Origin of the sequence: Actinomadura sp. NPDC048394 (assembly GCF_040651755.1) — a bacterium.
Lineage (GTDB): Bacteria > Actinomycetota > Actinomycetes > Streptosporangiales > Streptosporangiaceae > Spirillospora > Spirillospora montaniterrae.
Window position 1 is genome coordinate 1 of the sequence record NZ_JBEZJL010000085.1, and the last position, 48,710, is coordinate 48,710.

Sequence of the window (48,710 nt, forward strand, 5' to 3'; positions counted from 1 at the left end):
GCCGGTGGCGGATGGACGGCGACCCGGAAGAGGTCGGCGGGCCCCCGGCGGACGCCGGCGGGCCCCCGGCGGACGGCGGCCTCACCGCGACGCCCGCGTCGATCCCGCCCAGCCTGCCCCTGACCTGCTCGGCGACGGCGGCGGCGCGTCCCGGCGGGACGCTCAGCTCCAGCCGGTCGGACGCCTTCGCCCCGGACGAGACCCCGCCGAGCAGGGCGAGGAACCCGGCGACGAACCCGGTCAGCGCGACGCCCGCGACCGTCCGCCAGGCCGAGCGCGGGTCGTCCACCAGCCGGCGGCCGGCCAGCAGCCGCGCCGGGGTCCGCGCGAGGGCGACGGTGATCCGGCCGATCAGCGCGACCACCCACGGCCCGGCGAGGTTGATCGCGAGGAACGCCAGCAGGAGGAACACCAGCATGATCACCAGGCCGAGCCGGCCGAGGCCGGTCAGCCCGCCGCTCGCCCCGGCGAACGCGACCATGACCGCGGCGAGCAGCACGACCCGGACGGCGCGCAGCGCGGGCGGCGTCTCGCGGCGGGCGACGCCGAGCGGGCCGACCACGACGCGGCGCAGCCCCACGACCGCGCTGGCGCCGACGAGGACGGGCACCGCCGCGAGCACCGCCGCGACGACGGGCAGGCCCGGCCACAGGTCGGAGGCGTACCAGCCGCCGCCCGCGATCGTGATGCGGGTGAGCGCCGGGATCGCCGCCGCGTACAGGACGGTCCCGGCGAGCGCACCCGCCGCAGCGGTGATCACGGCCTCCGCCGTGGTGATCGCGACGACCTGCCCGGGCGTGGCGCCGACCAGCCGCAGCGCGGCGAGCCGCCGGTCGCGGCGCGCGACCGTCAGCCGGGCGGCGGCGCCGCCGAACACCAGCAGCGGCACGGCCATCAGCACCGACGCGATCGCGACGAGCGCCTGGTAGACGCCGGCGAACGCGGCGGCACCGGTGGAGTAGCGGGCGATCCGGGTGGGCGCGGCGGTGCTCTCCACGCCGGAGAGGCGGTCGCGGGCGGCCGTCATCGCGGGGTCGCCGGGAGCGCGGCCGACCACGGCGACGAGCTCGCCCGGGTGGATCAGCGCGTCCCGTCCGAGGGTCCCGGCGCGGGCGGGGAAGCGGGCGGCGAGCTGGTCGGACGGCAGGTCCTTCATCAGCCGGGCGAGCGCGGGCGAGGTCCACGTCTCGCCCGGGTCCGGGAAGCGCGGCATGCCGGGCGGTGCGGGCGCGCCCGGCTTCAGCGCCGCGAGGTCCACGACGGTGATCGGCTCGCCGCGGACGTGGTCGGTCGCGAGCGCCTCGATCATCACCGGGTCCGCGCCGGCGTTCCCGGGGTGCCGCCAGGCGTCGGCGCGGGCGCGCTGCGCGAAGGCGAGGTTGGCCGTCACCGCGAACAGCAGCAGCCCCGTGGAGACGGCGACCGCGGCGAGCGTGAGCGCGGCGCCGAGCAGGTTGCGGCGGCCCCCGCCGCGCAGCAACCGCCAGGTCAGGTCCAGGGTCGTGCCCATCACGCCGCCCCGGGGACCGGGTGCTGGACGCGGCCGTCGCGGACCTGCACCGTCCGGTCGCACCAGCGCGCCACGGACGGGTCGTGCGTCACCACGACCAGCGACGCGTCGTTGTGCCGGGTCGCCTCGGTCAGCAGCCGCATCGTCTCGTGCCCGGTGGCCTGGTCGAGCGCGCCGGTCGGCTCGTCGGCGAAGACGACCGCGGGACGCGGCGCCAGCGCGCGGGCGATCGCGACCCGCTGCGCCTGCCCGCCGGACAGCTCGCCCGGCCGCCGGCCCTCCATCCCGGCGAGCCCGAGCGGGCCGAACCAGGTCCGGGCGGCCTTGACGGCGGCCCGGCGCGGCGTCCCGTTCAGCATGAGCGGGAGCGCGACGTTCTCCTCGGCGGGCAGCTCGGGGAGCAGCTGCCCGAACTGGAACACGAACCCGAACCGGGTGCGGCGCAGCGTGCTGCGGCGGCGCTCGCCGAGCGCGTCGATCCGCTGCCCGAGCAGGTGCACCTCTCCCGCGTCCGGGCGCAAGATCCCGGCGAGGCAGTGCAGCAGGGTGGACTTGCCGGAACCGCTCGGCCCCATGATCGCGACGGTCTCGGCGCGGCCGACGGCGAGGTCGACGCCGTCGAGCGCGACGGCGGCGCCGAACCGCTTGGCCAGGCCGCGGCCCGTCAGGACCGGCTCCGGTCCGGCGGAGGGAGACGGTCCGCTCACGCCGCGGCCCTCCGCCGCTCCCCGGCGGACCGCAGCTCGACGACGTCGCCGGACGCCGGATCCGACCCGGTGTCCGGCCCGGCGCCCGGCCCGGCGCCCGGCCCGGCGGCCCGCTCATCACGGGGGTCCGACGGGCCGCGGGAGCGCCGGTCCCGGATCGACTCGACGATCTCCCGGGCGGGCATCACCAGCCCGCCGTAGATCACGAAGACGGCGAACAGCACGATGAGGGGCGTGTAGATCAGTTCCATGCCTCCAGCGTGCGCGCGGCGGGCACGCGCGCACATCGGGCACAGGTCCGGTCCGCGGTGGCCGCCCCTCGGCCGAACGGCCGATCCGGGGGTCCGCTCAGGGTCGTAACCTGCATAATCGTGAGCGATACGGGAACGGGGCTGGACCGCGTCCACTCGGTGGGCGGGTGCCTCATGCGCGTCGCGTACGGCGGTTTCGCCGCGCTGTACCTGCTGGCCGGGCTGATCGCCGTCCATCACGAGCTGCCGCAGGTGTGGCTGATCGGGTTCGCCGCCGCCGCGAACGCCGCGGCGCTCGCCCCAGCCCGCTGGCAGCTCCGCGCGGCGGTGGCCGCCGGGACGCTGTCCCTGCTCGGCACCGCCTACGTGAGCGCCGCCGTCGAGCTGCACCAGAGCAACCCCGGCGTGTTCGCCGAGATCGGCGGGCTGCTCATCGTCATCGCCCGGACGGTCTGGAAGGCGCCCCGGGACCGGCTCGTCCCGCTGGCGGTGCTGCTCGGCGCGGCGGTGCTGGCCGTCCCGCTGCGCTGGTCGCCGGTGGCGGCGCTGGTGTTCACCGCGCCGCTCGGCATCACGGTCGCGGTCGCGCTCGGCGTCGGGCTGTACCTGCGCGCGGTCGACGCCCGCCGGGCCCGGTCCCTCGCGGCGGCGCGCCGCGACGAGCGCCTGGAGCTGGCCCGCGACCTGCACGACTTCGTCGCCCACCACGTGACCGGCATCGTCGTCCAGGCGCAGGCGGCGCGGTTCGCGGCGCAGAGCGGCGCCGTGCAGTCGCCCGGGCAGCTCGACACCATGTTCGCCGGGATCGAGAAGGCCGGCACCGAGGCGCTGACGTCGATGCGGCAGATGGTCGGGCTGCTGCGGGACGCGCAGCACACCGGCGCGGCCGACGGCGAGGCGTTCGGCGCGGCCGGCGAGGCCGCCACCCGCCCCGTCGGCGACCTGACCCGGCTGCGCGACCTGGTCGCCGGGTTCACCGACCCGCCCGCCACCCTCACGCTCGCGCCCGACCTCGGCCCGCTGCCGCCCGAGGTCGCCGCCTCCGTGCACCGGGTGGTGCAGGAGTCGCTGACCAACGTCCGCAAGCACGCCGCGGACGCCGCGTCCGTCCGGGTCGCGGTCGAGCGGGCGGCCGGCGGGTCGGTCGAGGTCAGCGTCCGCGACGACGGGCAGGGCCGGGGCCGGCGGCTGCCGTCCTCGGGCTTCGGCCTGGCCGGGCTGACCGAGCGGGTCGACGCCCTCGGCGGCCGCCTCCGCGCCGGCCCCCGCCCCGAAGGCGGCTGGGAGGTCGTGGCTGTGTTCGATTGCAGTGCCCTTGGCGTCAGGCGCTAGAGCGCCTTCCTACGGCGGCCACTGCGTGCGATCGCGACGGCCGGATCCCGCGTGTCGCGGAAAGGACCGACGGCTCGCGCGCTCCGGCGGCATTGGAGAATGGGGACATGACCATCCGGGTGCTGATCGCCGATGACCAGGAGATGGTCCGGACCGGGTTCCGGATGATCGTCGACTCGCAGCCCGACATGGAGGTGGTCGGGGAGGCGGCCGACGGCGCGGAGGCGGTGGCGGCGGCACGGCGGCTCCGTCCGGACGTGTGCCTGTTCGACATCCGGATGCCGAAGATGGACGGGCTGGAGGCGACCCGGCTCGTCGCGGGCCCGGACGTGGCGGACCCGCCGCGGGTGGTGATCGTCACGACGTTCGACATGGACGAGTACGTGTACGGGGCGCTGCGCGGAGGCGCGGTCGGGTTCCTGCTGAAGGACAGCGGGCCGGCGCTGCTGGTGGAGGCGGTGCGGGCGGCGGCGAACGGGGAGGCGCTGGTGTCGCCGTCGATCACCGTCCGGCTGCTGGAGCATCTGGCGCGGCCGCCCGCCGTGCCCGCGCCGCCCCGCGAGCAGCTGACGGAGCGGGAGCTGGACGTGGTCCGGCTCGTCGCGCGGGGCCGCACGAACGAGGAGATCGCCGGGGAGTTGTTCGTGTCGCTGTCCACGGTGAAGACGCATCTCGGCAGCGTGCAGCGCAAGCTCGGGGCGCGGAACCGGGTCGAGGTCGCGGCGTGGGCGTGGGAGTCTGGCCTGATGGCCTAGCCGCTCCCGGACGGGATGGACCGGGCGGGGCACGGCGCCGCGGGGCGCGCATCGGAGGAGCACGGGGGAACGGCACTGGCACCGGAGTCGATCGACGGCATCCCCGTGACCGTGGTGGTCATCTGGGTCCTGGGAGCCGCCGGGTGGGGGGTGGTCCTCGCGGGGCTGCGCCGCGGGCTGCGCGGCCGGGACCGGGGGCCGGCGCTGTTCGCGCACACCGCCACCCCGGCGGGCGTCGTCCTGATGTTCGCGGTGCTCGGATACGGGTCGCTGTACGCGACGATCGCGCTGGCCGCGGAGTGGTGGTCGCTGGCGGCGGTGACGGGGTTCCGGCCGGCCCGGCTGGTGGCCGGTGGCGGCCTGCGGCGGCTGGCCGCGTGGCTGCTGCTGACCGCCGCCGTGACGTATGTGGCGGGACGCCTCGTCCTCGGCCGGTAGCGGCGGGCCCCGCCTGAAGATCCCCTGGAAGACCGTGAACCCTTCGGGGGCCAACCCAGTCAAACCTACGTAGTATCCGAAGCAGCGAACGGTAAAAAAGGGGCCCTCGGAGGTGAAACCATGCCGTGTGCGCTATGCGGCGACATCATCCCGTCCGAGGTCGCCCGGTGCCCGGCATGCGGGGCCTGGGCGCGGCGCCGCGACTTCCGCGCCGTCGGGGTGGCGGTGTTCATGCTGCTGGGCTTCGACGCGTTCGTCTCGCTCGGGTCGGGGATCAGCCTGCTGCGGATGGCGCGTCCGCTGCACGACGCGACCCATGACACCTATGACGCGTCCGTGACGGACAAGGCCCTCGCGCCGTACCAGGACGTGTTCCTGATCGGCGCGATCATGGCGACGGTCACCGGGATGCTGTACCTGGCGTGGCTGTGGCGCGCCTACGGGCAGTCGCCGGGGCCGCACCGGCACCATCGCGCGTGGGTGCTGCTCGGATGGTTCTGCCCGGTGGTGAACCTGTGGCTGCCGCCGCGCATGGTGTACGAGGTGTGGGTGAACAGCGGCCGGTACCGGACGGCGGAGCGGCAGGCGGCGGGCCTCGTCGTGGCCGGCTGGTGGGGGTGCGCCCTGGTCGGCCTGCTGCTCGCCCGGATGTTCGGCCACGGCAGCGTCGACACTCTCGCCGACGCCCGCTTCGACGTGCACGTGGGCGTCGCCGCGTCCGCGTTCCAGGCGCTCGCGGCAGCGCTGTGCATGGCCACCGTCTTCCAGATCACCCGCCTCCAGGTGGCGCGCGACTAGTTCGGGGACGGCCCGGACGAGCCTCCGCTGGTGTGCCAGAGCGGCGCGCGCGGGGGCCGTTTGACGGCGGGCCCGGCATGACCGATGTCGGAGTACGGGGACATCGCGAAGCCGGTCGGCTGGACGACGCGGCGCCCGACCGGCCGGGCCTGCGGTCCGCGCCGGGCCATCGCGGTGCGGACGGCGTCCATGCCGCCGTGCCGCCATTCCTCGTAGAGGGTGTTCAGGTCCCAGCATGCGGTCGCGGTGATGGAGACGGCGCGGGCCCCGGCGTGCCGGACGCGGCCGCGGACGACCAGCAGCCACGAGCCGAACACGGTCGCGGCGCAGCGCTCCTGCACCGACTCGAAGAACGCCAGGTCGACAGGTCCGGTGGAGTCGTCGAGCGTGGCGAAGATGACGCGCTGCCCGGACCGCACCGCCGGGGTCTGCGTCGCGACCTTCACCCCCGCGACCAGCACGTCCGTTCCGGTGGGACGGCCGGGCAGCGCGGCGGCGCGGACGATCCCGAGGGCGTCGAGGAGCCCGTCGTAGAAGCCGAGGACGTGCCGGCTGACGTCCATGCCGAGGACGTCCAGCTCGGCCTCGACGATCTCGGCGGGCGTCATCGGCGGCAGCTCGCCGAGCGGGACGGGCTCGGCGAGGCCGGCCTCGACGCCGGACAGGTCGCCGTCGCCGTCCTCGTGGCCGAGCGGCAGCTGCCCCTCGACCACGGCGGGGCCAGGGCGGCGGGCGGTGACGCGGTCGAGGGCGCCGACGCGGCAGAGCAGGTCGCGGCGCGGCACCGGCCCGCCGCCGGGACCGGACGGGTACAGCGCGTCGAACGCCCCGGCGAGGACGAGCCGCTCGGCGGTCGGCCGCGAGACGCGGGCGCGGCGCCAGAAGTCGGTCAGCGACGCGTACGGCCGGGCGCCGACGATCGCGCCGACCTCGGCGTCGCTGATGCCCCTGACCTCGTGCAGCGCGACGCGGATCCCGGTGGGGCCGCCCTCGGAGACGGGTTCGGCGTGCCAGTCCGGCGCGGACCGGTTGACGTCCAGCGGCAGGATCGGGACGCCGAAGTGCCGCGCGTCGTCCAGGATGACCCGCTTGGGGTACATGCCGGGGTCGTGGGTGAGGACGCCGGCGTAGAACGCGGCGGTGTGGTGCCGTTTCAGCCAGGCGGACTGGTAGGTCGGCAGCGCGAACGACGCGGCGTGCGCCTTGCAGAACCCGAACGCGCCGAACGCGGTGAGCGTCCGCCAGACCCGTTCGACGGTCGGCTCGTCGTAGCCGCGCGCCAGGGCCTTCTCGCGGAACCAGGCGCCGACGACGGCCTGGCCGCGCTCGTGGTTGAGGCTGCGCCGCGCCGCCTCCGCCGTCGACAGCCCGCATCCGGTCATCACGTCGAGGACGCGCAGCACCTGCTCGTGGAACACGACGACGCCGAGGCTCTCGCGCAGCACCGGTTCGAGGTCGGGATGCGGGTAGTCGGGGGCGCGGGTCCCGGCGCGGGCGTCCAGGAACGGCGACACCATGTCGGAGTTGACCGGCCCGGGGCGGAACAGGGAGATGTCGATAACGAGGTCGTCGAGGTCCCACGGCTGGAGCCGGCCGATCAGCTCGCGCTGGCCGGGCGACTCGATCTGGAAGCAGCCGAGCGTGCGGGACGTGCGGATCAGCGCGTAGGTGTCGGGGTCGTCGCGCGGGACGGCCTCCAGGTCGATCTCCTCCCCCGTCACCCGGGCGACCTCGGCGACCGCGTGCGCCATCGCCGACTGCATCCGGACGCCGATGACGTCGAGTTTCAGCAGGCCCATCGCCTCGACGTCGTCCTTGTCGAACTGGCTCATCGGGAACCCGAGCGCGCTCTGCTCGACGGGCACGCGGTCGCGGAGCGTCGCGTTGGACAGCAGCACGCCGCACGGGTGCATCGCGATGTGCCGGGGCAGGCCGTCCAGCCGTTCGGCGATGCGGAACAGCACGTCCAGGCGGCCCTGCGACAGGTTGCTCTGCCGCAGTTCCGGCAGATCGCGCAGCGCGGCGCCGATCTGGCTCGCGCGGATGTGCGGGAACGCCTTGGCGATCGCGTCGATCTCCTGCGGCGGGAGCCCGACGGCGTTGCCGACGTCGCGGATCGCGCTGCGCGCCCGGTAGGTCTCCATCATCGACACGCACGCGGTGCCGTCGGCGCCGTACCGGTCGAACAGCGCCTCGTACGCTTCCAGGCGCCGCGCAGACTCGACGTCGAGGTCGATGTCGGGCAGGCCCTCGCGGCTGTCGGCGAGGAACCGCTCCATAACGAGGTCGTGCCGCAGCGGGTCGAGGTCGCCGATGCCGAGCAGGTAGTTGACCAGGCTGCCCGCGCCGGAGCCGCGGATCGCGCAGCGGATGCCGCGCGACCGGATCAGCGCGGCGGCGTCGGCGACCGTGAGGAAGTACGAGGCGAGCCCCTTGCGGGCGATCACGCCCAGCTCGTCGGCGAGCCGGACCTCCGCGCGCCGGGACCCGTCGAGGCCGCGCCGGGCCATCCCCTCCGCGCAGCGGGCGGCGAGCCGGGCATGCGGATCACCGGTCACCTCGGGCAGGTGCACCGCGTCCATCTGCAGGTCGCGGCCCGGATCAAGGACGCACCGCTCCGACAGCCGCCGGGTCTCGGCGAGCAGCGCGTCGGCCTCGTCCGGGCCGCAGGCCAGCTCCGCGACGCGGCGCATCTGCGGCGCCGACTTCAGGTAGGCGTGCCCGGTGCGGTCGTCGAGGTGCCGGCGGTCCAGCGGGACGAGCCGCCGCGTCACGTCCAGCACCTGCGCCACCGGATGGTCGGCCGGCTCCAGGTACCGGACGGCGTTGCCGAGCACCGCGGGCACCCCGGATTCCCGGGCGAGCGCGAGCATGCGCACCGCCCGGTGCCCGTCGCCCACGTCGTGGTGGTCCACGATCTCGATCACCGTCTCGGCGGTCTCCCGCCACCGCGCCAGCAGCCGGGCCGCCAGGTCGGGACGGCGCGCCGCGACGGCCCGTCCCACGTCGGAGGCGGGGCCGAGCAGGACCACGAGCCCCTCGGCGTGCGCGCCGACCATCTCCCGCGTCGTCACCGGACGCCCCCGCTCGCCCGCCGCGTGCGCCGCGGTGACGAGCCGGCACAGCGACCGCCATCCGGCGCGCCCCTCCGCCAGCACCACGACCCGCTCCCCGCCGGCGAAGCCGAGGTCGGCGCCCACGACCGCGCCGATCCCCGCGGCGTCGCACGCCTGGACGTGCCGCACCGCGCCGTACAGGCCGTCCCGGTCGGTCAGCGCGAGCGTCTCCAGGCCGAGGTCGGCCGCGCGCGCGGCCAGCGCGGCGGGCGGCGCCACGCCGTACCGGAGCGAATACGCCGAAGCGACGTGAAGGTGCACGTCAATCCCATACCCGGGATAGCAGCCAGCTGTCGGAGACCGCGTCGTAGCGCAGCTCGTAGACCCCGATCTCCCGGTCCGGGGTCGCCTCGACCCGCCAGAACTCCCGCTCGCCGGTGGCCTCGCCGTCGGGATGCTGCTCCCGCCACCAGTCGCGGGTCGTGACCCAGTGCTCCAGCACCCGCCGGACGCGGTAGAGCCGGCCACGCCAGACGAACCGGACCGGACGCCCGTCGCTCGTCCAGACGTCCACCGGGTCGCCGAACACGCGTGTCATCTGCCTCCCCCTCGTGCTCGCCGCACGGGGGAAGGAGCATGCAGCCGTTCGAACATACGTTCGCGGCCGAGTCTAGAGACCCCGCCGACCGACAAGCAAGGCGGGGTCCGGCGAGCCCGGCGCCCGGCGGCGGGAGGCGATCAGAACAGGAGGCGGATGCGGTCGGCCACGTCCGGGGCGGTGGTGACGTCGGCCATGCCGCCGCCGGGCCAGAGATAGGACCAGCCGGCGCCGACCGGGGTCGCGACGACCATGAGCTGCCGGTCCGCGCCCGGCCCGTGGACGCTCAGCACGCTCTCGCCCGGCCCCGCGAGCCGGCAGGACAGGCCGCGGGCCCGGAGCTCGTCCGCGAGGGCCGCCAGGTGCCGGCGACGCACCTCGGCGATCTCTCGTCCATCGACTACAGACACCCGCATCAGCCGCCTCAGCATGGACCGGGCCGTCCGCCGGCGACCATGGGCGATCGGACGGCGACGGTTGGTGACCGGCTCTCAGGATGACCCGAACCGGCGGGCCGCGCAGCGGAAACGCCGAGAGTGGGACGCGGGTTTTCCGGGCACCGCCTTCCGTGGAACGGAACCCGGTTCGGAACCGGAGGGAGCGTCCGTGATAGAAGCCTCTCTGAGACGGGCGTCCGGCGCCCGGCCCGGAGAAGGAGTCAGCCGATGACCGCCGTCCCCGCCGGCGACGAACCGGACGCGCCGGAAGGCGATCCGCCGGAGCGCGAGGACGCCTCGCATCGCGCCGGGCACGAGCTCGCCGGGCTGCGCGAGCGCAAGAAGCAGCGGACCAGGCTCGCGCTGATCGACGCGGCGCTCGAGCTGTTCCTCGCGCAGGGCTACGAGGCGACGACGATCGACGAGATCGTCGCGGCGGTGGAGGTGTCGCAGCGCACGTTCTTCCGCTACTTCGCCACCAAGGAGGACGTCGTCACGGGCTTCCTCGCCGAGCACGACCAGGTGCTGGAGGACGCGCTGGCGGCGCGGCCGCCGGAGGAGCGCCCGTTCACCGCGCTGTTCGAGTCGCTGCGGGTGGTGCTGCGCACCATCGCGGGGAGCGATCCGGCCGACAGCGAGCGGTTCCGCCGGGTGCGGCAGGTGATCGAGGCGACGCCGACGCTGATCTCGGCGCAGATGGCGCGGTACAAGGCCGCGGAGAGCAAGCTCGCCGAGGAGATCGCGCGGCGGGAGGGCGTCGACCCGCTCGCCGACCTGCGGCCCCGGATCGTCGTGGCGTTCTACTCGTCGGCGACGCGGGTCGCGTTCGAGGACTGCGCGCGGCAGGACATCTGGGACCCCGAGACGGTCGCGGCGCGGGTCGAGGAGGCGGTGGCGCTCGTCGAACGCACGATGCGCGACTGGGTCTGACGGAATAGCCCGCGCGGGCGCCGGGTTCGGCGTTGGCGTAGGTTCCCCGAACGGCAGGAGTGGAAATGCGCGCGATCGTCGTCTCCGCGAGCGGCGGCCCCGAGGTGCTGGTGCCCGGTGAGCGTCCCGACCCGGTGCCCGGGCCCGGGGAGGTGCTCGTCGACGTGGCGGCGAGCGGCGTCAACTTCATCGACGTGTACTACCGGACGGGCGCCTACGCGGAGTCGCTGCCGTACGTGCCGGGCGTGGAGGGCGCGGGGACGGTCGCGGCGGTCGGCGAGGGCGTCGGCGACGTCGCGGTGGGCGACCGGGTGGCCTGGTCGAACGTGCAGGGCTCGTACGCGGAGCGGGCCGTCGTCCCGGCGGACAAGCTCGTGCCGGTTCCGGACGCCGTCGGCCTGGACGACGCGGCCGCCGCGCTGCTGCAGGGCATGACGGCGCACTACCTGACGCGTTCGGTGCACGAGGTGAAGCCCGGCGACACGGTGCTGGTGCACGCGGCGGCGGGCGGGATGGGCCTGCTCCTCACCCAGGTCTCCAAGGCGGCGGGCGCGCGCGTCATCGGGACCGCCTCGACGCCCGAGAAAAAGCGGACGGCGCGGGACGCGGGCGCCGACGAGGTGCTCGACTACGACGGGTTCGCCGACCGGGTGCGGGAGCTGACCGGCGGCGAGGGCGTCGCGGTGGTGTACGACGGCGTCGGCGCGCCGACGTTCGACGGCAGCCTGGCGAGCCTGCGGCGGCGCGGCGTCCTCGCGCTGTACGGCGCGGCGGGCGGGAAGGTGCCGCCGTTCGACCCGCAGCGGCTGAACGCGGCCGGGTCGCTGTTCCTGACGCGGCCGACGCTGGCGCACTACACCGCGACCCGCGAGGAGCTGCTGGAACGCGCCGCCGACGTGTACGGCTGGATCGCGTCCGGCACGCTGGAGCTGCACATCGGGAAGCGGTACGGCCTCGCCGACGCGGCCGCCGCGCACGCCGACCTGGAGGCGCGCCGCACCACCGGGAAGCTGCTCCTCGTCCCCTGACGATCGTCCCCTAATGATGATCAGCACGGCGCCGGCTCCCCTAACCTTGCCTCCATGACGACTCAGACCGCCGACCCCCTCGATCAGGACGAGCCCCGCGTTCTCGGGCCCTACCGCCTGCTCGGCCGGCTCGGCCGCGGCGGCATGGGCACCGTGTACCTGGCCGCCGAGCCGGACGGGCGCCGGGTCGCGGTGAAGGTCGTCAACCGCGAGCTGGCCGGGGAGCCGGCGTTCCTCGCCCGGTTCCGCCGCGAGGTCACCGCCGCGCGCCGCGTCCACCGGTTCTGCACGGCGCCGGTGCTGGACGCCGAACTCGACCAGGACCCGCCGTACGTCGTCACCGAGTACATCGACGGCCCGAGCCTGGAGACCGCCGTCCGGGAGCGGGGCCCGCTGCCGCCCTCGGACCTGGAGGGCCTGGCGGTCGGGGTGGCGACGGCGCTCGCCGCGATCCACGGCGCCGGGATCGTGCACCGCGACCTCAAGCCCGCGAACGTCCTGCTGTCGTCCACCGGGCCCCGCGTCATCGACTTCGGCATCGCCCGCGCCCTCGACGCCCCCGACGGCCCGACCCGCACCGGCCAGTTCGTCGGCACCCCGTCGTACATCGCGCCCGAGGTGCTGCACGGCGGGCCGGTCGAGCAGGCGTCGGACGTGTTCGCCTGGGGCTGCGTCATCGCCTACGCCGGGACGGGCCGCCCGCCCTTCCAGGGCGAATCGGTCGCGGACACGTTCCGGCGGATCGGCGCCGAGGAGCCGATGCTCGACGGCCTCGACCCGCGGCTGCGCGCGATCGTCGCGACCGCGCTCGCCAAGGACCCGCGCCGCCGGCCGACCGCCGAGCGGCTCCTCGCCCGGCTCGTCGGCCAGGAGGAGGCGGATCCGGCGCGGACCGCGGAGACGGTCTCGGCGATCTGGCGGCGTCCGGACGGCGCCGCGCCCGTCCCGCCGCCGGCACCGGCCCCGTCGCCGGAGCCGTCGCCGTCGCCGTCGCCGTCGCCGGAGCCGGTTCCCGCGCCGGTCGCGGACGTCCCGGAGCCGCGTCCCGCCGAACCGCGCGCCGCCGTCCCGCCACCCGCGGAGGCCACCGCGTCCCCCGGTCCGGACGAGGAGACCGTCGTGGTCGACCTGCCGTTCCCGGGAGCGTGGCGGGGGCCGCGGCGCTGGCTCACCCTGCTGCGCGGGCTGCTGGTGATCCCGCACCTGCTGGTGATGCTGCTCATGTACGCCGTGCTGGTGGTCGTCATGCTGGTGAGCTGGCTGGTCATCCCGTTCACCGGCCGCTACCCGCGCGCGCTCTACGGCCTGGTCGTCGGCTGCCAGCGCTGGTCGAGCCGCGTCGTGGCGTACGCGTTCGGCCTCACCGGCGAGAAGATCCCGCCGTTCCGCACCCTGCCCCGCGCACGCCGCTCCCGCTGACCCCGCCGCCCCGCGTGCTCGCGAACCCGGCCGCCGCTTCGCGCGTCTGAAACGTCGGCGGCCACTAGGGTGCTACCCGAAACCCCCGGAAACCCCCTCCCCAGGAACTTCACACCATGACCACGCACGCAGGAGAGAACGGCGAGGCCCTGCGCCCCGAGGATCCCACCGGGCTCGGCCCCTACCGGCTGGTGGGGCGGCTCGGCCGCGGCGGCATGGGCACGGTCTACCTCGGCGAGGAGGCCGGCGGGCGGCGCGTCGCCGTCAAGGTGATCAACCGCGAGCTGGCCGGGGAGGCGCCGTTCCGCGACCGGTTCCGCCGCGAGGTGACGGCCGCGCGGCAGGTCCGCCGGTTCTGCACCGCGCCGGTGCTGGACGCCGAGCTCGATCAGGACCCGCTGTACGTGGTCACCGAGTACATCGAGGGCCCGAGCCTGGAGACCGCCGTCGCCGAGCGCGGCCCGCTGCCGGGCTCCGACCTGGAAGGGCTGGCGGTCGGGGTCGCGACGGCGCTCGCGGCGATCCATGGCGCCGGGATTGTCCACCGCGACCTCAAGCCCGCGAACGTCCTGCTGTCGTCCACCGGACCCCGGGTGATCGACTTCGGCATCGCCCGCGCCCTCGACGCCGCCGACGGCCCGACCCGCACCGGCCAGTTCGTCGGGACGCCGAACTACCTGCCGCCCGAGCTGCTGCGCGGCGAGCCGGTCACCCCCGCCTCCGACGTGTTCTCCTGGGGCTGCGTCGTCGCCTACGCCGGGACGGGCAAGGCGCCGTTCGCCGGGAACACCGTCCCGGAGATCTTCTACCGGGTCGCGCACGACGAGCCGAAGCTCGACGGCCTCGACCCGGGCCTGCGCGACATCGTCGCCGCCGCACTCGACAAGGACCCGCGGAACCGGCCGTCCGTCCAGGACCTGCTCGGCCGCCTGGTCGGCTCCGGGCGGACGCCGGACCCGGCCGTGCTCGCGCAGACCGTCCAGGCAAGCTGGCACGGCGCCGGGACGGACCCGACCGTGCAGGCGCGCCACGCTCGGCCGGGCCCGACCGCGCTGCTCGGCGCGGACGCCACCCGCCGCGACTCCCGCCCCGCCGGCGGACCGGGCGGCGCGGGCGGCGGCGGTCTCGGCGGCCTGCCGAAGCGCCCGCTGATCATCGCGGGCGCCGCCGTCGCCGCGCTGGCCGTCGTCGCGGCGGTCGTGGCGTTCACCGTGTTCGGCTCGGACGGCCCGCCGGACAAGCTCGCCACCGTGTTCAGCGACGACTTCTCCAGCCAGGACTCCGGCTGGAGCGGAGGCGCCTACACCAGCCAGTACGGCTACCAGGGCGGCAAGTACTGGCTCGACACCGACACGATCACCTCCGCGCGGTCGCGGGACGTGCCCAAGGACCCCAAGGACGTCCCGGACCCGATGCTGATGACCGTCACCGTCACCGTCTCGGAGGGCGCGCCCGACGCGCACTACGGCATGGCGTGCCGGTCGGGCGACGACGGCAAGCAGCAGTACACGTTCCTCGTCCGGCACGACGGCAAGGGCGCGACGCTCCGCAAGACCAGCGCCGCCCTCGGCTCCAAGGAGCTGGCCTCGCCCGACTCCGTCCCCGGCTTCGCCAAGAAGGGGCCGAACAAGGTGCAGGTCGCCTGCGAGGGCGAGGACGGCGGCAAGAAGGTCCGGCTGCGGCTCTGGGTGAACGGCGAGCAGGTCATCGACAGGACCGACGCCGACCAGCCGCTGCCGAACGGCGGCGCGAAGCTGCAGATCGAGCGGGGCGGCAACCAGGCCGAGCGGAGCGTCGTCGGCTTCGACGACTTCGACCTGTCCAAGATCACCGGCTGACCCGGATCACCCGCCGGCGGGCAGGTAGCCGGCGATCCAGCGGGCCAGCTCGGCGAACACCTCGCCGCGGGCGGGCTCGGCCGACAGCGTCAGGTCGTGCAGCCCGCCGCCGATCCGGACGAGGGTGACGTGCGGCCCGAGCCGGGGCGCCCACTTCGCCATGTGCGCGACGTCCAGGACGGCGTCGGCGCCGGTGACGTCCAGCGCCTTGCGGGTGGGCCGGACGCTGCGCGCCGACGCCATCACCAGGACGGGCACGTCGATGTCCAGCCCGCGGTGCGCGCGCAGCTGGCCGCGGCGGATCGCGGCGAGCCACGCCGCGCGCACCGGGAACCCCTCGATCGGCTTCCAGGCGAGGTCGAAGTCCCATTCGCCCTCGTGGTCGCGGTGGATGCTGCGCGGGTACCGGTCGCTCACCCCGGCGGGCAGCGTCGCCTTCGGGAACCGGGGCCGCAGCGCCCGCGCCAGGCCCGCGCCGATCTTGCGCATCGGCAGGGGCTCGTTGATGTCGAGGAACGGGCTGTTGAGGAACACCCCGTCGACCAGGCCCTTGCCCTTCGCCCGGTCGGCCCACAGCGCGGCGATGAGGCCGCCGGTGGAGTGCCCGTTCAGCAGCAGGGTGTCGTGCCCGTCGACGTCCCGGACGATCCGGACGGCCTCGTCGATCTCCGGGAAGTACTCCGTCAGGCTCTCGATGTAGTTCGGGGTCTGGTGCGGCCGCAGCGACCGCCCGTACTTGCGCAGGTCGAGGGCGTAGAAGTCGAAGCCGAGGCCGAGGTAGAAGTCGGCGAGGTGCGCCTGGAAGAAGTAGTCGACGAACCCGTGCAGGTACAGCACGGCCCGGCCGGACGGTTCCGCGCCGCGCCGCCGGACGAGGGTCGCCACGACCTCGCCTTCGGCGTCGCGTCCCATCGGCAGCTCGATCGCCTCGTATCCGGGACCGAGCACGTCCTCCGTCACGTCCATCGCGCCTCCTTCGCCGTACCACCGCCGTGCGGGCCATAACGCCGCCGTGCGGCCCAGTCCCACAGCGTACGGCCAGGGTGCGTCCCGTCCGGAGACCTATATTCGGACGACCGATATATGGATCGCAGTGGTCCCAAAGTCCCCTAAGGTGAGTGACGGCCCCGTCACGGGCCGCGACCCCCGCCAGCGGACACGGAACCTGGAGAGATGACCGACACCACCACCGACGACCGCTCGACCCGGCTGCGGACGGGACTGCGCCGCCGCCACATGACGATGCTCGCCATCGGCGGCGCGGTGGGCGCGGGCCTGTTCGTCGGCAGCGGCGCCGTGATCGGCACCGCCGGGCCCGCCGCCGTCATCTCCTACGCGGCGGCCGGCGTGCTGGTGCTGTGCGTGCTGCGCGCGCTCGGCGAGATGGTGGTCGCGCGGCCGGTCGCCGGGTCGCTCGCCGAGTACTCGCGCATGGCGCTCGGCCCGTTCGCCGGGTTCACGATCGGCTGGCTGTACTGGTACCTGTACGTCATCCTCGTCGGCGCGGAGGCGACGGCCGGCGCGGCGATCCTGGCCGGCTGGATCGACCTGCCGCAGTGGTTCCTCGCCGCCGCGCTGCTGGTGGTGATGACGGCGGTCAACCTCGTGTCGGTCCGCTCGTTCGGCGAGTTCGAGTTCTGGTTCGCCTCGATCAAGGTCGCCGCGATCCTGGTGTTCCTCGTGCTCGGCGTCCTCTGGGTCGCGGGCCTGTGGCCGCACTCCCCCGGCGGGCTGGACGTGCTCACCGGGCACGGCGGCTTCGCCCCGAACGGCGTCAAGGCGATCTTCACCGCGATCGTGGCGGTGATGTTCGCCTTCGGCGGCACCGAGATCGTCACGGTCGCCGCCGCCGAGAGCGCGGAACCCGGCCGCGCCGTCGCGAAGGCCACCGGCAACGTGCTGTACCGGGTCGCGCTGTTCTACGTGCTGTCCATCCTGCTCGTCGTGTCGATCCTGCCGTGGAACGACGCCAAGGTGCTGACCAGCCCGTTCGTCAGCGCCCTGGACCGGCTGGACGTGCCCGCCGCCGGCACGGTGATGCAGGCGGTGATCCTCACCGCGGTGCTGTCGGTGCTGAACTCGGCGATCTACGTCTCGTCCCGGATGCTGTACGTGCTGACCCGGGACGGCGACGCGCCCGCCGGGCTGGTGCGGCTGAACCGGCGCGGCGTCCCCGTCCGCGCGATCCTGCTCGGCACGGTGGCGGCGTGGGCCGCGGTGATCGCCTCGTACACCTCGCCCGACCAGGTCTTCAAGTTCCTGATGAACTCGATCGGGGTCATCCTGGCGTTCGTCTACCTGGCGATCATGTTCTCGCAGCTGCGGCTGCGGGCCCGGCTCCAGCGCGAGGACCCGGGCAGCCTCACCTACCGCATGTGGCTGTACCCGTACCTGTCGTGGCTGGTCGTGGCCGCGCTGCTGGCGGTGCTGGTGTCGATGGCGTTCCTGCACGCGCAGCGGTCGCAGCTGATCGCCTCGCTGGTCAGCCTCGCCGTGGTCGCCGCCTGCTACCCGCTGCGCGCCCGGTTCGGCCGCAAGCCCCCCGTCACCGTGCCCCCCACCCTCACCAAGGCCCCCTAGCCCTTGGCGCCCGGCCCGCCCGCCCTCACGCCGGCGCGCGCCCTGGCGGCGGCCCGCTAGTCCTTGCGGCCGGTCGCGGCGATGGTGACGCCGAGGCCGATCATCATCAGGCCGCCGGTGCCGCCGATCGCGGCGAGCCGGCGCGGCGACCGGGCGAACCAGCCGCGCGCGGCGCCGGCGGCGAGCCCCCAGCAGCTGTCGCACAGCAGCGCGATCACCACGAAGATCAGCCCGAACACCAGCATCTGCAGCGGCACGTGCCCGCGCCCGCGGTCCACGAACTGCGGCAGCACCGCGGCGAAGAAGACCGTCGTCTTCGGGTTGGTGGCGCCGACGACGAAGCCCTGCCACAGGTCCCGGGCGCGGCTGCGGCCGGACGCGCCGCCCGCGCCGCCGATCGCCTCGGTCAGCGACCGGCGGTGCCGGAACGCCTGAACGCCGAGGTACACCAGGTAGGCGGCGCCCGCCAGCTTCAGCGCGGTGAACACCACGACGGACCGTTCCACGATCGAGCCGATCCCGAGCGCGACGGCGGCGACCAGCGCCAGCGCGCCGATCTCGTTGCCGACGACGCTGGTCAGCGCGGTGCCGCGGCCGTGCGCGAGGGCCCGGCCGACCACGAACAGCACGGTCGGGCCGGGGATCACGATGATCGCGAGGGCCATCGCGGAGAAGGCGAGCAGTTGTCCGGTCGACATCATGGACGAACAGTACGCACCGGACTTCCCGCCCGCCCACCGGTTTTCACGCCGGTCTCACGCGGTCTCCCGCCGGCCTCACGCCGACCTCACGCCGGTCCTACGCTGCCTCGACGGTCCTACGCCGCCTCGACCCGCCAGGACGCGCCGGACGCCTCGAGGAAGCCGAGCAGGTCCGCCGGGTCGAACGCCTCGGCGGGAGTGCGGGTCCCGGCGGGCGCCCCGTCCGCGACGAGCCGCCGGGCGCCCTCGACCGCGATCACCGCGGTGGTCCCGTACGCGTCCGTCCCGGTCACCTCGCCGCGCACGGTCCGTCCGGACCGGTCGGACGCCTCCGCCACCATGAGCCACCGGGCGGCCGCGCGGGACGCCTCGTCCGGCCGCTCCGGGACGCTCTCCACGACCTCGGCGCTCAGGCTCCCGAACAGCGCGGCCACCTCGGCGCGGATCGCGCCCCGGACGCGCCGGGCCCGCACGTGGCGCGGGACGGTGACGACGCCGGGCAGCGCGAAGGAGGCGATCGCGGCCTTGTCCGGCTCGCCGGGCACGACGATCGTCCGCCCGGTGTCGTCGGCGGGCGCGGCGGCCCAGCCTCCGTCGCGGTACTCCAGCGGCACCGCGCCCTCGGCCGCCGCCATCGAACGGGCGGTGCCGCGCGACACGGCGCCGGGCCGCCGCAGGTCGGCGACCAGCAGGTCGTCGATGTCGCCGAGGCGCGCGGCGACGAGCGCGGCGACCAGGTCGCCAGGCCCGCCGTCGTCGGCCAGCCCGGGGACGACCGTCACTCCGGCGCGGCGGGCGTCCGCGTCGAACGTGTCGAGGACGTGCCGCAGGTAGCCCTGCTCCCCGGTCGTGTCGACGTAGTGGCTGCCGGCGGCGATCGCGGCCCGCACGACCGGTTCGCCCCACAGCGCGAACGGTCCCGCGCAGTTGAGCACGGCGTCGCAGTCGCGGAACGCCTCGGCGAGCGCGGCGTGGTCACCGAGCCCCGCGACCCGGAGTTCGGCGTCCTGCGCGCCGGCGCGGTCGGCGGACTCGCTGAGGCGTACCGCGTCGCGTCCCACGGCGACGGCGGCGATCCCCCTCCGGCTCGATTCGGCAAGCGCCAGGCCTCCGGTGAACCCGCTCGCTCCGTAAACGGCGATCTTCATGCTGTCTCCCTGTCGTGATGCTCTCTGCGATCACCGTAGGGAGGGCGCACGAGACTACCCATGCCTCAGGATCCAGTTGCCATGTCCATTCGTCTCGATGCTGCGTGCTTCGCGATACGTTCGGACGCATGGACGTGCTCAGCGACGCCATCTCCGCCATGCGGCTCGGGCGGCCGCACTCCTCGCGCACCGTCCTGGACGCGCCGTGGGGCGTGCGGTTCGAGCCGCAGCCGGGCGCAGGCTTCCATGTCCTGCTCAAGGGCGCCTGCTGGCTGATCCCCGCGGCGGGCGAGCCGGTCCGGCTCGGCGTCGGAGACGTCGCGTTCCTGCCGCGCGAGCTGGGCCACGGCATCGCGGACGTCCCGGACCGCCCGCTGGCCGACGCCCGCTCGCTCACCCGCCCGCAGCCGGCGGACGGCCAGGTCACGGACGACCGCACGGATGGCCGCACGGATGGCCGCACGGACGGCCGCACGGACGGCCGCACGGAGATGCTGTGCGGCGCGTACCGCCTCGACCAGACCCGGGTGCATCCGCTGCTCGCCGAGCTTCCCGACGTCGTCCACATCCCGGCGCGGATCGGCAGGCACCCGTCGCTGCGGGGCGCGATCGAGCTGCTCGGCCGCGAGCTGGACGGCGGCACGCGGCACGGCGGCGACGCCGCGCTGCCCGCCCTGCTGGACATCCTGCTGCTGTACATGGTGCGCGCCTGGTACGAGGACCGTCCGGCGGACGAGGCGACGGGCTGGGCGGCGGCGCTGCGCGATCCGGCGGTCGCCGCCGCGCTGCGGGGCGTCCACGACGAGCCGGGCCGACCGTGGACGGTCCGGTCGCTGGCCGAACGGGCGGGCCTGTCCCGTGCCGCGTTCGCGCGCCGGTTCACCGCCACGGTCGGCTCGCCTCCGCTGGCGTACGCGACGTGGTGGCGGATGACGGTCGCCGCGCGGCTGCTGCGGGACACCGACCTGCCGCTGCGGGCGGTCGCGGAGCGGGTGGGGTACGCGTCGGAGTTCGCGTTCGCGAAGGCGTTCAAGCGGGAGTTCGCGCAGGCACCGGGCCGGTTCCGGGAGGCGGCGCGGGGAGATGACCGGCCCTGGCCGGAGGAATGATCGTGACGTAGGCCACATTCGCGACATACGTTGATCGCATGTCCGCTCCCGCGTCCGCCGCGTCCGGGCCCGTCGGCGTCACCTCCGCGGACGGTCCTGCACGGGTGGCGTGGAGGCCCGTGCTGCTGCTGGCGGGGGTGCTCGGCGCGCTGCTCCTCGCGGTCGCCGCCCGCTACGGCTACCACCGCGACGAGCTGTACTTCCGGGTCGCCGGACGGCACCTGGCCTGGGGCTACCCGGACCAGCCGCCGCTGCTGCCGCTGCTGACCCGCGCCGCGACGGCGGTGTTCGGCGACACGCTCGTGGCGCTGCGCGTCCCCGCCGCCGTCTTCGCCGCGGCGGGCGTCGTGGTCGCCGCGCTGACGGCGCGCGAGATGGGCGGCGGTCGCCGCGCCCAGCTCCTCACCGCCGCCTCCTACGCGGTGTGCCCGTTCGCGGTCGCGGTGGGACACAGCTTCTACACCGCGACGCTCGACCTGCTGCTGTCGACGGCGCTGGTGTGGCTCGTGGTCAGGTGGGTGCGGACGTCCGACCAGCGGATGCTGCTCGCGGCCGGCGCGGTCGCGGCGGCGGCGCTGAACGTCAAGTACCTGGCCGGGTTCCTGCTCGCCGCGATCGTCGCGGGCCTGCTCGTCTCCGGCCCCCGGGACTTCCTCCGCCGCCCGATGTTCGCGGCCGGGGCCGCCGTGGTCGTGGCCGCGCTGCTGCCCGGGCTGGTGTGGCAGGCCCGGCACGGCTGGCCGCAGATCGACATGGCCGGGCAGATCGCCGGCAGCGGCGACTTCGCCGGACGGCCCGGCTTCGTCCCGTTCCAGATACTGATGACCGGGATCGTGCCGTCCTGGCTGTGGATCTACGGGCTGTGGCGGACGTACCGGTCGGACGCCCTGCGCCCGTTCCGCTTCCTCGGCCACGCCTACCTGCTGCTGAACGTCCTGTTCATCGCGACCGGCGGCAAGCCGTACTACCTCGCCGGGCTGTGGGCGGCGCTGTGGGCGGCCGGCGCCGTCGAGGTCGAGCGGCGCGGCGCGCCGCGCGGCTGGGGCTGGGCGGCGACCGTCCCGGCGTACGCGGTGACGGCGGCGATCAGCATCGCGCTGACGCTGCCGGTGTACCCGGTGAAGTGGCTGGCCGACACGCCGCAGCCGGTCATCAATGCCGACTCCGCCGAGACCGTCGGCTGGCCCCGCTTCGCGCGGGACGTCGCGCGCGTCTACCGGGCGCTGCCGGCGGACGAGCGCGCCAAGGCCGTGATCGTGACGGGCAACTACGGCGAGGCCGGCGCGCTCGACCGGTACGGCCCGAAGCTCGGCCTGCCCCGCGCCTACAGCGGGCACAACGGCTTCTGGTACTTCGGCCGCCCGCCCGACACCGGCGGCCCGACCATCGTCATCGGCCCTGACACCGTCGCCGACGGCGCCCGCCTGCACCGCTACTGGACGGACGTCCGCCCGGTGAGCCGCATCGACAACGGCGTCGGCCTCGATAACCAGGAACAGGGCAAACCGGTATGGGTCTGCCGCGGGCAGCGCGCCCCCTGGACGCGCCTGTGGCCCGAGTTCAAGACCCTCGGCTGACCCGGGGCGTCAGCACGGCACATGGCTCGCCTCGGCGGCGGGAGCGGCCGACGGCACCGTCCGGTCGCGGTGGTCGCGGTGGTCGCGGTGGTCGCGGTGGTCGCGGTGGTCGCGGCGGTCGCGGCGGTCCAGGGCGCCGCCCGCCAGCGCGGCCGCGAACCCGGCGGCGCCGAGCAGGGCGGCCACCCAGAGCGCGGAGGTGTATCCGAGCCCGGCCCCGATCGTCAGCCCGGCCAGGGCGGGGCCGACCGCGTTGCCGAGGTTGAAGGCCGAGACGTTCGCGGCGGACGCCATGGTCGGTGCGGCGGCCGCCCTCTCCACCACCCACACCTGCAGCGGCGGGATGGTGGCCGAGGCGACGACGCCGAAGACGGTCAGCGTCGCCACCGCCGCGATCCGGTCGTGCGAGGTCACCAGCAGCACCGCCGACAGCGCGGTCAGCCCGGCGAGCGCGGCGAGGACCGTCGGCAGCAGCGCCCGGTCGGTGTAGCGGCCGCCGAGCGGGCCGCCGACCAGCATCCCGGCGCCGAGCAGCGTCATCACGACCGGGACCGCGCCCTTGCCGAACCCGGTGACGTCGGTGAGCAGCGGCGCCACGTAGGTGACGACGGCCAGCACGGGGGCCCAGCCGAGCGCGGTGGTGGCGAGCGCCAGCCACATCCGGCCGCCGCGGAACACCGCCATCTCGTGCCGGAGCCCGCCGCTCGGGCGCGGGCCGGACGGGACGAGCAGCGTGATGCCGGCGAGCGCCACGACGCCGATCCCGGCGACCGTCCAGAAGGTGGCGCGCCAGCCGAGCTGCTGGCCGAGGAACGTGCCGAGCGGGACGCCGAGCACGTTCGCCAGGCTGATCCCGGTGAACATCAGCGCGACGGCCCGCGCGCGGCGCTCCGGCGCCACCAGCTCGGCGGCGACGACCGCGCCGACGCCGATGTAGGCGCCGTGCGCGAACGAGGCGACGATCCGCGCGGCGAGCAGGACGCCGAAGCCCGGCGCGAGCGCGGACAGCAGGTGCGCGGCGACGAACAGGCCCATCAGGCCGACGAGCATGGTCTTGCGGGGCAGCCGCGCGCCGAGCGCGGTGATCAATGGCGCGCCCACCACCACGCCGAACGCGTAGCCGGACACCAGCAGCCCGGCGGCGGGGATCGAGGTGTGGAAGTCGGACGCGAGGTCCGGCAGCAGACCGGCGATGACGAACTCGGTCGTGCCGATGCCGAAGGCGCCCAGCGCGAGGGCCAGCAGCGCGAGGGGCATGAGGAGTCTCCTCGGGTAGAGTAGGCGGCGCCTGCAACATCAAGCGCATGCATTTATTGCACGAGCATGTATTTGCAGACGCCTGCTATATCACCATGCAAGTACCTGGCGCGCAACACGAGGAGGCGTGAGCCATGTCACCCGCCGAGCCGTCCGGCGCCCCCACCGGCACGGGCGACCGCGCCCAGGGCTGGCGGACCCTCGCCGCCCTGCACGCGCGCATCGAGGACGAGATCGAGCGCGCCCTCCAGCGCCGGCACGGCCTGAGCGTCAACGAGTTCTGCGTGCTGCACCACCTCGCCGAACCGGACGGCCGGCACGTCCGGATGCAGCAGCTCGCCGACAAGCTCGTGCTCAGCCAGAGCGCGACGACCCGCCTGGTCGCCCGGCTGGAGAAGCGCGGCCTGCTCACCCGCGTGCTGTCGGAGGAGGACCGCCGCGGCATCTGCGCCGAGGCCACCCCCGAAGGGCGCGAGCTGCACGCCGAAGCCGCCCCGACGCACAACGCCGCGCTCGACGACGCGCTGGCCGCGGCGTCCCGGCTGCCGGAGCTCGCCCCGCTCGTCGCGGCGCTGGAGGGGCTGGCGAACCTGAAGGTGTGACGGCGGCCGGGGTCAGCCCGCCAGGATCTCCCAGGTCGTGCCGCGGCGGACCAGCAGGTCGTGGGTCAGGAGGCTGCCCGCCGGGACGTCCCACGCCGGGTCCGAGACGCCGTCGCCGCGGTTCTCCGCCCACACCTGGCCGACCGCCCAGCGCAGCTTGTCGACACCGTCCGGATGCCCGGTGCCCGACGCCACGAACACGTCCCGCGCGGGGGCCGCGACGACCAGGTCGCCCTCCACGTCCTGCGCGAGCTTGTCGAGGAACCCCTCGTCCAGCAGCAGCGCCGCCTCCAGGCCGCCCCGCCGCGACGGCGCGCCCATCGGGCCGGGCTCGCCGAGCGTCACCGTCACCGCCCGCACGTCCGGGTACCAGCTGAGCCCGAGCTCCGGCCGGCGGTCCCGCAGGTTGATCACCGCCTGGCGGCGCAGGTCCCCGGCCGCGACGCCGAGCTCGGCGCAGTGCCGCGGCGCCACGTGCTCGTAGCGGCGGCCCGCCACCGCCGACTCGTCGGCGATCTCCAGCGCGTAGGTGACGTACAGGTCGCCGGCGAACGCGTCGCGGACCGGCTCCTCGTCCGGCGGCAGCGGGAACTCCAGCTGGATCTCCGCCGGAACCCGCGCCTTCATCAGCGGGACGATGAGACTGGACCGCTCCTCGGTCACCGACATTCCTCCGTACTCATTGCTTCGCACGCGAGCGCAACGCTGAGGTCGTTGAGGGTCGAGCTTAGTACGGGTGCGAGAGGGGCCGGGTTGCCCCGCGTGACGTGGGTGTGATCGTGCGGCGACGGTGGGTAGTGATCACGGCGGAGGGGACGTGAACTTCTGGGAGTATCTGGACAGCCGGCGCGAGCGGCTCCAGTTCGAGACGTGGCAGCACGCCAGCATGGTGTTCCAGTGCGTGCTGGCCGCGCTGGTGCTCGGGCTGCTGATCGGGCTCGCCGTCTACCGCAGCGGACGGCTGTCCGCGGTGGCCACCAGCACCGCCGGGGTGATCTTCACGGTGCCGTCGCTGGCGCTGCTCGGCCTGCTCATCACGCCGCTCGGGCTCGGCGTGGCGCCGAGCGTCGTCGCGCTGACCCTGTACTCGCTGCTGCCGATCGTGCGGAACACGATCGTCGGGCTGGCCGGCGTCGACCGGACGCTGGTGGACGCGGCGCGCGGCATCGGGATGACCCGCACCGCGATCCTGCTGCGCGTCGAGCTGCCGCTCGCGTGGCCGGTGATCCTCACCGGCGTCCGGGTGAGCACGCAGCTCGCGATGGGGATCGGCGCGATCGCCGCGTACGTGTCCGGGCCGGGGCTCGGCGAGCAGATCTTCTCCGGGCTGGCCCGGCTGGGCGGCGCCAACGCGATCAACATGACGCTCGCCGGGACCGTCCTGATCATCATCCTGGCGCTGCTGTTCGACGGCTGCTTCGTGCTGATCGGACGGCTGACGACCCCGCGGGGCGTCCGTGTCTGACGGCGGCGCGCGGGAGGCCGGCGGCGTGCGGGAGGCCGGCGGCCCGGCGACGGCCGCCGAGGACGACGCGGGGCGCGGCGGGATCCGGCTGATCAACGTCACCAAGCGGTATCCGGGGCAGGCCACCCCCGCCGTCGACGACGTCACGATGACGATCCGCGGCGGCGAGATCGTCGTGCTGCTCGGCCCGTCCGGCAGCGGCAAGACCACGATGATGCGGCTCATCAACCGGCTGATCGAGCCGACCTCCGGGAAGATCATCGTGGCGGGGCGGGACGCGATGGGCCTCGACCCGACGGAGCTGCGCCGGCACATCGGCTACGTCATCCAGAACGCCGGGCTGTTCCCGCACATGACGGTCGCGACGAACGTCGGGCTCGTCCCGCAGATGCTGAAGTGGGACAAGAAGCGGATCGCCGAGCGCGTCGACGAGCTGCTCGAACTCGTCGACCTCGACCCCGCGCAGTACCGCGACCGGTATCCGCGCGAGCTGTCCGGCGGCCAGCAGCAGCGCGTCGGCGTCGCGCGCGCGCTCGGCGCTGACCCGCCCGCCATGCTGATGGACGAGCCCTTCGGCGCCCTCGACCCGATCACCCGCGGGAACCTGCAGGACTCGCTGCTGCGGCTCCAGGAGGAGCTCGGCAAGACGATCGTGTTCGTCACGCACGACATCGACGAGGCGCTCAAGCTCGGCGACCGCATCGCGATCCTCGACAAGGGCTCGCGGGTCGCGCAGTACGCGACGCCGCAGGAGATCCTGCTGAACCCGGCCGACGCGTACGTCGAGCAGTTCCTCGGCGGCGGGCAGGCGATGCGGCTGCTGCAGTTCAGCCGGGTCGCCGACGTCCCGCTGCAGGACGTGCCGCGGGCGCGGACCGGCGACGACGCGGCGGAGGTCCGGCGCCGGATCGAGGAAAGCGAGATCGGCTTCGCGATCGTCCTGGACGAGCGGGACCGTCCCGTCCGGTGGGCGCACCCCGAGGACGTGGAGGGCGTCACCGGGCCGATCGGCGAGCGCGGCATGGCCGTCGCGCCGCCGATCCGGGCCCGCGACACCCTCCAGCAGGCGCTCGAGTCGCTGATCCAGATCGAGCACGAGTGGGTGCCGGTCGTCGGGCCGCGCGGCGTCTACCGCGGCACGGTCACCCTCGGCACCCTGCAGAACGCGATCAAGGACATGAAGGACCGCGCGCGGACCCGGCGGCGGCCGTCGTGAGCGGCCCGCCGCCCGCCGCCGCGGCGCCGTCCGGGGAGGCGCCAGCGGAGAACCCGAGCGCCGCCGGCGAGCCGCGCGAGTCGCTGCACACGCCGACCGGGCGGTCCTGGCGGTCGTGGCTGGAGCCGATCGCGATCGTCCTGATCGGCGCCGCGTGGCTGCTGTACGTGGAGAACTCGAACCTCGACAGCATCGCCCGGCGCAGCCTCGCGACGCGCTACGTCGGGCAGAAGACGTGGGAGCACATCGAGCTGACCGTCGTGTCGACGCTCGCCGTCCTGGTGATCGCGATCCCGCTCGGCGTCCTGCTGAGCCGCTCGTGGGCACGTCCGGCGACGCCGTTCGTGCTGGCGGTCGCCAACATCGGGCAGTCCGCGCCCGCGATCGGCGTGGTCGTGCTGCTCGCCGTGATCTGGGGCATCGGCTTCTGGACGGCCGTCGTCGCGCTCGTCGCCTACGGGGTGCTGCCGGCGCTCCGCAACACCATGGTCGGCCTCCAGCAGGTCGACCCGACCCTCACCGACGCGGGGCGCGGCATCGGGATGTCGCCGGGCACGGTGCTGCGCCGCGTCGAGCTGCCCCTCGCCGTGCCGGTCATCCTCGCCGGGATCCGCACCACGCTCGTGCTCATGGTCGGGACGGCCAGCATCGCCGCGTTCATCAGCGGCGGCGGCCTCGGCGACCTCATCACCAGCGGCGTCAGCACGCAGCGCACCCCGGTGCTGCTGACCGGCTGCGTCCTCATCGCGCTGCTCGCGCTGCTCATCGACTGGCTCGGCGGGATGGCGACCCGGCTGCTGGCGCCGAAGGGGCTGTGATGCGGCGGCGGCTCCTCGCGGCGGCGCTGGCGCCGGTGCTCGCGCTCGCCGGGTGCGGGCTCAAGCCGGCGTCGGCGTTCATCCCGCACATCGAGCCCGCCGGCATCCGCCCCATCCCGGACCTGAAGGACGCGACGATCCGCGTCACCTCGAAGGAGTTCACCGAGCAGATCATCCTCGGCAAGATCGCGGTGCTGGCGCTCACCGCCGCCGGCGCGAACGCGGTCGACCACACCAACGTGCAGGGCAGCGTCACCGCCCGCAAGTCCATCACCAGCGGCGACAACGACCTCGCCTGGGAGTACACCGGCACCGGCTGGATCACCTACCTCGGGCAGGAGAACCCGATCCCGGACCCGCAGAAGCAGTTCGAGGCCGTCCGCGACCTGGACATGAAACGCAACCACATCGCATGGCTGGCGCCTCCGGCGCCGCTCAACAACACCTATGCGATGGCCGTCACGACCGCGAACCAGAAACGGTTCGGGCTCACCGACCTGTCCGACATGGCGAAAGTGCCGGCGGGGCAGCGGACGTTCTGCGTCGACCCCGAATTCTTCGCCCGCAACGACGGGTTGCGCGGAATGCTCAAGGCGTACGGGCTGTCCTACGGGTCGAGCGTCCCCGCCACGAACGTGCGGCAGATGTCGTCGGGCGTCGTCTACAACGCGACGTCGAGCGGGAAATGCACCTTCGGCGAGGTGTTCACCACCGACGGCCGCATCCAGGCTCTTCACCTGCACGTTCTGGGCGACAGCAAGCACTTCTTCCCGAACTACAACCCGGCCATCACCGTCCGCGACTCGGTGCTGCGCGCGCATCCCGAACTCACCGGCCTCTTCGCGAAGATCAGCCCGAGACTGACGACGACCGTCATGCGGAACCTCAACAGCAAGGTCGACGTGAACGGCGACGACCCGGTGCTCGTCGCCCGCGACTGGATGCGCGAACAGGGACTCGTCAAATGACCGGTGCGCCGCCCGGCGGCACCACGGGCAGATCGCCCGGCGCGCCCTTCTCGATGAGCCGCCACACGGCGTCGGTGTCGAGATGCTCCTCGACGAGATCGCCGAGCGCGTCGAAGGTCGCCTCCCGCAACGCGGCGAACCCGACGTCCGGCGCCGGAGTGAAATCGCGCCCGGCCGTTTCCGCGACGTCCTTCAGGAACGCCCGCCGGAATCCGTCGTTCTCCATGGCGCCATGCCACGTCGTCCCCCAGACGGCGCCCACACGGCACCCGTCGAGAAAAGGCTCGCCGCCTTCCACGGACACGATGCCGTGGTGGATCTCGTAGGCGTCGACGTTCTCGCCATAGGCGCTTCCTCGCGGCCGTCCGAGCGTCTTGTCGCTCTCGAAAACGGCCCTCGCGGGGAGCAGGCCGAGCCCTTCGACGAGCCCGGCCCCTGATTCCACGCGGTCCTCGATCTCCTTCGCGAGCATCTGGTGACCGCCGCAGATGCCGAGCACCGGACGCCCTTCCCGGGCCCGCCGCACGATCTCGTCCGCCATTCCGCGCTCGCGCAGCCACGCCAGGTCGCTGACCGTCGCCCGCGTCCCCGGCAGCACGACGAGATCGGCCTCCGCGAGGTCCCCGGCGCTGGCCGCATAGCGCACCACGACGCCCGGCTCGCACGCCAGCGCGTCCATGTCGGTGAAATTCGAGATGCGCGGGAACCGCACGACCGCGATCCGCAGCGTCTGCCTCCCGAAAGGCGCGGCGGCGTCCGGACGCGGCGCGTCCAGGGCGAGCGTGTCCTCGGAATCCAGGTAAAGCCCGAGCGTCCACGGCAGCACGCCCAGCACGGGACGCCCGGTGAGCCGCCGCAACTGCTCGAGCCCCGGCTCCAGCAATTCCTTCGCGCCCCGGAACTTGTTGATGACGAAACCCGCGATGAGCGCCTGGTCGGCCGGCTCCAGCAGCGCGACCGTCCCGAACAACGACGCGAACACTCCGCCCCGGTCGATGTCCCCGACCACGACGACCGGCAGGTCCGCCATTCTCGCGAGCCCCATGTTGACGATGTCCCCGGCCCGCAGGTTGATCTCCGCCGGGCTTCCCGCGCCCTCGCAGACCACCACCTCGTACTCGCTCCGGAGCTCGTCCAGGCTCTCCTTCACGACGCCGCGCAGCCATTCCTTGTGGTCGCCGTACTGGAGCGCGTCCACCTCGGCGACCGGCCTGCCCAGCACCACGACCTGGCTGCGCCGGTCGCTGCCCGGCTTCAGCAGCACCGGGTTCATCACCGCGCGCGGCTCCACCCCGGCCGCCTGCGCCTGCATGTACTGCGCCCGCCCGATCTCGGCGCCGTCCGCCGTCACCATCGAATTCAGCGACATGTTCTGCGCCTTGAACGGCGCCACCTTCACGCCCCGCCGCGCCAGCCACCGGCACAACCCGGCGGTCACCACGCTCTTCCCCGCGTCGGACGTCGTCCCCGCGACCAGCAGACCGCCGCTCACCGCAGCCCCCACACCAGCGCCGCCGCCGCGAACGTCACGGCCGCCGACAACCGCACCGCCCTGCCTATATCGCGGACCTCGGGAGCCCGCCCGTCGCCCATTTCCGGCCGATGCTCCACCGCGCCTCCGTACGAATTCGTCCCGCCCAGCCTCACACCCAGCGCCCCCGCGAACGCGGCCTCGCACCGTCCCGCATTTGGGCTCGGATGATTGCCGCCGTCCCGCCTGAGAACCCGCCAGGCGTCCCGTCCCGAGCAAAGGACGACGAGCATTCCGGTCAGCCTCGCCGGAACCCAGTTCGCCACATCGTCCAACCGCGCCGCCGCCCACCCGAACCGCTCATAGCGCGGATTCCGGTAGCCGACCATCGCGTCCAGAGTGTTGACGGCCCGATACGCCAGCAGCCCCGGAACACCGCCCACGGCCCCCCAGACCAACGGGGCGATGGCCGCATCCGACGTGTTCTCCGCCACCGATTCCACGGTCGCCCGCGCCAATGCCGCCTCGTCCAATCCCTTGGGATCCCGCGCGCACAAATGCGAAAGCCGCCCCCGCGCGGCCTCCAGATCGCCGTCCTCCAGAACCCGCTCCATGGCGAGCCCCTCACGACCCAAAGACGTCCCGCCCAGAACAGCCCACGTCGCGGCCGCCGTGAGCACGACCCTCAAAGGCCCCCGCGCCACCCGCTCCAGCAGAACCCCCGAAGCCACGGCACCGCCCACCAGAACCCCGGCATAAACAACGCCCGCCGCCCGCGAATCCCGATAAACGACCCGCTCGAACCTCGACGCCAGCCGCCCGAACCCCGCGACCGGATGCCCCCTCCGCGGATCCCCCAGAAGCGCGTCCAGCGCCACCCCAAGAACCAGCCCCTCAGCAGAGCCGCGCATCAAGCTCATCCCAGTGACGCTCCAACCAGTCCTGCGCCCGCCGGATCCGCGGGCCCGCCCCACCCTGCCAGATCCGCGCCCAGCCACCGCCTCCGGCCGCCCTCGCCCGCATCGCCTCGTACGACCGCTCGAACCGCACCCGCGCCGCCGGCAGCACCTCCCGCCGCCGCTCCCGGTCCAGCCCGTACGCGTCGCAGAAGATCCGCACCCGGCGCGCGACGTCCGCCCCGTAGAGCAGCGCGTCCCGGTCCGCCGGATCGGCGATCGGCGCCCAGTGCCGCAGCGCCGTCACCACGTCGTACAGCCGCGTCGTCGGCCGCGCCAGATCGAAGTCGATCAACGCCGCCGGCGTCCCGTCCCGGAACACCACGTTCTCCGGCGTCACATCGCAGTGCCCGATCAGCTCCGGAGGCCCGTCCAGATTGGACGCCTCCCGATCCCAGCCGTCCTCGGGCACCCCGTACGAGACCACCGCCTCGTGATACCGCCGCAGCAGCACCGCGACGCCCCGCAGCGCGTCCTCCGACACCGCGTACTCCGGCAGCGGCCGGTGCGGGACGTCCCCCGGCACCCAGCTGAGGATCTCCCGCCCGCGCCCGTCCACCCCGAGCACCCGCGGCGCCCCGTCGAACCCGGCCCCTCCAGGTGCCGCAGCAGCCCGTGCACCGCCGCGCTGTGCGCCCGAAGCGGCCTGCGCACCGTGTCCCCCACCCGCACCACGCCCTCCGTCACGTCCCCGCCGGAGAGCGGCACCTCACTGTCCACCGCCACAGCACCCCAAGATATGACCCTTCGCCCACCGCCCCGTCCCGACGCGTCCCCTGGTGGCACCGTTATGGATGTGGAGCCGGAGGACGCTCAGCCTTACACTGTGTCCCGGCGTCCCGCCGGGCCGCCGAGCGCCCGTAGCTCAGCTGGATAGAGCATCGGTCTTCTAAACCGACGGTCGCGGGTTCGAATCCTGCCGGGCGCGCCACCCCTGACCAGCACACACGCACTCACCGGTCAGTCCGGGGCTGCGACGCATGTGCCCGTGCCCCGGGCCAAGCGCGCTCGGCGGGTACCGCTGAAGAGTGGTTTGCGGGCCGGCGTTCGGGTGGCGCCGATTCACTCCCGGCGTCCTGGCCATCAAGGGCCCCTCGGTCTTCCCCGGCTGCCTGCGCCCCGGCCCCGACGGCCCCGTCCGCGACCCGACCGGAAAGATCTTCGACGGATGGCTGATGACCGGCGATCTCGGTCGCGTCGACACCGACGGCTACGTCAACCTCACCGGCCGAGCCAAGGACCTCATCATCCGCGGCGGCCACAACATCGACCCCCGCCCCATCGAGGAGTCGCTGCTGACGCACAGCGACGTGCGCGCCGCAGCGGTGATCGGCGCACCCGACCCCCACGCCGGTGAGGTCCCCGTCGCCTACCTCGTACTGGAGCCCGGCGCTACGGCCGCCACCGCCCAGCTGCACCAGTGGGCCCGCGAGGACGCTCCCGAACCCGCAGCGGCGCCCTGCTCGGTCCACGTGGTCGACACCCTGCCCACCACCCAGGTCGGCAAGATTACAAACCAGAACTGGTCCTGGACTCCATCCGACGAATCGTCCACCACGAACCCAGTCACGTCGAAGCCCCTCCGTCCCCCGTCGGTGAAACGAAGCCGCTGTCGTTCCAGGTGCTGCCGCAACAAGACGTTCACGGTTCTGACGAGCCCCGAGGGCTGTCATCTCACTGGCGGTGTGTTTGTCGAGGGTGACCTGGGGTTCACCCGCCTCCGACATACCCGATGTCGAAATGACATCTACCGAGGTCGACCACTTCACCGGCCAGCGCCCGAGTCGCTCCGCTGCGGCTCGGGTTGCGGGTGGGCGCCATTGGTCATCGTCGTGCTCCTGGCTTCACGCCCCGGCTCAAGCTCAGCCGCGGTCCGGGCGAGGTTGACCGCTCGGCGGTCGATGTCCGGGACGGAGACCCGGCGGATTTCACGGTTTGACCGGATGGGCCGGCAGGCCGCGATAAGGGAGCGGCTCGCTGTAGACGAGGTTGGTGGTGGTGGTGCCGAGTTCCAGCAGCTCGTCCACGACCTTCTCGAGATGCCCCATGGAGGTCGCGGCGATCTTCAGCACGTAGCAGTCTTCGCCGGTGGTCCGCAGGCATTCGAGGATCTCCTCGCGCTCCTGGAGGAGGTGGTGCAGCGGGGTGTGCCGGTTGCCTGGATACTTCAGGCGCACGACGGCCAACACCGGCAGCCCGGCCTTGGCCATGTCGACGCGGGCGTGGTAGCCGGTGATGACGCCCGCCGACTCCATCCGCCTGACCCGCTCGGTGGTGGCCGAGGCGCTGAGGCTGACCCGCTTTCCCAGCTCGGTGAGGGGGATGCGGCCGTCGCGCTGCAACTCGGTGAGGATCGCCCAGTCGGTCTCATCAAGATTCTCGGTCACAAGGCCAAAATACCGTCAGATCCACGGCCGGAACGCGGCTACGCCGGGCTGACTCCCTTCAGGCAGGCCCGATCGGCTGGATAGCCTGACCTCGTGAAACTTGGAGTCAACGTCCCGAACTTCGGGCCCGGCACTGATCCGGAGAGGCTGCGCGGCTGGGCTCAGACCGTTGAGGGGCTCGGCTTCGACCTGCTGATGGTCTCCGACCACGTCGCGGTCACGCCCGATGTCGCCGAGCAGTACCCGGCCCCCTTCTACGAACCCTTCACCACGCTGTCGTGGCTCGCGGGCGTCACTCACCGGGTACGGCTGGGGACGACGGTGTTGGTCGCTCCCTACCGGCATCCGCTGCTGGTCGCCCGCATGGCCGCCAACCTCGACCGGCTCAGCGGCGGACGGCTGGTCCTCGGCGTGGGCGTCGGCTGGGCACGGCAGGAGTTCGAAGCGCTCGGCGTCCCCTTCGAAGACCGCGGCAGGCTCACCGACGAGCACCTCCGCGTCCTCAGGTCCGCCTGGAACGACGCCGACGACTACCGGAGCGGCCAGATCCCCATCTGGGTGGGCGGCAGCAGCGACGCCGCGCTCCGCCGCGCCGTGCTCCTCGGGGACGCGTGGCACCCGCTCCGCTTCACCATGCCCTGGCTCGACGAGGCGGTGGAGCGGCTCAGGACGATCGCCGCAGCCGAAGGCCGCCCGACTCCGCCCCTGGCTCCCCGCATCGTGCTGCGCCTCACCGCCGAACCCCTCGCCGAACGCCGCGCGGGCGAAGGGACGATCGACCAGGTGATGGCCGACCTGGAGCACCTGCGCATGCTGGGCGCCGAGAGCGTCCTGCTCGACCCTTACCTCGGCGACCCCGATGAGACCCGCCGCCCCGAAGCCGCGTGGCAGGCCCTCGCCACCGTGGCCGCCCACCACAAGGAGCACCCATGACACCCGACGAAGAACGCCTGCTGCGCAGGGCCATCGACCTCGCCGCCACGTCCCGCGCCGCCGGCCACGCCCCCTACGGATCGCTGCTGGCAGGTCCTGATGGCGCCATCCTCATCGAGGAGCACAACACGGTGCGCGCCGACCGGGACATCAGCGCCCACCCCGAGATGAAGCTGGCCCGCTGGGCGGCCCGCGAGCTCGATCCGGCCACCGCCGCCACCACCACGATGTTCACCAGCTGCCAACCCTGCGGCATGTGCACCGGCGCCATCGACCGCTCGGGCCTGGGCCGGGTCGTTTACGCCCTCTCCGCCGAGCAGCACGCCGAACTCAACCCGAAGGGCGGCTTTCCCCACGTCCCCCAGGATGGGCCCGCCCTCTTCAATGAGGCCCGAATCCCGATCGACGGCTACTACACCTGACACAGCCCTGCATGGTGTGCCAGTGGAATGGACGCAGGGCGACAGGCAGGCCTTCGATCCGAGCCGCACATTCAACTCATTCCCTGCCGCATCTGCATGAGCCCGAGGATCTGGTGAGCTGTTTTCGGCCGGTCCCAAGACACCAATTGACGGGTGCCAACTCCCAGCCACGTTCGCTCGTTATTTGCTCGTATGTCGCCAACACCCACCGACCTGCGCGGCCAGCCCACATCATCACCCCGTTCAGGAAGTGTCCTTTCTGAACGCGCCCCGCCGCGCCCGGTTCAGCTACACACGGATCCACCCGCACGTGCTCGCGGCAGCATCCTCACCGTGGGGCGTGCGAACAGAGCCTGGGCCCCTGGCTAGCCGCCGCCGGCAACGAGACCGCCCACCTGCCCGACCTGCACCCAAGGCCGCGCTCCGGCCACACCGGGGTGGGTCGCCTGGCCTGGCATTTCACGCTGGTTTGTGGCAGACGACCTCGAGCATGACGTCGTCCGGTCCCAGCCAGAAGGTCGCGAAATAGTTCGGACCGTACTGGGGGAAGGCCTGCGGGCCCTCCAATACCGTCGCACCACGCTGTACCGCCCAGTCATGGGCGGCGTGGACTTCGGCACGTGTCTTGACCATGAAGGCCAGGTGCTGAAGTCCTGGGCGGTGACGGGAGTAGCCGCCCGGCTCGACAGCCGGATAGAAGAAGAGATACGTCCCGATCTTGCCCTGTGCAGGAGCGAAGGCGAACTCGTCATCCCGGTCATGGACAAGCTCGAAACCAAGCCGGGGCAGCAGGGCGCCGTAGTAAGCCCGCGCATCCGCCAGGTCGGAAACGTTCACACCAAGGTGTCCGAGCGGCATGGGCTGATCATAGGGAGCCGCCGCGCCGCAGCGTTCCCCGGATCTGCCCGACCGTCATCTGGTGTCGCGGTTACCGCAGGTGGGCGTTGCCTCGTGCGGTCCACACCGCCAGTGCCGAGACCAGAGCGGCGGCGCCGCCGATCCACAGCACGCCCGGCAGGCCCAGCGAGTCGAGGATGACGCCGCCGACCAGCGCGCCCAGGCCGATCGACAGGTTGAACACCGCGACCCACAGCGCGGAGGCCGCCTCGACCGCGCGCGGCGCGGCCTTGATCATCCAGGTCTGCAGTCCGACCGACACCCCGCCGTAGGCCAGGCCCCACACGATCAGCAGCGCGATGCCGCCGACCGTGCCCCGGCCCAGCAGCAGGAACAGCGGCATCGCGACGGCCAGGGTCAGGGTGATCACCTGCACGGTGCGGTGCGTCCGGCGGGCCAGTGCCGCGCCGGCGGCGAAGTTGCCGGCCATGCCCGCGACGCCGAACCCGAACAGCAGCGGCCCGACCAGCCGCGCGTCGATCCCGGACAGTCGCTGCAGGGCCGGGCTGACGAAGGTGTAGGCCACGAAATGACCGGTCACCAGGAGGAAGGTGGCCAGGATGCCGACCCGGACGCCGGGGTCGCGCAGCTGCCGGGCCAGCAGGCGCGGGCTCATCACCTGGGACGCGGCCAGCGGCGGCAGCACGGTCAGCAGTGCGGCCAGCGCGACCAGCGCCAGCGCGCTGAGCGTCGTGAACGCGATCCGCCACCCGGTCAGCCCGCCGATCACCGTGCCGATCGGCACGCCGAACACGTTCGCCGCGCCGACCCCGCCGAAGATGATCGCGGTGGCGCGCGGCACGTGCGTCTGGTTCACCAGCCGGACGGCCAGCCCGCCGGCGACCGCCCAGAACCCGCCGATCGCGACCCCGACCAGCACCCGGGACGACACCAGTACGGCGAAGTCCGGTGCTAGTGCGGACGCCAGGTTGGCGAGCGTCATCAATCCCATCAGGCCGAGGAGCAGCAGCCGCCGGTCCAGCCGGCCGACCAGTGCCGGGACCACCGGGGCGGCGATCGCCGCGACGAGGCTGGGCACGGTCACCATCAGTCCGGCGGTGCCTTCGGACACCCGCAGCGCGGAGCCCACGTCGGTGAGCAGTCCGATGGGCAGTTGTTCGGCGGTGACCAGCAAGAACGTGCCCAGCGCCACGGCGGCCACGGCCGCCCAGCGGCTTGGTTCCGGCTCCTGCCGGACGTCCCGGGCAGTCTGCTCGGTGGTCGTCACGTCTACCTCCATACGCCATTCATTTGAGAGCGATCGCTCCCATACGGTGTCGGACCCTAATATGGGAGCGATCGCTCCACAAGTCGGTTAGGGTGGGCGCATGGCACGACCTCGGCAGTTCGACGAGCGGGAGGCGGTCGCCCAGGCGACCGGCCTGTTCTGGCGTCGCGGCTACAACGCCACCTCGGTCCGCGACCTGGGCGCCGAACTCCACCTCACGCCCAGCAGCCTCTACCGGACGTTCGAGGACAAGCACACGCTGTTCCTGCGCGCCCTCGACCACTACCGCGCCACCGAGTCCGCCCAGGCCAGGGAACGGCTGGCGACCGCCGGCCGGCCGGTCCGCGACGCGCTACGGGACTGGCTGCTGTGGCTGGTGGGCTGCACCGCCGACGCCGAACCCGGCCCAGGCTGCCTGGTGGTGAACACCGCCACCGAACTGGGCACCACGGACACCGAGGTCAGCGCGCGGACCGAGGCGGCCTTCGAGGTCACCCGGTCGGCACTGCGGGCACTGCTGGATCAGGGACGCCGCGACGGCGAACTGCCCACCGACCTCGACCTCGACGCCGCCGTGGAACTGCTGTTCACCACGGTGCTCGGACTGCGGGTCCGGGAACGCGCCGGACATGATCCGCAGCGGCTGGCCACCGCGATCGACTTCGCCATCCGCGCCCTGGGCCCCGCGCCGGCGGAGCCGGTCCGTCCAGCACGTTGAGCGTGTCCGAAGTCCCGGCTTCTCGCGGCTCGGGCTCGTCCGGGCTGGCCGGGGCTGCCACGGTGAGCGCTTCGCAGCGGGTTCGACGCTGAACGCGGTGGTGTTCGCGTGCGAGGTGGCAGCCCCTAGGTCGCGTCGTCAGTGCGGGCGGGGGCGGGCGGTGAGCAGGAAGGTGGCGGCGACGGCCGTCCCGAACAGTACTTGGACGACCAGGAGCGGCCCGAGCACGGCGGGGCGGCCCGCCAGCGCCGCCAGGAGAGACGCGCAGCCGAGTAAGGCCAGGTCCGCGCCGGTCAGCGCCCAGATGACCGGACCCGTGTGGGCGTCCTCGATGATCCAGGTCAGCGCGCCCGGATCCATGACGACCGCCGCGGTCGCCACGTTGCCGGTCCGTGCCGACGCCTCCAGGATGCGGTGCGCGGGGATGCGTTCGAGCGCCGTCCACGCCCGCCGGGCCAGCGCGGCCGCCGCGACGGCGCACGCGCTCGCGGCGGCGGTCGTCACCGCCGGCGACGGCGTCGCAACACCGTGGACCGCCCCGAGCACCGCGAGGACTACCACGACGACGATCGCCGCCACCAGCCACCCGTCCCAGGCGGAGGACGCCTGCGCCAGGACGGCGGCCGCCATCCCCCGGCGGACGCCAACGTTCCCAGCACCACCGCGGCGAGCAGCCGGAGCGCCGGTTTTCCTGGGACGCCGGTCGCCGACGGCAGGCCTAGCGCGACCACCAGCCCGGCGAGCACCGACACCACTCCGAGGACCATGACCGTCCTGCGCAGCACACGGCGACGCGGCAACGGCGACAGCACCAGCCACGCCGCGTCCGCCGCGGACGTGGCGACCAGGCCGAACGCCCGTGCCAGCGCGAGGTATCCCGCATACGCCAGCGCGACCAGCGCGATGCCGGCGCCCGCCGGGGCGCCTCGACCTGCCGAGGGACGCTCGCCAGCGCCGCGGCCCCGGCAGGGGCGAGCAGCAGCAGTGCCATTGCCGCACCGAGTACCGTGTACCGGTCCGACCAGGTCTTCACGCCGCCTCCAGCATCATCGGACGGGCGCCGGTGGCCTCGACGAGCGGAAGGTCGTGGGTGGTCATCACGACCCTGCCGCCGTCCGCCGCGATCCGGTCACGGCCGCCGCGAGGAGCTCCCGGAACGCCGGGTCCAGGCCGCATCGACCCGCATCCGCGCGCCGCCGTGCATCGCCGGCATCATCTCCAGATGCTCGCGGACGGTCAGCCCCGAATACCGGACCGGCTCGTCGGCGGCGCACGCGACGTCGCGCCAGAACCACGCCGCGTCCACCGGCCGCCGCCCGAACACCCGGATGTCGCCGGACACCCCGGCTTGCAGCCCCGCCAGGCAGCGCAGCAACGTCGACTTGTCCGACCCGTTCTCCCCGAGCACGGCCACGACGTCGCCCTGGTCCACGCGGAGGCCGACCCCGACCAGGACCGGCCCGCCGCCCAGGTCGAGCCGCACGTCGGCGGCCTCGATGACCGGTTCGCCCGTCCGCCGCGCGTGCCGTTTCGGCCTCGTGCGCCCACGGTCATTCCGAGGACCGTCGCGGGTCCGTGCGCCAGTCCTCGGCGAGCAGGCCGAGGACGGTCTGGTCGGCGAACGCGCCGTAGGCCCAGGCCGCCTGCCGGAGGGTTCCCTCCACCGCGAATCCGACCGACTCCGCGGCCGCCAGCATCGCGGTGTTGTCGGCGAGCGTCTCCATCTGGAGCCGGTGCAGGCCGCACACGACGAAGCCGTAATGGCATAGGACCCGCACCACGTCGGTGCCCAGCCCGCGGCCCCGGAACGCCGGACGCAGCGCCAGGCCCAGGTGAGCCGAACGGTTGTGGGCGTCGATCCCCCACAGCAGCGCCTCCCCGCCAGTTCCCCCTACTCCGACTCCACCACCGAGAAGAACGCCACATCGTCGGCGGGACCGGACACCGCGTACGGCGACGCGGTGGACCCGGGCGGAACCGGCCGCCAGGGCCGGGAGTCGGCGCGCGAGCGGACCGGCACATCGTCGTACAGATCGGCCTGCAGTACCGGAACGTCCTCGTCGTGCCGGGCCCGCAGCCCGACCAGGTCACCTTTGATCACGCGATCCTCCCGGTGCTCATCGACGAATTCCAAGGGTGCCGCTGCACCGCCTCGTGCGTGGGTTCGCAGTGGTTGAGGGAACGGCAGGAGCGGATGCGGGCGCCGGTGGCGCGGTGCGGCGTCGGCAGCGTCTCGGTCCGGCGCAGGCTCATCGTCCCCGCGGGGACGATGACCGGGTGCTGGTGGATCACGGCGAACCCGGTGTCGAAGCATCCACCACGCAGCGGACGGTTTCACCCTTGAGCTTGGCCACCGCGCAGGTGATCTGGACGACGGTGTCGCCGTGCACCTGCCACGCAACGGTCTCCGACTGGATCCCCGGCCGGGACGCGTAGTTCGCGGGGAACAGCGCCCACAGCACCGCGAGCGGAAGGACCAGCGCCGCGACGATGACGGAGCCAGCTGGTCCGGGACCTCGCCGGCGCCGTCCGCGCGGTGCCGGTGCGGTGCTCGCGGGCATGAGCACAGTTCTCGTCCGATGGCGGTGACCGTTGGTGATCATTGTCCGGGTGGTCCCCCGGCCTGCCGCATCGGGTGGCGTTCCAGCTTTCCGTGCCCGCATCGGCGAACGCGCCCAGCGGGCGCCGCCAGAAACGCAGGATGTCCTCGACGCCGAGCTCGGTCCAAGTGCCGCCGACCAGCCCCTGGTCGAAACGGCCGCCCTCCCGGACGGGCACCGGGGAGTCGAGTGAGATGACCGCCCAGCCGCCGGGCCGCAGCACGCGGGCGAACGATGCCAGCGCCAGCCGGTCATAAGCGTCACGGGTACGGCGGGTTAACTGCCTGGGGTTTGATGAAACCCGTGTTGCAACCCAATTCGCTGCCCGAGCACGACTTGCCCGCTTCCAGCGAACCCCAAGGATCTGCGCGACCGCGGCCTCGAGGTTGCAGTAATGGATCTTGCCGAACGGTTCACCAGCACCTCGAACGCGTGGACATGCCTCGAAGAACGCCTCCTGCTCACCGGGCATGAACACCCTTCACCACACTGATATGCGGGTCGCAGGAACGCCTCCGTGGGTTACTGTTCCGCCATGCAGCTCGCCATAGCTCTCGCTGCCTTGGCCCTAAGCATTGCGTCGCTGATCTGGCAGGTCTGGACCTGGCAACGGTCCCGCCATCGAGTAGTGATCACAAGGACCGGCGACCACGTCACGGTGCGAAACCTGGGCCGCTCCGCGGTCAACGTGGATTCCGTGCAGTTCATTGACGCAGATCACATCGCATGGCCGGAGACCAACATACGAGGTCATAAACAGTTCGTGGTCCGACCGTACCTCTTCGAGCGAGGCCCGCAACTACCGCATCGCCTTGAACCTCAAAGCTCTGCTACGTGGCAGCTTGGAGTCTACAACCCATATGTCAGCACTTCCGACGACCCTATTGACGTTCCACCGGATCTGGAGCTCCCAAAGAAGCAGCGAAAGCGACTAGAGGCTCGAGCCAGTGGCTGGCCCCATCACTGGGAATGCATCGCGACATTGGCCACCGGCGAGAGGTTCCATGTGAAGAGTCAATAGACGATCACCCCGATCGGACATGCCCCGCATCACATGCGAGATACACGTGATGTACAGGGTCCACCATCGGCCGAAACAACACGAATTGCCACAACATCTTCGATAGGCACGTCGAGCGGCCTCGAAGAGTTCGGCTTAGCGTCGCCTAAACTCGTTCTGAGGAGGACCCACCGGCTATGCCAGGCGTCCCACGGATCAGACTTCAGGTCGATGCGCGACAGGCCGGCGCCTGAGAATGATGGCGGCATGACACGGCGCAGACGAGATGGAAGCCCCTTCCTGCGGCTGGCTGGGTGGCCGTTGACGACCAGTCTCTTGTGCGCGCTCGGGTGGTGGCTGCTTGGTGAGGTGCAGGAGAAGCCGCCGCCCAACTGCGACTTTGGTTGCGTCATGGCGAAGGTCGGATGGCAGGACTATCTGAGCCTCTTGCTGTTCGGCGGAGGACTCCTCGCCTTCGGAGTGTTCGTCCTGGTCTGCCTGTACTTCTGGGTGAGCACAGTCATCAGCGACCTGCAGGATCTATGGCGGTAGGCAAAAGTCCTCGGGCTGTGGGGGCATTCCGCTTCGCGGGCGAACGGGCTACGCGGCGCGCCGGGCGGGCAGCCGCCGGCGACCGCGAAGCAAGGGCCCTCAAGCGAAACTCGATTCAGAGCTGCTGGGCGGCCATCCCGCCCAGGTAGCTGATCACTTCCTCGTAGGCGGCCTTGGCGCGCACGGCCTGCTCGTCGAGATCACGGCAGGTTCGGGGCGAGCCGGTCAGCGGTCCTGGAACCACAGCCGCGTCACGAACTTCTTGGTGTGGAGCGTGTTCATGCCCGCGGGGTCGACACGGGCGGCAGTGCCTCGATCATGTCGGTCACCACGCGGATCCTGCAGAGCGAAGGGGCTCTTCATCGCCTTGACGGCGGCATGACGCAGCGGGAATGCAGCGGACGCGTTTGGCATGCGCTGAACCGGCTGTGAGCGGCACGCATCATAATTCGCATGATCCGGACCAGAGTTCTGCGACGGTGGCGGTGGCGATGGATTGCCGCGCTGGCCCTTTCTCCCGTCCTGGTCGCATCGGTGGTCGTGGGGATCGCGTACGGGAAGGGCGGCTGGTACGCCGTCAACGTCATGCTGCGCCGCGGCGCCAATGTTTGGGGCGACGTCAGCCCGGATGACTCCCGGCTGTCCCCGGGGATCCGATTGTCGCTGGCAGGGCGGCGCACGCCTGACACACCCGAGCCGGTGCGCTGGCACCAGGTCGCCACCGGGCTGGAAGTCGCCGAGTTGCCCGTCCGGGTGGGCGGGCAACCCGTGGACGCCCTGCTGCTCAGCCGGATCGACCCGGCCCACTACCGGTTCCGTGTGCTCAATCGCCCGGCAGGCGACCGGGACGTCGGTGACTGGATGGCGGCCACCGGGGCATCGCTGGTCGTCAACGGCAGCTACTACAGCCGTCACGGACACCCGGATACCCCGGTCGTCAGCGATGGCCACCGACTCGGTCCCGCTTCCTACCAGGCCACGCACGGGGCGTTCGTGGCCGACGGGTCGGGTGGCCCGGGCAGCGCCCGGCTGGTCGACCTGGCCGGTCTCGACTGGCGGCGGGCCATCGACGGCACAAGCCAGGCGATGGTCTCCTACCCGATGCTGCTGGGAGCCGACGGTCACGGCCGGGCCGAAGGCACCGACGAGCGATGGCTGGCCAACCGCAGTTTCCTCGGGCAGGACGGTGCCGGACGGATCATCGTCGGAACCACCCGCGATGCCTACTTCTCCCTGCCCTCGCTCGCCGCGTTCCTGCCGCGGGCCGGGCTCGACCTGCGCCTGGCCCTGAATTTGGACGGCGGGCCGGTCGCCTGCCAGAAGGTGTCGGCCGGCGGCTACCGGCGGGACTTCTGCGGGCGGTACGAACTGGCCGTACACGGCGGCCGGCTTCAGTTGCTGTGGCCCCTGGTCGACTTCCGGCGTTCGGCCCTGCCGATGGCACTGGTGGCCGTCCCCCGCTGAACCGCCCCTAACCGACGGTCGCGGGTTGGAGCCACGGCGCGCTCACCCTGATGGAGTGGATGGCATTCCTGGGAGGAGTTGGCTGAAGCCGACCGCGCGTGCGGCCGCGCTAGGCGCCGTGGTCTCGGCGGTCATGGGGCGGTGTAGAGGCAATACGCGGTGGCGCGGGCGACGATCCGGTTGGTCGTCTGCTCCTTCACCTCGGCTCTTACGTCATAGGACAGGTAGTAGTGCGGCGAGACCGTTTGGGTGTAGGCCGTGTTGACCCAGCTTCCGTTGTCCGCGGCCGTGAAGTTCTGCTGAGCGGCCAGGTAGGCCGAGGTGGTCCACCGGAGACTATCTGCGGTGTCCTGGGAGACGGGAGTGTTGTAGTACTCCACCTTGAGCTGCTGTCCTGGAGTGAAGTTCTGGCCCTCTAGGCGCGCGGCGAATGTGTTGGTGCTGGGATCGCACGTCAGTGTCAGATGGGTTCTGGTGTCGTAGGTACAGGTGCCGTCCCTGTAGCCGGTGTACTGCTGGGTGCCGTCGGCGGTGCGGAAGGTGACCCGGACGGTTTCGGTGAAGAAGCTATAGGCGGCGGGGTTCCAGGCCTTGGTGTAGCCGTTGACGTTGACCGTCCAGTCGGATCCGATCGTCGTCGGGACGCTGGCGAGCCGCTTGCCAAGGTCCGGGTCCTGAGCCGATGTGCCCCCGGTGGTGACCGAGGAGCCGGCCACAACGGTGAAGTCCACGATGACCGGGGTGCCTTTGACCATCGTCAAAGCTGCGCCGGACAGCCGGGCGGAGATCGTGCCGGTGGCCTCGTCGCAGGTGAGGGTGGCCGTCAGCGGCGTCGCGGCGCTGGCGGAGCCCACGGGGGCCAGCAGGGCCGCTAAGGCCACGAGCAGGACGGCGAGGATACGAGCGCGCACGTGCCCTCCTAAGAATGAATGGCGTGCCAAAAAGATCATCAAGCAGCATGGGGAGATTGCTCGCACTCTGGCCGATATCGGACGGCGCTGTGCCGCCCTCTGGTCGCTGCGCCTGCCCTATCCCGTCGTGTCCGGGACTGGAAGCCGTCCGGTCGGCGGGCCGTCGGGGTGAGATCGTCGTGCTGGGTGAGATCGGCTTTGGCTCGGTCAGCGGAGTCAGGCCGGGGAGCGGTTGGCGGAAGTGCCACGTGGGCGATAAGGCGGTCTGCGCCTGTTTCGCGAACGCCTCGCAGTACGGGCACCATGGCCGTCTGGAACTGGCCGGGCGTGGCGATCTCTTCCACGTTGCCGGGCCGGTCGGCGACCGGCAGGTGTGCATTTCGGGACGTACGGGGACCAGGTCGACACGCGGGTGCCCAGGTCGTCGTCGCGACCACGAGGGCCTCGCCGTGTTCGCCGGTCACTGGGTGACCTGCGGCGGTACGGTGCGCTCATGGGTGCGCGAATCGCTGTCCGGGTCACCGCCGTGATCGTCGAGGACGGGCGGATCCTGCTGCTCGATCAGGACACCGGCACCGGCCGGTCCTGGTCGCTGCCCGGCGGGAAGGTCGAGCACGGGGAGACGCTGAGCGCCGCGCTCGTCCGTGAGGTGCGTGAGGAGACCGGGCTCGAGGTCGTGCCGGGCCGGCTGCTGTACGTGTGCGACCACCTTCCCGGCGATGACGCCCATGTCGTGCACATGACTTTCACCGCCCAGCGCGTCGGCGGCCGCGTCGGCGACGTCGAGAGCGGCGCCGACACCCGTCCGATCCGCGGTGTGGAGTTCGTGGCCATCGACAAGCTCGGCGAGCTGGGGTTCAGTGACCGGTTCGTTGAGCTGGCCCGCTTGGGCTGGCCGGGCGCCGGCTCCTACATGGGGTTCAAGTCCGCCATCGGTTTGTGAGGTCCCTGGGCGGCGCCGTGGCGTGCGGCGAATGCGGCGGCGGCGATCGTAGCGAGCGCCGAGTCCCCGCCTGCACAACGCCGGGGCTGCGTTCGCGCTCGTCGCGGCATGCCAGCACAGACACCGAAACCATCACGTGGCCGCTGGCTGCCCTTGGCGCGAGAGGGGAGGCTGATATCCGCACGGTCAGAGGCGGGCCTTCGCTTTGCGTTTGGTGACGGGTTCGGCGAGGCGTTGTTCGTCGCAGGCGCGTTGGAGGGTTTCGAGGGTTTCGTCGAGTCCTGGGCCGAGTCTGGGGCCGGGGGTGAAGGTGGCCGGGAGGTTGCGCATGCCGTTGATGATGCCGATCGTCTCGTAGTGCACCGCGCCTTCGGGGTGGCAGACGAAGTCGGGCATGCGGTCGAGGACCTGCGTGAGCATTCGCTTGAAGACGGTGCGGGCGACGTTGGAGCCGATGCAGCGGTGGATGCCGAGGCCGAAGCTGGCGTGCCGGTTGCCTGTGCGTGCCAGGTGGATCGTGTGCGGGTCGGGGAACGCGGCCGGGTCGCGGTTCGCCATGGCCCACGACAGCCACAGGCGCTCTCCTTCTTTGAAGCGAGTGCCGGCGACCTCGCAGTCGGCGGAGATGGTGCGTCCGTCCCCGGGAGCGGGGGTGTAGAAGCGGAGGAACTCTTCGGTCGCCGAGTCCAGCAGGGTGCCGCGTTCGTCGCTGAGGCGCTGCCGTTCGGCAGGGTTCTCCGACAGCCATTCCAGGGCGTGGGCGGTCAGGGCGGTGGTGGTGTCGAAGCCGCCGCCGATGAGGAGGGTGAGGACGCCGACGAGTTCGTGGTCGGGCGGGTTCTTGCCGTTGATGTCGGCGTTGATGAGCGCGTCGACCAGCCCGGGACGTGGGTTCTTGCGGATTTCCACGAGGGTGGCCACCAGGTCCTGGTGCATCTCGATGAGCATTTCCAAGACGCGGTGCATCGCGGGTGAGTCCGGTGGGGTGTAGATGGACGCGTGCGCCGGCTCGTTGTACAGCGCCCATTTCTTGAGCGGGATCCCCATCATGGCGAGGGTGAACACGGCGGGGACCACGTTGGCCAGGTCCTCGACGAAGTCGATGCGGCCGTCCTCGATCTTCTCGTCGAGGCAGGCGCGGACGACCTCGTCGATCAGCGGGATCCAGCGCTGGACGGCCGCCGGGGACAGGTAGGGATTGAGGGCCTGCCGGTAATGGCGCTGCTCGGGCGGGTCCATCTCCAGGAACCCGCCCTGGGACGCGAACTCGGACGTGGGAATGGTGATCCCTTTGTAGCCGCGCCGCTCGTTCCGGACGTCGTGGTCGTTGGACAGGTACTCGACCGAACGGGCGGCCAGCTCGAACACTTCGCGGTTGCCGGCCGCCACCCAATGCCCGCCGTAGGTGTCCGACCAGGCGATGGGGCAGCGGCCGTGCATCTCCCGGGTGATCGCCTCGAACCTGTGCCGGTACTCGGGCGCGTGCCGGTCGAACCTGTACCGGTTCTTCCTGCGGTCGTCGTCAGGGATCTCCGTGCTCATGTCGATCGCCTCCTCGGTGCCGATCGCAGGCCGGGTCAGCGCGCACCGTCCTGTACAGACGTACAGCCTGAGGGCTTGATTTTCACATGAGAGGCTGATTCTCTCAAGTGAGACCCTGACTCTAGGAGTCTCCCGATGCGCTGCCGGTGATCTGGGACCCGCAACTGTGCGCCGACGAGGTACGCCACGTCGCCGAAGAGGGGTGCCATTCGCTGACCTTCAGCTGGCGCCTCGCTCGTCCGCTCAGCGGATGTGACCTGCCGGTCTGCAAGAATGTCGGTGCAGCGTGAGAGCGAGGTCGTGCATGGCATCCCCCCGGCGCGTGGGCACCGAGACATCCAAGACGCGGGATCTCATCCTCAACTGCGTCGAGCGGTTGATGCTGGAGGCGGGCTACGCCGGCGTCACCTATCGCGCCATCGCCGCCAAGGCCGGCGTCACTCCCGGGCTGGTCCAGTACTACTTCCCGACCCAGGACGAGGTGTTCGTCGCGGCCATCCGGCGGCGATCGCAGCAGAACCTGGAGAAGCTGGCCGAGGCCCTGCGCGCCCGGCCCGACCAGCCATTGCACGTCCTGTGGGAGTACAGCCGGGACGAGTCCGCGGCGGCGCTCACCACCGAGTTCCTCGCGCTGGGCAACCACCGCAAGTCGATCCGCGCGGAGATCACCGAGTGGACCGAGCGGGTGCGGCGGCTCCAGATCGACGCGCTCGACGAGGCGATCCGCAAGCGGCCCGTCACCCTCGGACCTCTGTCACAAGGGACGTTGCTGTTCCTGGTGACCGGGATCCCGAAGCTGATCCGGCTGGAGGAGGGCGTCGGCATCGCGTCCGCGCACGCCGAAGTGGTCAAGGAGTTCCAGGAGTTCCTCGACTCGGTGGAGCCGGTCACCCCTGGTTGATGATCGCGAGCCTGCTCGCCATGCCCCAGATCGCGCGGCACGGACTGGCCCCTGAGTCCATCGCGATGGCCAACGGCTCGGGCCGGCTCGAGGAACCGGACGAGATCGGTTATGGCGCGCTGTTCTTCGCCTCTGACGCCTCCGGCTTCTGCTCCGGTCAGACCCTCTACATCCACGGAGGTCCGGGCCCGGCCGGCATTTGACGAGAAGCTCGCTCTCTTGAAGTGGCCGAAGCATTCTTATACGGTCGTACAGCTACCTTGGAGGTGCGATGACCGCTGCGTTCACCCCGCTCAGCCCGTTCGGCATGGAGATCACCGGCGCGTCCGGCGACCAGCTGGTGCATCAGGAAGCCGCCGACCGATGCCAGGAACTCCTCACCGAGCACGGGGTGGTGATCTACCGCGAGCTCGACATCGGCGACGACGACCTCGTCGCGTTCACCCGCCTGCTCGGCGAACCGGAAATCGCCAAGACCAGCGAGCACCGCCACCCCGAGATCGACACGATCACCCTCGACCCCGCCAAGACCAACGCGACCCTCGCGGGCTACCGGCGCGGGAACTTCCACTGGCACATCGACGGCGCCACCATCCAGATCCCGCAGAAGGCCACGCTGCTCACCGCCCGCGAGGTCGACCCGGCCGGCGGCGACACCGAATTCGCCAGCACCTTCCTCGCCTACCAGGCCCTGCCCGAGGCGGAGAAGGCACGCCTCGACAGACTCACCGTCGTGCACAGCTTCGCCGCCGCACAACTGCGCGCCAACCCCGACCCTTCCGACAAAGAACGCGCCGCCTGGGACCGGGTGCCCTCCCGCACCCACCCGCTGGTCTGGACGCGCAGCAACGGACGCAAGTCCCTGCTCGTCGGCGCCACCGCAGGCCAGGTGGTGGAACTTCCCGGCGAGGAAGGCCGGGCGCTGCTGGAACGGCTGCTGGACTGGGCCACCCAGCCACGGTTCGTCCTACGCCATCAGTGGCGGCGCGGTGACCTGGTCATCTGGGACAACACCGGGATGCTGCACCGCGCCCTGCCCTTCGAGCCCACCTCACGGCGGCTGATGCACCGCACCACCCTCGTCGGCGAAGAGGCGGTCGCCTGATGACCGACGACCTGGAGACCCTGCGGCGCGACGTGCAATACCTCAAAGACCGCGCCGAGATCCTCGACTGCATCGCCCGCCACGCACGCGGCTGCGACCGCCACGACGACGACCTCATCACCAGCGCCTACCACCCCGACGC

51 protein-coding genes, 1 tRNA gene and 1 pseudogene are annotated in these 48,710 nt (G+C 72.5%); 27 read left to right on the top strand and 26 right to left on the bottom strand.

Features of this window, described 5'->3' with window-relative positions:
- The 3 genes from AB0C78_RS41700 to AB0C78_RS41710 all read right to left on the bottom strand — a co-directional run.
- Positions 1–1,510 (bottom strand): FtsX-like permease family protein (locus AB0C78_RS41700; protein WP_360759218.1); only part of this gene is annotated, 1,510 nt, incomplete at its 3' end.
- Positions 1,510–2,217: an ABC transporter ATP-binding protein gene (locus AB0C78_RS41705; RefSeq protein ID WP_360759220.1), complete on the bottom strand. Its 708-nt coding sequence runs from the start codon at positions 2,215–2,217 to the stop codon at positions 1,510–1,512. The genes AB0C78_RS41700 and AB0C78_RS41705, both read right to left, overlap by 1 nt.
- Positions 2,214–2,468 carry a hypothetical protein gene (locus AB0C78_RS41710; RefSeq protein ID WP_360759222.1) on the bottom strand — a complete coding sequence of 85 codons (255 nt, stop codon included), beginning with the start codon at positions 2,466–2,468 and terminating at the stop codon, positions 2,214–2,216. The genes AB0C78_RS41705 and AB0C78_RS41710 overlap by 4 nt, the downstream gene beginning before the upstream one ends.
- A gap of 120 nt (positions 2,469–2,588) precedes the next feature.
- On the opposite strand from AB0C78_RS41710, the gene AB0C78_RS41715 reads away from it, so the two are divergent.
- The 4 genes from AB0C78_RS41715 to AB0C78_RS41730 all read left to right on the top strand — a co-directional run bounded on the left by AB0C78_RS41715 (position 2,589) and on the right by AB0C78_RS41730 (position 5,791).
- Positions 2,589–3,800 (top strand): histidine kinase, encoded by a 1,212-nt coding sequence (locus AB0C78_RS41715; protein ID WP_360759224.1) that lies wholly within the window; start codon positions 2,589–2,591, stop codon positions 3,798–3,800.
- Between the two features lie 107 nt (positions 3,801–3,907).
- Positions 3,908–4,555: a response regulator transcription factor gene (locus tag AB0C78_RS41720; protein WP_360759226.1), complete on the top strand. Its 648-nt coding sequence runs from the start codon at positions 3,908–3,910 to the stop codon at positions 4,553–4,555.
- Between the two features lie 105 nt (positions 4,556–4,660).
- Complete coding sequence (locus AB0C78_RS41725; protein ID WP_360759228.1) at positions 4,661–4,993, top strand: hypothetical protein; 333 nt, start codon at positions 4,661–4,663, stop codon at positions 4,991–4,993.
- Between the two features lie 120 nt (positions 4,994–5,113).
- Positions 5,114–5,791: a DUF4328 domain-containing protein gene (locus AB0C78_RS41730; RefSeq protein ID WP_360759230.1), complete on the top strand. Its 678-nt coding sequence runs from the start codon at positions 5,114–5,116 to the stop codon at positions 5,789–5,791.
- On the opposite strand, the gene AB0C78_RS41735 is transcribed toward AB0C78_RS41730, so the two are convergent.
- The 3 genes from AB0C78_RS41735 to AB0C78_RS41745 form a co-directional block, all read right to left on the bottom strand.
- Positions 5,788–9,168, bottom strand: coding sequence for a DNA polymerase III subunit alpha (locus AB0C78_RS41735; protein ID WP_360759232.1), 3,381 nt, complete (start codon positions 9,166–9,168; stop codon positions 5,788–5,790). The two genes, AB0C78_RS41730 and AB0C78_RS41735, sit on opposite strands and share 4 nt — an antisense overlap.
- 1 nt (position 9,169) lies before the next feature.
- Positions 9,170–9,445 (bottom strand): DUF6504 family protein, encoded by a 276-nt coding sequence (locus tag AB0C78_RS41740; RefSeq protein ID WP_151539190.1) that lies wholly within the window; start codon positions 9,443–9,445, stop codon positions 9,170–9,172.
- Between the two features lie 140 nt (positions 9,446–9,585).
- Positions 9,586–9,861 (bottom strand): hypothetical protein, encoded by a 276-nt coding sequence (locus AB0C78_RS41745; RefSeq protein WP_360759235.1) that lies wholly within the window; start codon positions 9,859–9,861, stop codon positions 9,586–9,588.
- Positions 9,862–10,110: 249 nt separating this feature from the next.
- Between AB0C78_RS41745 and AB0C78_RS41750 the strand changes: the two genes are divergently transcribed.
- The 4 genes from AB0C78_RS41750 to AB0C78_RS41765 all read left to right on the top strand — a co-directional run bounded on the left by AB0C78_RS41750 (position 10,111) and on the right by AB0C78_RS41765 (position 15,097).
- Entirely contained in the window at positions 10,111–10,812 is a 702-nt protein-coding gene (locus AB0C78_RS41750; protein WP_360759237.1) for a TetR family transcriptional regulator, read from the top strand.
- A 65-nt stretch (positions 10,813–10,877) separates the two neighbouring features.
- On the top strand, positions 10,878–11,840 hold the full coding sequence (locus AB0C78_RS41755; RefSeq protein WP_360759239.1) for a quinone oxidoreductase: 963 nt from the start codon (positions 10,878–10,880) through the stop codon (positions 11,838–11,840).
- Between the two features lie 54 nt (positions 11,841–11,894).
- A complete protein-coding gene (locus tag AB0C78_RS41760) occupies positions 11,895–13,259 on the top strand; it encodes a DUF4389 domain-containing protein (RefSeq protein WP_360759241.1) in 1,365 nt (454 codons plus the stop codon).
- A gap of 116 nt (positions 13,260–13,375) precedes the next feature.
- Positions 13,376–15,097 (top strand): serine/threonine-protein kinase, encoded by a 1,722-nt coding sequence (locus tag AB0C78_RS41765; protein WP_360759243.1) that lies wholly within the window; start codon positions 13,376–13,378, stop codon positions 15,095–15,097.
- 6 nt (positions 15,098–15,103) lie between these two features.
- On the opposite strand, the gene AB0C78_RS41770 is transcribed toward AB0C78_RS41765, so the two are convergent.
- Positions 15,104–16,063, bottom strand: coding sequence for an alpha/beta hydrolase (locus AB0C78_RS41770; protein WP_360759245.1), 960 nt, complete (start codon positions 16,061–16,063; stop codon positions 15,104–15,106).
- A gap of 207 nt (positions 16,064–16,270) precedes the next feature.
- On the opposite strand from AB0C78_RS41770, the gene AB0C78_RS41775 reads away from it, so the two are divergent.
- Positions 16,271–17,677, top strand: coding sequence for an amino acid permease (locus AB0C78_RS41775; protein ID WP_360759247.1), 1,407 nt, complete (start codon positions 16,271–16,273; stop codon positions 17,675–17,677).
- A gap of 56 nt (positions 17,678–17,733) precedes the next feature.
- Here the strand turns inward: AB0C78_RS41775 and AB0C78_RS41780 are convergent, their stop codons facing one another.
- A complete protein-coding gene (locus tag AB0C78_RS41780; protein ID WP_360759249.1) occupies positions 17,734–18,378 on the bottom strand; it encodes a LysE family translocator in 645 nt (214 codons plus the stop codon).
- Between the two features lie 116 nt (positions 18,379–18,494).
- Complete coding sequence (locus AB0C78_RS41785; RefSeq protein WP_360759251.1) at positions 18,495–19,526, bottom strand: saccharopine dehydrogenase NADP-binding domain-containing protein; 1,032 nt, start codon at positions 19,524–19,526, stop codon at positions 18,495–18,497.
- 128 nt (positions 19,527–19,654) lie between these two features.
- Here AB0C78_RS41785 and AB0C78_RS41790 point away from each other — a divergent pair, with 128 nt between their 5' ends.
- Positions 19,655–20,635 carry an AraC family transcriptional regulator gene (locus AB0C78_RS41790; RefSeq protein WP_360759253.1) on the top strand — a complete coding sequence of 327 codons (981 nt, stop codon included), beginning with the start codon at positions 19,655–19,657 and terminating at the stop codon, positions 20,633–20,635.
- 38 nt (positions 20,636–20,673) lie between these two features.
- Entirely contained in the window at positions 20,674–22,212 is a 1,539-nt protein-coding gene (locus AB0C78_RS41795) for a glycosyltransferase family 39 protein (protein ID WP_360759256.1), read from the top strand.
- A gap of 9 nt (positions 22,213–22,221) precedes the next feature.
- Here the strand turns inward: AB0C78_RS41795 and AB0C78_RS41800 are convergent, their stop codons facing one another.
- Positions 22,222–23,469 (bottom strand): MFS transporter, encoded by a 1,248-nt coding sequence (locus AB0C78_RS41800; RefSeq protein WP_360759258.1) that lies wholly within the window; start codon positions 23,467–23,469, stop codon positions 22,222–22,224.
- Positions 23,470–23,603: 134 nt separating this feature from the next.
- On the opposite strand from AB0C78_RS41800, the gene AB0C78_RS41805 reads away from it, so the two are divergent.
- Positions 23,604–24,071, top strand: coding sequence for a MarR family transcriptional regulator (locus AB0C78_RS41805; RefSeq protein WP_360759261.1), 468 nt, complete (start codon positions 23,604–23,606; stop codon positions 24,069–24,071).
- Positions 24,072–24,083: 12 nt separating this feature from the next.
- On the opposite strand, the gene AB0C78_RS41810 is transcribed toward AB0C78_RS41805, so the two are convergent.
- On the bottom strand, positions 24,084–24,734 hold the full coding sequence (locus AB0C78_RS41810) for a DUF1444 domain-containing protein (protein ID WP_360759264.1): 651 nt from the start codon (positions 24,732–24,734) through the stop codon (positions 24,084–24,086).
- Between the two features lie 154 nt (positions 24,735–24,888).
- On the opposite strand from AB0C78_RS41810, the gene AB0C78_RS41815 reads away from it, so the two are divergent.
- From AB0C78_RS41815 to AB0C78_RS41830, 4 genes are read left to right on the top strand one after another with little or no spacing between them, the layout of a single operon-like run.
- Complete coding sequence (locus AB0C78_RS41815) at positions 24,889–25,536, top strand: ABC transporter permease (RefSeq protein ID WP_151539204.1); 648 nt, start codon at positions 24,889–24,891, stop codon at positions 25,534–25,536.
- Complete coding sequence (locus AB0C78_RS41820) at positions 25,529–26,752, top strand: betaine/proline/choline family ABC transporter ATP-binding protein (protein ID WP_360759266.1); 1,224 nt, start codon at positions 25,529–25,531, stop codon at positions 26,750–26,752. The genes AB0C78_RS41815 and AB0C78_RS41820 overlap by 8 nt, the downstream gene beginning before the upstream one ends.
- Positions 26,749–27,570, top strand: a complete 822-nt coding sequence (locus AB0C78_RS41825) for an ABC transporter permease (protein ID WP_360759269.1) — start codon at positions 26,749–26,751, stop codon at positions 27,568–27,570. Before AB0C78_RS41820 ends, AB0C78_RS41825 begins: the two co-directional genes overlap by 4 nt.
- Positions 27,570–28,538: a glycine betaine ABC transporter substrate-binding protein gene (locus tag AB0C78_RS41830; RefSeq protein ID WP_360759272.1), complete on the top strand. Its 969-nt coding sequence runs from the start codon at positions 27,570–27,572 to the stop codon at positions 28,536–28,538. The genes AB0C78_RS41825 and AB0C78_RS41830 overlap by 1 nt, the downstream gene beginning before the upstream one ends.
- On the opposite strand, the gene AB0C78_RS41835 is transcribed toward AB0C78_RS41830, so the two are convergent.
- Genes AB0C78_RS41835 through AB0C78_RS41845 form a run of 3 tightly spaced genes read right to left on the bottom strand, consistent with a single transcriptional unit; the run spans position 28,531 to position 31,524 of the window.
- Positions 28,531–30,030: a cobyric acid synthase gene (locus AB0C78_RS41835; RefSeq protein WP_360759275.1), complete on the bottom strand. Its 1,500-nt coding sequence runs from the start codon at positions 30,028–30,030 to the stop codon at positions 28,531–28,533. The two genes, AB0C78_RS41830 and AB0C78_RS41835, sit on opposite strands and share 8 nt — an antisense overlap.
- Complete coding sequence (locus tag AB0C78_RS41840) at positions 30,027–30,929, bottom strand: cobalamin biosynthesis protein (protein WP_360759277.1); 903 nt, start codon at positions 30,927–30,929, stop codon at positions 30,027–30,029. Before AB0C78_RS41840 ends, AB0C78_RS41835 begins: the two co-directional genes overlap by 4 nt.
- Positions 30,904–31,524 carry a phosphotransferase gene (locus AB0C78_RS41845; RefSeq protein WP_360759280.1) on the bottom strand — a complete coding sequence of 207 codons (621 nt, stop codon included), beginning with the start codon at positions 31,522–31,524 and terminating at the stop codon, positions 30,904–30,906. Before AB0C78_RS41845 ends, AB0C78_RS41840 begins: the two co-directional genes overlap by 26 nt.
- Before the next feature lie 295 nt (positions 31,525–31,819).
- On the opposite strand from AB0C78_RS41845, the gene AB0C78_RS41850 reads away from it, so the two are divergent.
- Positions 31,820–31,896, top strand: a tRNA-Arg gene (locus AB0C78_RS41850).
- A 244-nt stretch (positions 31,897–32,140) separates the two neighbouring features.
- Positions 32,141–32,413: pseudogene (locus AB0C78_RS41855) on the top strand (long-chain fatty acid--CoA ligase); the annotation flags it as partial.
- A gap of 480 nt (positions 32,414–32,893) precedes the next feature.
- On the opposite strand, the gene AB0C78_RS41860 reads toward AB0C78_RS41855, so the two are convergent.
- Complete coding sequence (locus AB0C78_RS41860; RefSeq protein ID WP_360759283.1) at positions 32,894–33,352, bottom strand: Lrp/AsnC family transcriptional regulator; 459 nt, start codon at positions 33,350–33,352, stop codon at positions 32,894–32,896.
- A gap of 93 nt (positions 33,353–33,445) precedes the next feature.
- On the opposite strand from AB0C78_RS41860, the gene AB0C78_RS41865 reads away from it, so the two are divergent.
- Together AB0C78_RS41865 and AB0C78_RS41870 are read left to right on the top strand one after the other, a co-directional pair.
- Positions 33,446–34,285, top strand: a complete 840-nt coding sequence (locus tag AB0C78_RS41865) for a TIGR03619 family F420-dependent LLM class oxidoreductase (RefSeq protein WP_360759286.1) — start codon at positions 33,446–33,448, stop codon at positions 34,283–34,285.
- Positions 34,282–34,707: a nucleoside deaminase gene (locus AB0C78_RS41870; RefSeq protein WP_360759289.1), complete on the top strand. Its 426-nt coding sequence runs from the start codon at positions 34,282–34,284 to the stop codon at positions 34,705–34,707. The genes AB0C78_RS41865 and AB0C78_RS41870 overlap by 4 nt, the downstream gene beginning before the upstream one ends.
- Positions 34,708–35,166: 459 nt before the next feature.
- Here AB0C78_RS41870 and AB0C78_RS41875 read toward each other — a convergent pair whose 3' ends face one another.
- Complete coding sequence (locus AB0C78_RS41875) at positions 35,167–35,565, bottom strand: VOC family protein (protein ID WP_360759292.1); 399 nt, start codon at positions 35,563–35,565, stop codon at positions 35,167–35,169.
- Between the two features lie 70 nt (positions 35,566–35,635).
- Complete coding sequence (locus AB0C78_RS41880; RefSeq protein ID WP_360759295.1) at positions 35,636–36,832, bottom strand: MFS transporter; 1,197 nt, start codon at positions 36,830–36,832, stop codon at positions 35,636–35,638.
- A 100-nt stretch (positions 36,833–36,932) separates the two neighbouring features.
- Here AB0C78_RS41880 and AB0C78_RS41885 point away from each other — a divergent pair, with 100 nt between their 5' ends.
- The gene (locus tag AB0C78_RS41885; protein WP_360759298.1) at positions 36,933–37,550 is read left to right on the top strand and encodes a TetR/AcrR family transcriptional regulator; all 618 of its coding nucleotides are present in this window, start codon (positions 36,933–36,935) and stop codon (positions 37,548–37,550) included.
- A 138-nt stretch (positions 37,551–37,688) separates the two neighbouring features.
- Here AB0C78_RS41885 and AB0C78_RS41890 read toward each other — a convergent pair whose 3' ends face one another.
- The 6 genes from AB0C78_RS41890 to AB0C78_RS41915 all read right to left on the bottom strand — a co-directional run bounded on the left by AB0C78_RS41890 (position 37,689) and on the right by AB0C78_RS41915 (position 40,111).
- Positions 37,689–38,180, bottom strand: coding sequence for a hypothetical protein (locus AB0C78_RS41890; RefSeq protein ID WP_360759301.1), 492 nt, complete (start codon positions 38,178–38,180; stop codon positions 37,689–37,691).
- A 499-nt stretch (positions 38,181–38,679) separates the two neighbouring features.
- Complete coding sequence (locus AB0C78_RS41895) at positions 38,680–39,033, bottom strand: ATP-binding cassette domain-containing protein (RefSeq protein ID WP_360759304.1); 354 nt, start codon at positions 39,031–39,033, stop codon at positions 38,680–38,682.
- Between the two features lie 67 nt (positions 39,034–39,100).
- On the bottom strand, positions 39,101–39,538 hold the full coding sequence (locus AB0C78_RS41900) for a GNAT family protein (RefSeq protein WP_360759340.1): 438 nt from the start codon (positions 39,536–39,538) through the stop codon (positions 39,101–39,103).
- The gene (locus AB0C78_RS41905) at positions 39,442–39,651 is read right to left on the bottom strand and encodes a hypothetical protein (protein ID WP_360759307.1); all 210 of its coding nucleotides are present in this window, start codon (positions 39,649–39,651) and stop codon (positions 39,442–39,444) included. Before AB0C78_RS41905 ends, AB0C78_RS41900 begins: the two co-directional genes overlap by 97 nt.
- Positions 39,648–39,842 (bottom strand): hypothetical protein, encoded by a 195-nt coding sequence (locus tag AB0C78_RS41910; RefSeq protein ID WP_360759310.1) that lies wholly within the window; start codon positions 39,840–39,842, stop codon positions 39,648–39,650. The genes AB0C78_RS41905 and AB0C78_RS41910 overlap by 4 nt, the downstream gene beginning before the upstream one ends.
- The gene (locus AB0C78_RS41915) at positions 39,839–40,111 is read right to left on the bottom strand and encodes a DUF4307 domain-containing protein (protein ID WP_360759313.1); all 273 of its coding nucleotides are present in this window, start codon (positions 40,109–40,111) and stop codon (positions 39,839–39,841) included. Before AB0C78_RS41915 ends, AB0C78_RS41910 begins: the two co-directional genes overlap by 4 nt.
- Positions 40,112–41,381: 1,270 nt before the next feature.
- Here AB0C78_RS41915 and AB0C78_RS41920 point away from each other — a divergent pair.
- A complete protein-coding gene (locus tag AB0C78_RS41920) occupies positions 41,382–41,702 on the top strand; it encodes a hypothetical protein (RefSeq protein WP_360759316.1) in 321 nt (106 codons plus the stop codon).
- A gap of 115 nt (positions 41,703–41,817) precedes the next feature.
- Here AB0C78_RS41920 and AB0C78_RS41925 read toward each other — a convergent pair whose 3' ends face one another.
- Positions 41,818–41,946: a hypothetical protein gene (locus tag AB0C78_RS41925; RefSeq protein WP_360759319.1), complete on the bottom strand. Its 129-nt coding sequence runs from the start codon at positions 41,944–41,946 to the stop codon at positions 41,818–41,820.
- 209 nt (positions 41,947–42,155) lie between these two features.
- Between AB0C78_RS41925 and AB0C78_RS41930 the strand changes: the two genes are divergently transcribed.
- Positions 42,156–43,166: a phosphodiester glycosidase family protein gene (locus AB0C78_RS41930; RefSeq protein WP_360759322.1), complete on the top strand. Its 1,011-nt coding sequence runs from the start codon at positions 42,156–42,158 to the stop codon at positions 43,164–43,166.
- Between the two features lie 131 nt (positions 43,167–43,297).
- Here the strand turns inward: AB0C78_RS41930 and AB0C78_RS41935 are convergent, their stop codons facing one another.
- A complete protein-coding gene (locus AB0C78_RS41935) occupies positions 43,298–44,077 on the bottom strand; it encodes a hypothetical protein (protein ID WP_360759325.1) in 780 nt (259 codons plus the stop codon).
- Between the two features lie 493 nt (positions 44,078–44,570).
- Between AB0C78_RS41935 and AB0C78_RS41940 the strand changes: the two genes are divergently transcribed.
- On the top strand, positions 44,571–45,020 hold the full coding sequence (locus AB0C78_RS41940; protein ID WP_360759328.1) for an NUDIX hydrolase: 450 nt from the start codon (positions 44,571–44,573) through the stop codon (positions 45,018–45,020).
- A 186-nt stretch (positions 45,021–45,206) separates the two neighbouring features.
- Here the strand turns inward: AB0C78_RS41940 and AB0C78_RS41945 are convergent, their stop codons facing one another.
- Entirely contained in the window at positions 45,207–46,562 is a 1,356-nt protein-coding gene (locus tag AB0C78_RS41945; protein WP_360759331.1) for a cytochrome P450, read from the bottom strand.
- Positions 46,563–46,884: 322 nt separating this feature from the next.
- On the opposite strand from AB0C78_RS41945, the gene AB0C78_RS41950 reads away from it, so the two are divergent.
- The 3 genes from AB0C78_RS41950 (at position 46,885) to AB0C78_RS41960 (ending at position 48,568) form a co-directional block, all read left to right on the top strand.
- Complete coding sequence (locus tag AB0C78_RS41950) at positions 46,885–47,463, top strand: TetR/AcrR family transcriptional regulator (RefSeq protein WP_225991437.1); 579 nt, start codon at positions 46,885–46,887, stop codon at positions 47,461–47,463.
- Positions 47,463–47,666 (top strand): hypothetical protein, encoded by a 204-nt coding sequence (locus AB0C78_RS41955; protein WP_360759334.1) that lies wholly within the window; start codon positions 47,463–47,465, stop codon positions 47,664–47,666. Before AB0C78_RS41950 ends, AB0C78_RS41955 begins: the two co-directional genes overlap by 1 nt.
- A gap of 68 nt (positions 47,667–47,734) precedes the next feature.
- The gene (locus AB0C78_RS41960) at positions 47,735–48,568 is read left to right on the top strand and encodes a TauD/TfdA family dioxygenase (RefSeq protein WP_360759337.1); all 834 of its coding nucleotides are present in this window, start codon (positions 47,735–47,737) and stop codon (positions 48,566–48,568) included.
- The last annotated feature ends 142 nt before the right edge of the window (positions 48,569–48,710 follow it).

Excerpts from the sequence above, each read along its gene's own strand:
- AB0C78_RS41745 (WP_360759235.1), bottom strand. The coding sequence starts at position 9,861 with ATGCGGGTGTCTGTAGTCGATGGACGAGAGATCGCCGAGGTGCGTCGC.
- AB0C78_RS41945 (WP_360759331.1), bottom strand. The coding sequence starts at position 46,562 with ATGAGCACGGAGATCCCTGACGACGACCGCAGGAAGAACCGGTACAGG.
- AB0C78_RS41740 (WP_151539190.1), bottom strand. The coding sequence starts at position 9,445 with ATGACACGCGTGTTCGGCGACCCGGTGGACGTCTGGACGAGCGACGGG.
- AB0C78_RS41770 (WP_360759245.1), bottom strand. The coding sequence starts at position 16,063 with ATGGACGTGACGGAGGACGTGCTCGGTCCCGGATACGAGGCGATCGAG.
- AB0C78_RS41790 (WP_360759253.1), top strand. The coding sequence starts at position 19,655 with ATGGACGTGCTCAGCGACGCCATCTCCGCCATGCGGCTCGGGCGGCCG.
- AB0C78_RS41960 (WP_360759337.1), top strand. The coding sequence starts at position 47,735 with ATGACCGCTGCGTTCACCCCGCTCAGCCCGTTCGGCATGGAGATCACC.
- AB0C78_RS41955 (WP_360759334.1), top strand. The coding sequence starts at position 47,463 with ATGATCGCGAGCCTGCTCGCCATGCCCCAGATCGCGCGGCACGGACTG.
- AB0C78_RS41875 (WP_360759292.1), bottom strand. The coding sequence starts at position 35,565 with ATGCCGCTCGGACACCTTGGTGTGAACGTTTCCGACCTGGCGGATGCG.
- AB0C78_RS41940 (WP_360759328.1), top strand. The coding sequence starts at position 44,571 with ATGGGTGCGCGAATCGCTGTCCGGGTCACCGCCGTGATCGTCGAGGAC.
- AB0C78_RS41720 (WP_360759226.1), top strand. The coding sequence starts at position 3,908 with ATGACCATCCGGGTGCTGATCGCCGATGACCAGGAGATGGTCCGGACC.
- AB0C78_RS41805 (WP_360759261.1), top strand. The coding sequence starts at position 23,604 with ATGTCACCCGCCGAGCCGTCCGGCGCCCCCACCGGCACGGGCGACCGC.
- AB0C78_RS41890 (WP_360759301.1), bottom strand. The coding sequence starts at position 38,180 with ATGGCGGCCGCCGTCCTGGCGCAGGCGTCCTCCGCCTGGGACGGGTGG.
- AB0C78_RS41915 (WP_360759313.1), bottom strand. The coding sequence starts at position 40,111 with ATGCCCGCGAGCACCGCACCGGCACCGCGCGGACGGCGCCGGCGAGGT.
- AB0C78_RS41730 (WP_360759230.1), top strand. The coding sequence starts at position 5,114 with ATGCCGTGTGCGCTATGCGGCGACATCATCCCGTCCGAGGTCGCCCGG.
- AB0C78_RS41765 (WP_360759243.1), top strand. The coding sequence starts at position 13,376 with ATGACCACGCACGCAGGAGAGAACGGCGAGGCCCTGCGCCCCGAGGAT.
- AB0C78_RS41870 (WP_360759289.1), top strand. The coding sequence starts at position 34,282 with ATGACACCCGACGAAGAACGCCTGCTGCGCAGGGCCATCGACCTCGCC.
- AB0C78_RS41840 (WP_360759277.1), bottom strand. The coding sequence starts at position 30,929 with ATGAGCTTGATGCGCGGCTCTGCTGAGGGGCTGGTTCTTGGGGTGGCG.
- AB0C78_RS41785 (WP_360759251.1), bottom strand. The coding sequence starts at position 19,526 with ATGAAGATCGCCGTTTACGGAGCGAGCGGGTTCACCGGAGGCCTGGCG.
- AB0C78_RS41760 (WP_360759241.1), top strand. The coding sequence starts at position 11,895 with ATGACGACTCAGACCGCCGACCCCCTCGATCAGGACGAGCCCCGCGTT.
- AB0C78_RS41780 (WP_360759249.1), bottom strand. The coding sequence starts at position 18,378 with ATGATGTCGACCGGACAACTGCTCGCCTTCTCCGCGATGGCCCTCGCG.
- AB0C78_RS41750 (WP_360759237.1), top strand. The coding sequence starts at position 10,111 with ATGACCGCCGTCCCCGCCGGCGACGAACCGGACGCGCCGGAAGGCGAT.
- AB0C78_RS41885 (WP_360759298.1), top strand. The coding sequence starts at position 36,933 with ATGGCACGACCTCGGCAGTTCGACGAGCGGGAGGCGGTCGCCCAGGCG.
- AB0C78_RS41775 (WP_360759247.1), top strand. The coding sequence starts at position 16,271 with ATGACCGACACCACCACCGACGACCGCTCGACCCGGCTGCGGACGGGA.
- AB0C78_RS41930 (WP_360759322.1), top strand. The coding sequence starts at position 42,156 with ATGATCCGGACCAGAGTTCTGCGACGGTGGCGGTGGCGATGGATTGCC.
- AB0C78_RS41710 (WP_360759222.1), bottom strand. The coding sequence starts at position 2,468 with ATGGAACTGATCTACACGCCCCTCATCGTGCTGTTCGCCGTCTTCGTG.
- AB0C78_RS41755 (WP_360759239.1), top strand. The coding sequence starts at position 10,878 with ATGCGCGCGATCGTCGTCTCCGCGAGCGGCGGCCCCGAGGTGCTGGTG.
- AB0C78_RS41795 (WP_360759256.1), top strand. The coding sequence starts at position 20,674 with ATGTCCGCTCCCGCGTCCGCCGCGTCCGGGCCCGTCGGCGTCACCTCC.
- AB0C78_RS41920 (WP_360759316.1), top strand. The coding sequence starts at position 41,382 with ATGCGCGACAGGCCGGCGCCTGAGAATGATGGCGGCATGACACGGCGC.
- AB0C78_RS41800 (WP_360759258.1), bottom strand. The coding sequence starts at position 23,469 with ATGCCCCTCGCGCTGCTGGCCCTCGCGCTGGGCGCCTTCGGCATCGGC.
- AB0C78_RS41830 (WP_360759272.1), top strand. The coding sequence starts at position 27,570 with ATGCGGCGGCGGCTCCTCGCGGCGGCGCTGGCGCCGGTGCTCGCGCTC.